55 protein-coding genes, 1 tRNA gene and 1 riboswitch (1 of these 57 running past the window's edge) are annotated in these 56036 nt (G+C 66.3%); of the genes, 34 read left to right on the top strand and 22 right to left on the bottom strand.

Features of this window, described 5'->3' with window-relative positions; all coding sequences use genetic code 11:
- Nucleotides 1-143, top strand: partial view of a 3-deoxy-D-manno-octulosonic acid transferase gene (locus LX70_RS19260; RefSeq protein ID WP_105516420.1) — the end only. It extends 1087 nt beyond the left edge of the window; the window shows 143 of its 1230 coding nt (coding positions 1088-1230); its start codon lies beyond the left edge, outside the window; it ends in the stop codon at nt 141-143.
- Nucleotides 143-1135: a tetraacyldisaccharide 4'-kinase gene (gene lpxK, locus LX70_RS19255; protein ID WP_105516419.1), complete on the top strand. Its 993-nt coding sequence runs from the start codon at nt 143-145 to the stop codon at nt 1133-1135. The genes LX70_RS19260 and lpxK overlap by 1 nt, the downstream gene beginning before the upstream one ends.
- 246 nt (nt 1136-1381) lie before the next feature.
- On the opposite strand, the gene LX70_RS19250 is transcribed toward lpxK, so the two are convergent.
- From LX70_RS19250 to LX70_RS19240, 3 genes are read right to left on the bottom strand one after another with little or no spacing between them, the layout of a single operon-like run.
- Nucleotides 1382-2521 (bottom strand): CaiB/BaiF CoA transferase family protein, encoded by a 1140-nt coding sequence (locus tag LX70_RS19250; protein ID WP_105516418.1) that lies wholly within the window; start codon nt 2519-2521, stop codon nt 1382-1384.
- Nucleotides 2522-2524: 3 nt separating this feature from the next.
- Entirely contained in the window at nt 2525-3241 is a 717-nt protein-coding gene (locus tag LX70_RS19245; RefSeq protein WP_105516417.1) for a DsbA family protein, read from the bottom strand.
- Between the two features lie 3 nt (nt 3242-3244).
- Nucleotides 3245-3772 carry a DUF721 domain-containing protein gene (locus LX70_RS19240; RefSeq protein WP_105516416.1) on the bottom strand — a complete coding sequence of 176 codons (528 nt, stop codon included), beginning with the start codon at nt 3770-3772 and terminating at the stop codon, nt 3245-3247.
- An 82-nt stretch (nt 3773-3854) separates the two neighbouring features.
- Between LX70_RS19240 and mutY the strand changes: the two genes are divergently transcribed.
- Genes mutY through cls form a run of 3 tightly spaced genes read left to right on the top strand, consistent with a single transcriptional unit; the run spans nt 3855 to nt 7538 of the window.
- Nucleotides 3855-4916, top strand: a complete 1062-nt coding sequence (mutY, locus tag LX70_RS19235) for an A/G-specific adenine glycosylase (RefSeq protein ID WP_281260467.1) — start codon at nt 3855-3857, stop codon at nt 4914-4916.
- A gap of 51 nt (nt 4917-4967) precedes the next feature.
- On the top strand, nt 4968-6107 hold the full coding sequence (locus LX70_RS19230; protein ID WP_105516415.1) for an alkane 1-monooxygenase: 1140 nt from the start codon (nt 4968-4970) through the stop codon (nt 6105-6107).
- Nucleotides 6108-6110: 3 nt separating this feature from the next.
- Nucleotides 6111-7538, top strand: a complete 1428-nt coding sequence (gene cls / locus LX70_RS19225) for a cardiolipin synthase (RefSeq protein ID WP_105516414.1) — start codon at nt 6111-6113, stop codon at nt 7536-7538.
- A 102-nt stretch (nt 7539-7640) separates the two neighbouring features.
- Here cls and LX70_RS19220 read toward each other — a convergent pair whose 3' ends face one another.
- From LX70_RS19220 to LX70_RS19210, 3 genes are all read right to left on the bottom strand, one after another.
- On the bottom strand, nt 7641-8756 hold the full coding sequence (locus LX70_RS19220) for a site-specific DNA-methyltransferase (RefSeq protein WP_105516449.1): 1116 nt from the start codon (nt 8754-8756) through the stop codon (nt 7641-7643).
- 84 nt (nt 8757-8840) lie between these two features.
- Nucleotides 8841-9476, bottom strand: coding sequence for a ribonuclease HII (locus LX70_RS19215; protein ID WP_105516413.1), 636 nt, complete (start codon nt 9474-9476; stop codon nt 8841-8843).
- Nucleotides 9477-9605: 129 nt separating this feature from the next.
- Nucleotides 9606-10103 carry a hypothetical protein gene (locus LX70_RS19210; protein ID WP_146111661.1) on the bottom strand — a complete coding sequence of 166 codons (498 nt, stop codon included), beginning with the start codon at nt 10101-10103 and terminating at the stop codon, nt 9606-9608.
- A 173-nt stretch (nt 10104-10276) separates the two neighbouring features.
- Here LX70_RS19210 and LX70_RS19205 point away from each other — a divergent pair, with 173 nt between their 5' ends.
- From LX70_RS19205 to LX70_RS19165, 9 genes are all read left to right on the top strand, one after another.
- Nucleotides 10277-10564, top strand: a complete 288-nt coding sequence (locus LX70_RS19205; RefSeq protein WP_105516411.1) for a hypothetical protein — start codon at nt 10277-10279, stop codon at nt 10562-10564.
- Nucleotides 10536-11240, top strand: coding sequence for a winged helix-turn-helix domain-containing protein (locus LX70_RS19200; protein ID WP_105516410.1), 705 nt, complete (start codon nt 10536-10538; stop codon nt 11238-11240). Before LX70_RS19205 ends, LX70_RS19200 begins: the two co-directional genes overlap by 29 nt.
- A gap of 68 nt (nt 11241-11308) precedes the next feature.
- Nucleotides 11309-12403 (top strand): carboxynorspermidine decarboxylase, encoded by a 1095-nt coding sequence (gene nspC, locus LX70_RS19195; protein WP_105516409.1) that lies wholly within the window; start codon nt 11309-11311, stop codon nt 12401-12403.
- A 52-nt stretch (nt 12404-12455) separates the two neighbouring features.
- A complete protein-coding gene (locus tag LX70_RS19190; RefSeq protein WP_105516408.1) occupies nt 12456-13697 on the top strand; it encodes a saccharopine dehydrogenase family protein in 1242 nt (413 codons plus the stop codon).
- A 126-nt stretch (nt 13698-13823) separates the two neighbouring features.
- On the top strand, nt 13824-14984 hold the full coding sequence (locus LX70_RS19185; protein WP_105516407.1) for an AI-2E family transporter: 1161 nt from the start codon (nt 13824-13826) through the stop codon (nt 14982-14984).
- 75 nt (nt 14985-15059) lie between these two features.
- Nucleotides 15060-16172, top strand: coding sequence for a cystathionine gamma-lyase (locus LX70_RS19180; RefSeq protein WP_105516406.1), 1113 nt, complete (start codon nt 15060-15062; stop codon nt 16170-16172).
- A 49-nt stretch (nt 16173-16221) separates the two neighbouring features.
- Nucleotides 16222-16887 (top strand): CDP-diacylglycerol--glycerol-3-phosphate 3-phosphatidyltransferase, encoded by a 666-nt coding sequence (gene pgsA, locus LX70_RS19175; protein WP_105516405.1) that lies wholly within the window; start codon nt 16222-16224, stop codon nt 16885-16887.
- On the top strand, nt 16884-17132 hold the full coding sequence (gene moaD / locus LX70_RS19170) for a molybdopterin converting factor subunit 1 (protein ID WP_245885144.1): 249 nt from the start codon (nt 16884-16886) through the stop codon (nt 17130-17132). Before pgsA ends, moaD begins: the two co-directional genes overlap by 4 nt.
- A 4-nt stretch (nt 17133-17136) precedes the next feature.
- Nucleotides 17137-17577 carry a molybdenum cofactor biosynthesis protein MoaE gene (locus LX70_RS19165; protein ID WP_105516404.1) on the top strand — a complete coding sequence of 147 codons (441 nt, stop codon included), beginning with the start codon at nt 17137-17139 and terminating at the stop codon, nt 17575-17577.
- 6 nt (nt 17578-17583) lie between these two features.
- On the opposite strand, the gene rpiB is transcribed toward LX70_RS19165, so the two are convergent.
- The 4 genes from rpiB to ubiA all read right to left on the bottom strand — a co-directional run bounded on the left by rpiB (nt 17584) and on the right by ubiA (nt 21617).
- On the bottom strand, nt 17584-18033 hold the full coding sequence (gene rpiB, locus LX70_RS19160; RefSeq protein WP_105516403.1) for a ribose 5-phosphate isomerase B: 450 nt from the start codon (nt 18031-18033) through the stop codon (nt 17584-17586).
- A 65-nt stretch (nt 18034-18098) separates the two neighbouring features.
- Complete coding sequence (locus tag LX70_RS19155; RefSeq protein WP_105516402.1) at nt 18099-18425, bottom strand: hypothetical protein; 327 nt, start codon at nt 18423-18425, stop codon at nt 18099-18101.
- A 55-nt stretch (nt 18426-18480) separates the two neighbouring features.
- Nucleotides 18481-20586, bottom strand: a complete 2106-nt coding sequence (locus LX70_RS19150) for an OmpA family protein (protein ID WP_245885143.1) — start codon at nt 20584-20586, stop codon at nt 18481-18483.
- 65 nt (nt 20587-20651) lie between these two features.
- On the bottom strand, nt 20652-21617 hold the full coding sequence (gene ubiA / locus LX70_RS19145) for a 4-hydroxybenzoate octaprenyltransferase (protein WP_245885142.1): 966 nt from the start codon (nt 21615-21617) through the stop codon (nt 20652-20654).
- 12 nt (nt 21618-21629) lie between these two features.
- Between ubiA and LX70_RS19140 the strand changes: the two genes are divergently transcribed.
- The 4 genes from LX70_RS19140 (at nt 21630) to LX70_RS19125 (ending at nt 25207) form a co-directional block, all read left to right on the top strand.
- Nucleotides 21630-22361 (top strand): 16S rRNA (uracil(1498)-N(3))-methyltransferase, encoded by a 732-nt coding sequence (locus tag LX70_RS19140; protein ID WP_105516447.1) that lies wholly within the window; start codon nt 21630-21632, stop codon nt 22359-22361.
- Nucleotides 22358-23212 (top strand): GNAT family N-acetyltransferase, encoded by an 855-nt coding sequence (locus LX70_RS19135; RefSeq protein WP_105516400.1) that lies wholly within the window; start codon nt 22358-22360, stop codon nt 23210-23212. The genes LX70_RS19140 and LX70_RS19135 overlap by 4 nt, the downstream gene beginning before the upstream one ends.
- The gene (locus LX70_RS19130) at nt 23209-23721 is read left to right on the top strand and encodes a hypothetical protein (RefSeq protein ID WP_105516399.1); all 513 of its coding nucleotides are present in this window, start codon (nt 23209-23211) and stop codon (nt 23719-23721) included. The genes LX70_RS19135 and LX70_RS19130 overlap by 4 nt, the downstream gene beginning before the upstream one ends.
- A gap of 115 nt (nt 23722-23836) precedes the next feature.
- Entirely contained in the window at nt 23837-25207 is a 1371-nt protein-coding gene (locus tag LX70_RS19125) for a glutamate--cysteine ligase (protein WP_105516398.1), read from the top strand.
- 50 nt (nt 25208-25257) lie between these two features.
- Here LX70_RS19125 and bluB read toward each other — a convergent pair whose 3' ends face one another.
- The 3 genes from bluB to LX70_RS19110 form a co-directional block, all read right to left on the bottom strand.
- Nucleotides 25258-26022 (bottom strand): 5,6-dimethylbenzimidazole synthase, encoded by a 765-nt coding sequence (gene bluB, locus LX70_RS19120; RefSeq protein ID WP_211301757.1) that lies wholly within the window; start codon nt 26020-26022, stop codon nt 25258-25260.
- Nucleotides 26023-26066: 44 nt separating this feature from the next.
- A riboswitch (cobalamin riboswitch) is annotated at nt 26067-26247 on the bottom strand.
- A gap of 315 nt (nt 26248-26562) precedes the next feature.
- Nucleotides 26563-27585, bottom strand: a complete 1023-nt coding sequence (locus LX70_RS19115; RefSeq protein WP_105516396.1) for an aspartate-semialdehyde dehydrogenase — start codon at nt 27583-27585, stop codon at nt 26563-26565.
- A 98-nt stretch (nt 27586-27683) separates the two neighbouring features.
- Nucleotides 27684-28874, bottom strand: a complete 1191-nt coding sequence (locus LX70_RS19110; RefSeq protein WP_105516445.1) for an MFS transporter — start codon at nt 28872-28874, stop codon at nt 27684-27686.
- Between the two features lie 122 nt (nt 28875-28996).
- Between LX70_RS19110 and thpR the strand changes: the two genes are divergently transcribed.
- From thpR to LX70_RS19075, 7 genes are all read left to right on the top strand, one after another.
- On the top strand, nt 28997-29536 hold the full coding sequence (thpR, locus tag LX70_RS19105) for an RNA 2',3'-cyclic phosphodiesterase (RefSeq protein WP_105516395.1): 540 nt from the start codon (nt 28997-28999) through the stop codon (nt 29534-29536).
- A gap of 48 nt (nt 29537-29584) precedes the next feature.
- Nucleotides 29585-30886 carry a flavin-containing monooxygenase gene (locus LX70_RS19100; protein WP_105516394.1) on the top strand — a complete coding sequence of 434 codons (1302 nt, stop codon included), beginning with the start codon at nt 29585-29587 and terminating at the stop codon, nt 30884-30886.
- On the top strand, nt 30886-31299 hold the full coding sequence (locus LX70_RS19095; protein WP_105516393.1) for a RidA family protein: 414 nt from the start codon (nt 30886-30888) through the stop codon (nt 31297-31299). Before LX70_RS19100 ends, LX70_RS19095 begins: the two co-directional genes overlap by 1 nt.
- Before the next feature lie 72 nt (nt 31300-31371).
- Nucleotides 31372-32040 carry a DUF1028 domain-containing protein gene (locus LX70_RS19090; RefSeq protein WP_105516392.1) on the top strand — a complete coding sequence of 223 codons (669 nt, stop codon included), beginning with the start codon at nt 31372-31374 and terminating at the stop codon, nt 32038-32040.
- Nucleotides 32041-32052: 12 nt separating this feature from the next.
- A complete protein-coding gene (locus LX70_RS19085; RefSeq protein ID WP_105516391.1) occupies nt 32053-34116 on the top strand; it encodes an oxidoreductase in 2064 nt (687 codons plus the stop codon).
- Nucleotides 34113-35261: an acetylornithine deacetylase gene (gene argE, locus LX70_RS19080; RefSeq protein ID WP_105516390.1), complete on the top strand. Its 1149-nt coding sequence runs from the start codon at nt 34113-34115 to the stop codon at nt 35259-35261. The genes LX70_RS19085 and argE overlap by 4 nt, the downstream gene beginning before the upstream one ends.
- Nucleotides 35262-35417: 156 nt before the next feature.
- Nucleotides 35418-36683: a 4-aminobutyrate--2-oxoglutarate transaminase gene (locus LX70_RS19075; RefSeq protein ID WP_105516444.1), complete on the top strand. Its 1266-nt coding sequence runs from the start codon at nt 35418-35420 to the stop codon at nt 36681-36683.
- 83 nt (nt 36684-36766) lie between these two features.
- On the opposite strand, the gene LX70_RS19070 is transcribed toward LX70_RS19075, so the two are convergent.
- The 4 genes from LX70_RS19070 to dapE form a co-directional block, all read right to left on the bottom strand.
- A complete protein-coding gene (locus LX70_RS19070) occupies nt 36767-38005 on the bottom strand; it encodes a lytic murein transglycosylase (RefSeq protein ID WP_105516389.1) in 1239 nt (412 codons plus the stop codon).
- Nucleotides 38006-38090: 85 nt separating this feature from the next.
- Nucleotides 38091-40352 carry a ribonuclease R gene (rnr, locus tag LX70_RS19065; protein WP_105516388.1) on the bottom strand — a complete coding sequence of 754 codons (2262 nt, stop codon included), beginning with the start codon at nt 40350-40352 and terminating at the stop codon, nt 38091-38093.
- Between the two features lie 47 nt (nt 40353-40399).
- Complete coding sequence (locus tag LX70_RS19060) at nt 40400-40822, bottom strand: GNAT family N-acetyltransferase (protein ID WP_105516387.1); 423 nt, start codon at nt 40820-40822, stop codon at nt 40400-40402.
- Nucleotides 40819-41967 (bottom strand): succinyl-diaminopimelate desuccinylase, encoded by a 1149-nt coding sequence (dapE, locus tag LX70_RS19055; RefSeq protein ID WP_105516443.1) that lies wholly within the window; start codon nt 41965-41967, stop codon nt 40819-40821. Before dapE ends, LX70_RS19060 begins: the two co-directional genes overlap by 4 nt.
- Before the next feature lie 341 nt (nt 41968-42308).
- Here dapE and LX70_RS19050 point away from each other — a divergent pair, with 341 nt between their 5' ends.
- Nucleotides 42309-43388, top strand: coding sequence for a Hint domain-containing protein (locus tag LX70_RS19050; protein WP_170076258.1), 1080 nt, complete (start codon nt 42309-42311; stop codon nt 43386-43388).
- A 4-nt stretch (nt 43389-43392) separates the two neighbouring features.
- Here LX70_RS19050 and LX70_RS19045 read toward each other — a convergent pair whose 3' ends face one another.
- Entirely contained in the window at nt 43393-44181 is a 789-nt protein-coding gene (locus LX70_RS19045; protein WP_105516385.1) for an exodeoxyribonuclease III, read from the bottom strand.
- A 149-nt stretch (nt 44182-44330) separates the two neighbouring features.
- On the opposite strand from LX70_RS19045, the gene LX70_RS19040 reads away from it, so the two are divergent.
- Nucleotides 44331-44894 (top strand): hypothetical protein, encoded by a 564-nt coding sequence (locus LX70_RS19040; protein WP_146111660.1) that lies wholly within the window; start codon nt 44331-44333, stop codon nt 44892-44894.
- Nucleotides 44895-44977: 83 nt separating this feature from the next.
- Here the strand turns inward: LX70_RS19040 and LX70_RS19035 are convergent, their stop codons facing one another.
- Nucleotides 44978-45664, bottom strand: a complete 687-nt coding sequence (locus LX70_RS19035) for a response regulator transcription factor (protein WP_105516383.1) — start codon at nt 45662-45664, stop codon at nt 44978-44980.
- Between the two features lie 156 nt (nt 45665-45820).
- Between LX70_RS19035 and ribA the strand changes: the two genes are divergently transcribed.
- Nucleotides 45821-46909, top strand: a complete 1089-nt coding sequence (gene ribA / locus LX70_RS19030; protein WP_105516382.1) for a GTP cyclohydrolase II — start codon at nt 45821-45823, stop codon at nt 46907-46909.
- Between the two features lie 98 nt (nt 46910-47007).
- Here the strand turns inward: ribA and LX70_RS19025 are convergent, their stop codons facing one another.
- Both LX70_RS19025 and LX70_RS19020 read right to left on the bottom strand, forming a co-directional pair.
- On the bottom strand, nt 47008-47661 hold the full coding sequence (locus LX70_RS19025; RefSeq protein ID WP_105516442.1) for a YggS family pyridoxal phosphate-dependent enzyme: 654 nt from the start codon (nt 47659-47661) through the stop codon (nt 47008-47010).
- A 99-nt stretch (nt 47662-47760) separates the two neighbouring features.
- Nucleotides 47761-48768, bottom strand: coding sequence for a porin (locus tag LX70_RS19020; RefSeq protein ID WP_105516381.1), 1008 nt, complete (start codon nt 48766-48768; stop codon nt 47761-47763).
- A 266-nt stretch (nt 48769-49034) separates the two neighbouring features.
- Between LX70_RS19020 and LX70_RS19015 the strand changes: the two genes are divergently transcribed.
- From LX70_RS19015 to LX70_RS18995, 5 genes are all read left to right on the top strand, one after another.
- On the top strand, nt 49035-49568 hold the full coding sequence (locus LX70_RS19015) for a DUF3576 domain-containing protein (RefSeq protein ID WP_105516441.1): 534 nt from the start codon (nt 49035-49037) through the stop codon (nt 49566-49568).
- Nucleotides 49569-49649: 81 nt separating this feature from the next.
- Nucleotides 49650-52334, top strand: coding sequence for a leucine--tRNA ligase (leuS, locus tag LX70_RS19010; RefSeq protein WP_105516440.1), 2685 nt, complete (start codon nt 49650-49652; stop codon nt 52332-52334).
- Entirely contained in the window at nt 52321-52818 is a 498-nt protein-coding gene (gene lptE, locus LX70_RS19005) for an LPS assembly lipoprotein LptE (protein WP_105516380.1), read from the top strand. Before leuS ends, lptE begins: the two co-directional genes overlap by 14 nt.
- Nucleotides 52815-53837, top strand: a complete 1023-nt coding sequence (gene holA / locus LX70_RS19000) for a DNA polymerase III subunit delta (protein ID WP_105516379.1) — start codon at nt 52815-52817, stop codon at nt 53835-53837. Before lptE ends, holA begins: the two co-directional genes overlap by 4 nt.
- 82 nt (nt 53838-53919) lie before the next feature.
- Nucleotides 53920-54507 carry a glutathione S-transferase family protein gene (locus LX70_RS18995; RefSeq protein WP_105516378.1) on the top strand — a complete coding sequence of 196 codons (588 nt, stop codon included), beginning with the start codon at nt 53920-53922 and terminating at the stop codon, nt 54505-54507.
- Nucleotides 54508-54573: 66 nt separating this feature from the next.
- Here the strand turns inward: LX70_RS18995 and LX70_RS18990 are convergent, their stop codons facing one another.
- Nucleotides 54574-55749 carry a TIGR03862 family flavoprotein gene (locus tag LX70_RS18990; protein WP_105516439.1) on the bottom strand — a complete coding sequence of 392 codons (1176 nt, stop codon included), beginning with the start codon at nt 55747-55749 and terminating at the stop codon, nt 54574-54576.
- A gap of 133 nt (nt 55750-55882) precedes the next feature.
- On the opposite strand from LX70_RS18990, the gene LX70_RS18985 reads away from it, so the two are divergent.
- Nucleotides 55883-55958, top strand: a tRNA-Arg gene (locus tag LX70_RS18985).
- Nucleotides 55959-56036 lie beyond the last annotated feature (78 nt).

Genomic DNA, 56036 nt, shown 5'->3' with positions numbered 1-56036 from the left:
TGATCGCCCCGGACAAGGCCGCCCTTCTGGCGCATAACGCCTGGGTCGCGTCCTCTGGCGGGGCAGAGGTGACGGAACGGATCGCGCGCATCATCCTGTCCTGTCTTGACCGGGCGCCGTCGATCACCGATGCAGGGGCGTGATGCGACCGCCAAAGTTCTGGGACAACCCGCCCGACCATCCCGGCCTTGCCGCAAGGCTGCTGGCGCCGCTTGGCCGTCTTTATGCCGCCGGAACCGCGCGCCGTCTGGCGGCGGGTATGCCGTTCCATCCCGGCGTGCCGGTGATCTGCGTCGGCAACCTGAACGCGGGCGGGACCGGCAAGACGCCGACCGTCATTGCCCTGGCGCAGCGGTTGGCCGCGCGGGGCGTCACCGCCCATATCGTCAGCCGGGGCCATGGCGGGGCGCTGGAAGGGCCGGTACGGGTCGATGAACGCAAGCACAGCGCCGCCGATTGCGGGGATGAACCGCTATTGCTCGCCGGGTTCACGCCGACATGGATCGCGCGCGACCGCGCCGCCGGGGCGCGGGCGGCCGTTGCCGCAGGCGCGCGGGTGATCCTGATGGATGACGGGTTTCAAAACCCGGCACTGGCCAAGGACCTGTCGATCGTCGTCGCCGATGCCGAGAAGGGTTTTGGCAACGGCCTCTGCCTGCCCGCCGGTCCACTGCGAGAGCCGGTTGCGACGGGCCTGTCCCGCGCCGATTTCTGCCTGACCATCGGTGACGCCGCCGCGCAGGAACGGTTCGGCGAGGTCTGGGGCAGGGCCGTCACGGTGCCAAGGCTGACCGGCGCGCTGGCGCCGCTGGCGACGGGGATGGATTGGCAGGGCCTGCGCGTTCTGGCCTTCGCAGGGATCGGCCACCCGGAAAAGTTCTTTCGCACGCTCCGCGAGTTGGGGGCAGAGGTGCTGCGCTCGGTCCCGCTGGACGATCACCAGCCGCTGACGACGGCGCTGCTGCACCGGATCGAAAACGAAGCCGCCAGCCTTGGGGCGCAGCTTGTCACCACCGAGAAGGACGCCGTGCGCCTGCCCGATACGATGCGCGCCAATGTCCTGACGGTGCCGGTGCGGCTGGAATTGGATGACTGGGCGCCGCTTGATACGAGGCTTGCGGCGCTTGGGCTTTGATCGGGGCTGTCGGCTGTGCGGACCATGCTGAAGCTTGGAAAGCCGGGTATTGCCCGACCGCGGGTGGGCGTCAAACGGGATGTTCGGTAGCGCTTTATGGTGCGGCCTGCATCCAACGGCTATTCGGGTCGTGACGGCACAATATCGCCCGCCCGGTGGGGCGGTCGGGCGATGCCCGGCGGCGCGGGACGCGCCTTGGTTCCGGGCAGGGGCTCATCGCCAACCCGCCCGAACTGGCGGTTTGTCCTAACCCTTGCCCCGCCGCCCCCGGATCTCCGCGTCATGCTCCCCCAGCTTCGGTGACGGCGCGCCGGTTGCCAGCTCCGCGCCCGAGAAGGTCATGGGCGACCGCACTCCCGGAACCCCGTCGCAGGTGATCCGCATCCCCCGCGCCATGATCTGCGGGTCGTCAAAGACCTCTGCCATGTCGTTGATCGGCCCGGCAGGCACACCCTGCTTTTCGCAGGCCGACAGCAGGTCGGCCTTGTTCCACTGCCGCGTCCGTTTGCTGATTGCCGCCGTCAGGGCGGCGCGGTTGGCGATCCGGTCGGCATTGGTCAGGTACTCCGGCGCCTCGGCCAGCGCGTCGAGGTCGAGGACGGCGCAAAGCCTGCGGTATTGCCCGTCATTGCCGGTCGCGATGATGATCCAGCCATCGGCGCAGTCGAAGACGGAATAGGGTACGATATTGGGGTGGGCATTGCCCATCCGCATCGGCGCGGTGCCAGAGGCGAGGTAGTTCATCGCCTGATTGGCCATGATCGAGGTGGCGACGTCAAAGAGCGCCATGTCGATGTGCTGACCTTTGCCCGTTGTCGCCCTTTGATGCAGCGCGGCAAGGATCGCGGTTGTCGCGTAGACGCCGGTGAAGATGTCGGTGACCGCGACGCCCACCTTCTGCGGCTGGCCGTCGGGTTCACCCGTCACGCTCATCAGGCCCGACATGCCCTGGATGATATAGTCATACCCGGCACGATGGGCATAAGGCCCGTCCTGACCGAAGCCGGTGATCGAACAATAGATCAGGCGCGGGTTGATCGCGGACAGGCTGGCATAGTCCAGCCCGTATTTCGCCAACCCGCCCAGCTTGAAATTCTCGATCAGGATATCCGCGTCGCGGATCAGGTCGCGGACGAAGTCCTGATCCTCGGGCTTGCGGAAATCGGCGGTGACGGATTTCTTGCCCCGGTTGGTGGCATGGAAATAGGCCGCCGCGCGGTCGCCGTCACGCTCTACGAAGGGCGGACCCCAGCGGCGGGTATCGTCGCCCTCGGGCGCCTCGACCTTGATCACCTCGGCCCCCAGATCGGCAAGCGTCTGACCGGCCCAGGGGCCGGCCAGGATGCGCGCCAGTTCGACGACCTTCACACCGGCAAGGGGCGTCATCGCCTAGTTGCCCAGCTTTGCGTCGATGATCTTGGACAGGTCCTCATAGCTCATCTCGCCGGAATGCGTTTCACCGTTGATGATGATCGTGGGTGTTCCCTTGATGTTGTCCGCGGTCGCGTTCGCCTGATAGGTCGCGACCATCGCCCCGGCGATGTTGTCGGTTTCCATGCAGGCCTTGATATCGGCGGTGCAGGTGTCGAACGCGGCGATCGTCGCCTCGATCTTGTCCTTGTCGATCCCGGCCTTCAGACCGATCTTGCGCAGGTTGTCGATGATCCCCTTGTCGTCGCCCGCCGAGATCCAGTCGCGCTGGGTCTCATAAAGGACGTCGGAGATCTTGAAGTACTTCTCCGGCCCGCCATCCCGCGCGATCATCGCGGCAAGAAGGCCGTAGCGGTCGAAATAGACCTCACGATAGACGAACTTCACCTTGCCGGTGTCGATATAGTCGGACTTCAGCTTGGCGAAGGCCTCATCATGGAAATTCGCGCAATGCGAGCAGGTGAATGAGGCATATTCGATCATCGTGACCGGCGCGTCCTCCTGGCCCAGGACCATGTCCGGCACCCGTGCGGCTTCAGAGCTGACGCTGGCCTCCTGCGCCATGGCCGGGCTTGCGATCAGGGTGATCGGGTCGGTCGCGGTGCGGGACATCCCCCAAACCCCGCCAAGGGCGACAAGCGCCACAGCGCCGGCAAGAAGATAGGTCGGTTTCATGGATCAGCCTTTCGTTTGTCGGGGGCGAGCTAAGACTCTTTCGCCCAAAGCTTCAAGCGCTGCGCGCAAGGTTTCGTCGCGTACCCCGTCCGACACCGCATGCGCCTTGGCGCGGGTGACGGGATCGGCCGGGGCGGGCGCGGGTTTCGGGGCCGGGGTGAACGCCACCTGGCCCTCGGCAAAGCCGGTGGGGGCGGTCTGTGTCACCACGACCCTGGCAATCGCGTTATAGCCGTAGCAGGCGTTCACCTTCTCGCGGATCTTCGGCAATTGCATCTGAAGAAGCGGGGCCGAGGCGCCGGTGGTCAGAAGCGTCAGCGTCGCGCCCAGACCGTCGCGGCCATAGCCGATCTTCACCGGCAGGGCCATCGCGGCGATGTCCGCGCCCACCACCTCGGGCCAATGGGTCAGAAGCCGCGAGACGGCGAAACCGCGCGTTTCGCCCGCCGCGCGGATGCGCTGCTTCAGCAGCCCGGCGGCGGATTCGAACCCGCGCGCGTGCCTGCGAAACTGCTCCGGCTTCTTCGCCATCCCTGTCCTTTCATCTCCTGCACCCTATGTTAGAGGCTGGCGGGCGGATTGCCCATCGGGATGCGAGGCGGAGGAATAAAGTTTGTGTGACGCAGATGTCAGCCTCCCGCTTCTGGGCTGGTACGATGCCCATGCCCGCGTCATGCCATGGCGCGTCGGGCCGCAGGAACGCCGGGCCGGGATCCGCCCCGATCCCTATCGCGTCTGGCTGTCCGAGGTGATGTTGCAGCAGACCACGGTGGCCGCCGTGCGCGACTATTTCCGCCGCTTTACCGCGCGCTGGCCGACCGTCGGGGAACTGGCGGCGGCGGAGGATGGCGCGGTCATGGCCGAATGGGCGGGGCTTGGATACTACGCCCGCGCGCGCAACCTTCTGAAATGCGCCCGCGCGGTCGTGGCTGATCATGGCGGCGTCTTTCCCGGCGATAGTACGGCATTGCGCAGCCTGCCGGGCATCGGCCCCTATACCGCCGCCGCCATCGCCGCGATTGCCTTCGATGAGGCGGCGACGGTGGTCGATGGCAATGTCGAACGGGTCGTTGCGCGCCTGTTCGCCGTCGAAGACCCGCTGCCCGGCGCCAAGTCGAAGCTTGCGGAACGTGCAGCCCGCCTGACCCCGACCGAACGGCCGGGCGATTTCGCGCAGGCGATGATGGACCTTGGCGCCACGATCTGCACGCCCCGTAACCCGGCCTGCGGCATCTGCCCGCTGATGGACCTGTGCCGCGCGCGGGCCGCGGGCATCGCGCCCTCGCTGCCGCGCAAATCCGCCAAGGCGGTGAAGCCGGAGCGTCAGGGCATCGCCTATGTCGCCACCCGCGACGACGGCGCGGTGCTGCTGGAACGGCGGCCGGAAAAGGGCCTTCTGGGCGGGATGCTGGGCTGGCCCGGCACCGACTGGGCCGAGGTGCTGCCCGAGCCTTCGCCACCGGTCCCGGCCGACTGGCAGGAAGCCGCGCGGACGGTCCGCCATACCTTCACCCATTTCCACCTGACCCTGACGGTGATGACGGCCAGGGTCGCGGGCGGGACCGCGCCGGGGCGCGGCAGTTTCGTCGCGCGCGGGGATTTCCGCCCCGCCAGCCTGCCGACGGTGATGCGCAAGGTCCATGATGCGGCATCATTGCCGCCTTCGGGTGATTGAGGCAGGCCCGACAGGCGGCTAGTCTGGCGCCAGCAACCCCCGGAGTGCCTCATGCCCCGTGCGCCCCTTTCGCCCCGTCTCACCTCAGCACTGCCCTTCTGGCTGTCGCTTGTCTTCGTGCCGCTGGCCTGGGTCGGCGCGATCCGGGGCGGCTGGACCCTGTTCCTGCTGCCGGTCTACGCGGAACTTCTGACCACGCTTCTCGACAAGCTTCTTGGTCTCAACCGCGACAATCCCGATCCCGAGACGCCCGAGGGCAATCTTTTCTGGTATCGGTTCATCACGCTGATCTGGTTCCCGATCCAGTTCGTCACGGTCTTTGGCCTGATCTGGTATGTCACGCATGGCGCGGATCTGGTGCTGTGGGAACGGATCGTGCTCTTCTTCGGCGTGGGGATGATGACGGGCGCCATCGGCATCAACTATTCCCACGAACTCATGCACCAGAAGAACCGGCTCGAACGCTGGCTGGGCGATCTTCTGCTGGCGATGGTTCTTTACGGCCATTTTCGGACGGAACATCTTCTGGTCCACCACCGCTATGTCGGCACGCCGCGCGACGCGGTGACCGCGCGCTATAACGAGGGCTTCCACCGGATGTTCTTTCGCGTGCTGAGCAAGGGGCCGGCCTCGGCCTGGCGGGCCGAAAAGCTGCTGCTGGCGCGGGCCGGGCGCGGGGTGGGGCATCCGTCCAACCCGTTCTGGCGCTACGGTGCGCTTCAGATCGCCATGCTGGCGCTGGCCTTCGGGATCGGCGGCTGGCAGGGGCTGGCGCTGTTCCTCTGGCAGGCGCTGATCGCGGTCTGGCATCTGGAACTGGTGAACTACGTCGAACATTACGGCCTGACCCGCCGCTATCTGGGCGACGGCAGGTATGAGCCGGTTCGCCCGCACCATTCCTGGAACGCCGATCACAAGGTGACGAACTGGCTGCTTATCAACCTGCAACGCCATTCCGATCACCACTACAAACCCGACCGCCGCTTCCCGCTGCTTCAGACCTACGCCGCCGATGAGGCCCCGCAACTCCCGCTGGGCTATCCGGCGATGACCGCGCTTGCGATGATCCCGCCGCTCTGGCGGCGGCGGATGAACCCGCGCGTGCGGGCATGGCGGCGGCAGTTCTACCCCGATGTCACGGAATGGGGCGCCTATAACAAGGCAACCAACCCCCTGCCGCGCGGGTCCTGAGCGATGAGCTGGCAAACCATCTTCGTCCTTCTCGGCGTCACGGGGTTTCAGATCGTCGCCGTGATCTTCGCCTTTCGCGCGATGCGCCACGCGCGCACGCCGCAGGGCGCCGTCGGCTGGGTGGTTTTCCTGCTTGCCGCGCCGCATCTGGCGGTGCCGGTCTTCCTGTTTCTGGGCCACAAGCGGCTGTCGGGCTATGTCGCGATGCGCCGCGACATGCGCGAGGCTATCGCGCAGGTGACGCGGCAGATCACCCGGAACGCCCCCGCCGACCTTGCCCGGCTTGGCCCCCGGCAAGAGGATGTGCGCGCGTTCGAGGCGCTGGCGACGCAAAAGGTCCTGTCCGGCAACCTGACCACCCTTCTGATCGACGGCCCCGCCGCCTTTGGCGGGATATTTGCGGCCATCGACGCCGCCGAAACCTATGTGCTGGTCGAATTCTACACGCTTCGCGATGATGAGCTTGGCCGCGACCTTGCCCGCCACCTGATCGACTGCGCCCGGCGCGGGGTGAAGGTGCGGGTGATCTATGACGGGATCGGCAGCGTCGGGCTGCCTTCGGCCTATCTGGCCAACCTGCGCAACGCCGGGGTGCAGATCTCCAACTTCCACGCCCAAAGGCGCAGCCGGAACCGCTTTCAGATCAACTTCCGCAACCATCGCAAGATCGTCGTGGTGGATGGAGAGACCGGCTTTATCGGCGGGCTGAATGTCGGCGACGAATATATGGGCCGGTCGCGGAAGTTCGGACACTGGCGCGACACGCATATGCGCATCGACGGCCCCGCCGTGGCGCAGCTTCAGCTTGCCTTTGCCGAGGACTGGCACTGGGCCACGGGCGAGACGCCGGAACTGAACTGGCGCCCCGCGCGGCAGGAGGGCGGGCGCGATTGCCTGATCCTGTCGACCGGCCCATCGGATGCGGTGGAAACGGGCAGCCTTTACTTTCTCAACGCCATCAACGCGGCCTCAAACCGCCTCTGGATCGCGACGCCCTATTTCGTGCCGGACGTGGACATCGTGAACGCCCTGAAACTCGCCGCATTGCGCGGGGTCGATGTGCGCCTTCTGGTGCCGGACAAGCGCGATCACTGGCTGGTCTGGCTTGCCGCGTTCTCCTATTTTGACGAAGTGCGCCCGGCCGGGGTGAAGGTCTACCGCTACCTCGACGGGTTCATGCATTCCAAGACGCTTGTCGTGGATGACTGGATGGGTTCGGTCGGGACCGTGAACCTCGACAACCGCTCCTGCCGGCTGAACTTCGAGGCGACGGCGCTGGTCTTCGATCCGGGTTTTGCCGCCGAGGTCGCGACGATGTTCGAGGACGACCTTGAAATGTCAGAGCTTTATGAGACCGACTTCAACGACATCCCGCACCGTCTGATCCGCTACACCGCGCCCTTCGCGCGGCTCTTTGCGCCTATTCTCTGACGGCGGGACCAACCGGGCGAAAAAAAGCCCCGCCGGGGGTGCAATCCGGCGGGGTCAAGTTCGTGCCGTGGCGGGCGCCACAGGCACCGGCGGTAAACCGTGTCAGTGCGGGCGGCTTTCATCCATCTCGGCGCGGACCTGCTGGCGCAGGATGTCGATGGAGACGAGTTTGCCGTCACGCTTGAAATGCCAGTAGGTCCAGCCGTTGCAGGACGGCGCGCCTTCCAGATGCGCGCCCACCTGGTGGATGGAGCCCTTGACGTCATTGCCGATCAGCGTGCCGTCGGCGCGAACCTTGGCCTTGTAGCGGTTGCCGATCGAATAAAGCTCTTCCCCCGGCCGCAGCATCCCGCGTTCGACGATCTGGCCGAAGGGGACGCGCGGTTCGGCGCGTTTGGAGGTGGTCGTCTCAAGCGCCTCGCGGTCGAACTTGCGGATCTTCGACAGGCGCTTGGTGGCGGCCTCGCGATAGGCGGCCTCGCGTTCGATGCCGATATATTCGCGGCCCAGCATCTTGGCGACGGCACCCGTGGTGCCGGTCCCGAAGAACGGGTCGAGGACCACGTCGCCCGGATTGGTCGTTCCCAGAAGGACGCGGTGCAGCAGCGCCTCGGGCTTTTGCGTCGGGTGGGCCTTGTCGCCCGCGTCGTCCTTCAGACGTTCCCCTCCGGTGCAAAGCGGGATCACCCAGTCCGAGCGCATCTGGATGCCTTCGTTCAGGGCCTTCAGCGCCTCATAGTTGAAGGTGTATTTCGCGCTTTCGGACTTCGACGCCCAGATCAGCGTCTCATGCGCGTTGGTCAGGCGCTTGCCCCGGAAATTCGGCATCGGGTTCGACTTGCGCCACACGACGTCGTTGAGGATCCAGAAGCCCTGGTTCTGCAACTCCGCCCCCATGCGGAAGACGTTGTGATAGGACCCGATGACCCAGATCGCGCCGTTCGGCTTCAACAGCCGCCGCGCGGCGGCCAGCCAGTCGCGGGTGAAGTCGTCATAGACCTTGAAGCTTTCGAACTGGTCCCAGTGGTCGTCGACAGCATCCACCTTGGAATTGTCGGGCCGGTGCAGGTCGCCGCGAAGCTGAAGGTTATAGGGCGGGTCGGCGAAGATCAGATCGACGCTCTCCTCCGGCAGCGCCAGCATCCGTTCGATGCAATCGCCGTCGAGAATCGTGTTGAGCGGAAGCGCCGCGGCGCCCTCTGTCCTGGTCTTCGTCATCTCTGCCTCATTCCGGCGATTTGTGCCGTTCTTGTTGTCCACAAGATGAGTCAGAGGCGATTCGCCGTCAAATTCTTTTTTGAATCAAGTACTTACAGTTTTGTCTTGGCACAAGATATTGTGGACGGGGCGGAACGAACGCCTATGGTGTGGGGTCGGACCGAGATTTCGGAGCGCCTCAAGATGGTCTTTCGTCGGATAACCGGCGTTACGCTCCCAGCCATAGCCGGGGTGCTGTTGCGCCAAATCCACCATGATGCGATCGCGCCACACTTTCGCGACGACCGAGGCGGCGGCGATGGAGACCGACCGCGCGTCGCCCTTCACGATGGCCTCGGCCGGGATCGTCAGGTCGCGCGGCAGGCGGTTGCCGTCGATCAGCAGGTGATCGGGCCGCGCGCGCAGCCCCGCCACCGCGCGGATCATCGCCAGGTGGGACGCCTGAAGGATGTTGATGGCGTCGATCTCCTCGACGCTGGCGGCGCCGATGGCCACGTCGGCGGTTGCCATCAGCAGATCGTAAAGCGCCTCGCGCCGCGCGGGGCTAAGCTTCTTGGAATCGTTCAGCCCCTCGGGGATGCGGGCGGGGTCCAGCCGGACGGCGGCCGCGACCACAGGCCCGCAGAGCGGCCCGCGCCCGACCTCATCGACGCCCGCCACGCGGCCCGCGCCGCCCGCCATCGCGCGGGTTTCGAAACTGAAATCGGGTGCGTCCGTCATGCCCTCTCGTCGCGCGAACGCCGGGGCGGTGCAAGAAAAAACGGGGCGGGTGGTCTTGGTGCCACCCGCCCCGACACCGGCCGCAGAAATTTGGGGAGATCGCGGCCGACTGCTCGAAACCTTTTGCCTTCAGCGGCGGCCGGCGACGCGGAAGCCGTTCTGTTCCAGGCATTGCGCGCCGTAGACACGCTCGCGGTCACGCCCGATCCGCACGTCGAATGCGCAGTCGCGCGGCAGCTTGCGGGCGATGCCGAACTGGTTCACGCAGCGCGAGGACACGACCGTGCGCGGGCCATGGCCGCCCCGGATCGGGAAGACGCATTGCGCCGGGATCGTGGCGCGGGGACGGCGGAAGCCGCGGTTGTCGTCGTCATCGCGGTCCCAGCGGCGGTCCCCGCGCATATCCTGGCCCCAGGGGTGGTCCTGATAGCGTGTGACATCGGCCGCGCGCTTGCGGTTCTTGTCCTTGTTCGCCTCATTGATGATGACGCCAACGGCGGCGGCGCCAAGGATCAGGGCCAGCGCGTTCTGCTCCCTCTCATTCAGGGCGAAGGCGGGGGTCGTGGCGCCAAACGCGATGGCGGCGGCGGAGATGAGGGCGACGAGGCGGGGTTTGAACTTGGTCATGGCGTGGTTCCTTTCTTGCCGGCGGCCCGGTCCTGGCAGCAGGGCCGGCGTCATGGCCCGACTGTCGGCCCGTTGCCCGAAGACAGGCAATAACCGGGGGCTGCTACCCGATAACGGCGGGATTTCGCCGGTTTGTTATTGATTAGCGCGGGAAGTTTGCCGATGGTCGGCCCATGATCCGTACCGTTCTCATATCCCTGACCCTTGCGCTGACGGCCCTTCCGGCAGCGGCCGGGTGCCGCGTGGAATACAAGGCCAAGCGCGACAATCCGCTGAAGCTGGAATTCGGCACGGCGGACTTGCCTGATGCGGCCTGTAGCTCCAAACAGGCGGCGGCGGCGGCGCTTGCGCCAAAGCTTGCACGCGAAGGCTGGACGCTGTTGTCCATTGTCTCCATCCTTGGCGGTGGATCGAACGGTCAGGGGAACGGTGGTGGCGGATCAGGCTCCAACGGCAATTGACGCGCTGAAGACCGGCAACCGGGTTGTCGTGATCGGCATCGTCGCAATCGTCGCCATCCTTGCGCTGGCGGCGCTGCTTCTGTTCCTGAACCTGCCCGACGCGAACGCCTTCAACGCCCGCGTCGAACGCATCTTCGTGGAAAACGACGCGCTGACGACCGGCGACCAGATCAAGCTGCTTGAGATCCTCGCGCAGTCCGGCACTGCCTTTTCCGCCGTGCTGGCCAGCTATCGGTCAATCATCTTCGTGCTTCTGGTCTTTGCCACCGCCCTGCTGATCGCGGCGCTGGTCTTTCTTGTGATGATCGTCACCCTGAACCGCCGCATGAACGAGATCCGCAAACAGGGCATTCAGGTCACCTCGCTCTTGATCAGCCGGGGGGAAAATGCGGTCGTGCTGAACGACATGGCCTTTACCCTGACCCCCGCCGCGATCGAGACGCTGTCGGTTCTGGCCGAGGCGCGGATGGATGACGACGTGATGTCGGGGGCAGAGCTTGAGGCGGTGATCTCCGGCAAGAACGCCGCCGATTGCGATGAGGCCTCGGGCGCCATGCGGATCAAGCGGCTGCGCGACGCGCTCGGCAATCAGATGGTGGCGGAGCTTCTGGTCAAGAACATCGCCCGGCGCGGCTATATGCTGTCGGTCGACAAGGATGCCATCCGCATGATCTGAGCGGGCCTTGCGTGACGGGGCAGGGGGTCCTATATCGGCCCCTCATTTGCCGGCCGGGGGGCGCTTGGATGATTCAGACACCCTTCTATCTGATCGACAGGGCGAAGCTTCTTCGCAACATGGAGATTATCGACCGGCTGCGCGCGGGGTCCGGCGCGAAGGCGCTGCTGGCGCTGAAATGCTTCGCCACCTGGTCCGTCTTCGACTTCATGCGCGATCACATGGATGGCACGACCTCATCTTCGCTATATGAGTTGCGTCTGGGGCGGGAGAAGTTCGGCAAGGAAACCCACGCCTATTCCGTCGCCTGGGCCGGGCATGAGATCGAAGAGGCGGTCGGTTACGCCGACAAGATCATCTTCAACTCCATCGGTCAGCTTGAGCGTTTCGGCAACCAGTCCGCCCATATCGAACGCGGGCTGCGCCTGAACCCGCGTTTCTCGACCTCCGGCTTCGATCTGGCCGACCCGGCGCGGCCGTTCTCGCGCCTCGGCGAATGGGACGCGGCGAAGATCGCCGAAGTCATCGACCGCGTTTCCGGCTTCATGATCCACTACAACTGTGAAAACCGCGACTTCGACCTTTTCGACCAGCAGCTTGGCCGGATCGAGACCGAATTCGCGCGGCTTCTGGAGAAGGTGGAATGGGTCAGCCTCGGCGGCGGCATCCATTTTACCGGCGAAGGCTATCCTGTGGATGACCTCGCCGCGCGGCTGAAGGCATTTTCGGAAAAGTTCGGCGTGCAGGTCTATCTGGAACCGGGGGAAGCCGCGATCACCAATTCGACAACGCTTGAGGTGACGGTGCTGGACCTTCTGAACAACGGTAAGGACCTTGCCATCGTGGACAGTTCGATCGAGGCGCACATGCTCGACCTCTTGATCTACCGCGAAAAGGCCAAGCTGCCGCAGCAGGGCGATCACGAATACCAGATCTGCGGCAAGTCCTGCCTGGCCGGGGACATCTTCGGCGATGCGCGGTTCGAACAGCCGCTGAATGTCGGCGACCGCATTTCGGTGCAGGACGCCGCCGGTTACACGATGGTCAAGAAGAACTGGTTCAACGGCGTGAACATGCCGTCCATCGCCATCAGGGACCTTGACGGCTCCATCCGTCTGGTCCGCGAGTTTGGCTACGAGGACTACGCCTCTAGCCTGTCGTGAGCGTGTTACACGCTCCCCTTCCACTGGCCTCTGGGAAAAGGAGACAGCCGAAGTGAAAAAGAACGTGCTTATCATCGGGGCGGGCGGTGTCGCGCAGGTCGTGGCGCATAAATGCGCGCAACACAACGACGTTCTGGGCGATCTGCATATCGCCAGCCGCACGAAGTCGAAATGCGACGACATCATCGCGGGCGTCCATGCCAAGGGCGCGATGAAGCTCGCAGGCACGTTCGACGCGCATGAGCTGAACGCCAAGGATAGCGATGCGGTGGCCGATCTGATCCGCAAGACCGGCAGCCAGATCGTGATCAACGTCGGCACGCCTTACGTCAACATGTCCGTTCTCGATGCCTGTATCGCGACGGGTGTGGCCTATATGGACACCGCGATCCATGAAGAGCCGGACAAGATCTGCGAAACCCCGCCCTGGTATGCCAATTACGAATGGAAAAAGCGCGACGCCTGCGCCAAGGCGGGCGTGACCGCGATCCTTGGCGTCGGCTTCGATCCCGGCGTCGTGAACGCCTATGCGCGGCTGGCCGAGGATCAGTATCTCGACACGATCGAAAGCATCGACATCGTCGATATCAACGCAGGCAGCCACGGCAAGTATTTCGCCACCAACTTCGACCCTGAGATCAACTTTCGCGAATTCACCGGCACGGTCTATTCCTGGCAGGGCGGCGAATGGCGCGAGAACCGGATGTTCGAGGTGGGCCGCGAATGGGACCTGCCCGTGGTCGGCAAGCAAAAGGCCTATATGTCCGGCCATGATGAGGTGCATTCGCTGTCGGCCCGCTACAAGGACGCCGATGTGCGCTTCTGGATGGGCTTTGGCGATCACTACATCAACGTCTTCACGGTGCTGAAATCCATCGGGCTTCTGTCGGAACAGCCGGTGACCACGGCCGAGGGGTTGGAGGTCGTGCCGCTGAAGCTCGTCAAGGCCGTGCTGCCCGATCCGGCGAGCCTTGCGCCCGGCTATACCGGCAAGACCTGCATCGGCGATCTGGTGAAAGGGACAAAGGACGGCAAACCCGCCGAGGTCTTCATCTACAACGTCGCCGATCACAAGGAAGCCTTCGAAGAGGTGGGAAGTCAGGGCATTTCCTATACCGCAGGCGTGCCGCCGGTCGCCGCCGCGATCCTGATCGCGAAGGGCACATGGGATGTGGGCCACATGGCCAATGTCGAGGATCTGGACCCCAAGCCCTTCATCAGCCTCCTGAACCGCATCGGCCTGCCGACGCGGGTCAAGGATGCGCAGGGCGACCGCGCGGTCGATTTCGCCTGACGCGCGCCCGGCCGCGTCTCCAGACGCGGCCGGTATTTTCGCGCCCGGCCGGAACCGGCCGCCCCCTTTGCGGATTGTGCCTGCAAAGAAGCACGGCCCAGGCGGTCCGGCCCTAAGGGGGGTGCAATGGTTCACATGTTCCCGTCGCGCGGTGACGCGAAGACGCAACGGTCCTCCCATTCATGGGCGGTGATCGGGATTTTCATCATCCTTTTCGGCGCGGCCATCGCCCAGGCGCGCAATTTCCTGATGCCGGTCACGCTGGCGATCCTGCTGTTTCTGGTCTTCGTGCCGGTGCGCCGCTGGCTGTGGCGCAAGGGCATTCCCCCGGTCGTGACGGCAAGCGGCGTGACCCTGCTTCTGGTCGTCTTCGTCGCCGTCATGGGGACGCTTCTGGTTCAGCCCGCGCGCGACCTTATCACCGACATGCCGCGCATCAGCGCGGAGCTTGAGGACAAGCTGCGCGACCTGCGCGATTCGCTGACCGCCCTGAAACACGCGGCGGACAAGATCGACGAGATTTCCGAAAGCGCGTCCTCCTCCGGCCCCTCGATTGTGACCAAGGAGGACAGCGGCGGGATGATCGGCACGCTGACAACCTATGTGCCGGGCTTCTTCTCGCAGCTTCTCTTCACGCTGCTTCTGCTTTTCTTCCTGCTGGCCTCGGGCGATCTGCTCTACCTCAAGATCGTGCAAAGCTTCGACAGCATGCGCGACAAGCGCCGCGCCTATCTTGCGCTGCGCGAGATCGAGGACCGGATTGGCAATTACCTTGGCGCCATCACGCTTATCAACATCTGCCTCGGCCTTGCCATCGGCACCGCAATGTATCTGATCGGGATGCCCTCGCCCGCCATGTTCGGGGCGCTGGCGTTCCTTCTGAACTTCATCCCCTATATCGGCATGATGATCGGCGTGACCATCATCACCGCCGTCGCGCTGGTCAGCTTCGATGGCTATTACCCGGCCCTGATCGCGGCGGGCAGCTATGTCTTCATGAACTCGGTCGAGGGGCAGATCATCACGCCCTACTTTGTCTCGCGCCGGTTGCGGATGAATACCGTGGTCGTGTTCCTGTCGGTCGCGCTCTGGGCCTGGCTCTGGTCGATCATCGGGATGATCGTCGCGGTGCCGATGCTGGTGGTGATCCGGGTGCTAAGCGAGCATATCCCGGCGCTGGAGAAGTTCGGCAACTTCCTTGGCGACACCCGCCCGGCCGAACCGGACGAGGTTGATGACCCCGAACCCGAAGATACGGTCGCGCCGCAAGGGGTGCCGATGACCTGACGGGGCGATCCGCTCTTCCCTGTCCGGGCGGCTCTGGCTAACCTGCCTGCCGGATTACCCGAAGGCAGGCCAGAAATGAGCGAGACCACCCCCCCCTCCGCCGCAGAGCTTCTTCACCTCAGGGGCCGGACGCTTCGCAAGGGGGAGCCGCTGGCGCTGCCCCTGACGCTTAGCTCCATGTACCACCTGCCCGGCGATCCGGCGGGGTTCCCCGGCTATGGCCGCGCCGAAAACCCGACATGGGAGGCGGTGGAAGAGGCGCTGGCCCATCTCGAAGCCGCCGAAACGCTGCTCTTCCCCTCCGGCATGGCGGCCATCGCCGCGCCCTTCTTCACCTTCCTGAATGCAGGCGACCGCGTCCTTCTGCCCTCGGATGGCTATTACACCACCCGGCTTCTCGCCGACCGTTTCCTTTCCAAGCTTGGGGTAAGCTTCGATCAGCGCCCGACCGCCCGCTTCGATGAGGGGGGCTTTGACGGTTATCGCCTCGTCTTCATCGAATCCCCCTCGAACCCCGGTCTCGACCTGTGTGACATCGCGGCGATTGCCGGGGCGGTTCGCGCGGCGGGCGGGATCAGCGTCGTCGACAACACCACGATGACGCCGTTTGGCCAGCGCCCGCTGGACCTTGGCGCCGATATCGTCGTCGCCTCCGATACCAAGGCGCCGGGCGGGCATTCGGACATCCTGATGGGCCATGTCTCAGGCCGCGACGCGGGCCAGATTGCGGCGCTGCGGGACTGGCGCAAGATCTCAGGCACCATTCCGGGTCCGTTCGAGGCCTGGCTTCTGCACCGCAGCCTTGAAACGCTTGAACTGCGCTTCGAGCGCATGTGCCGCACGGCGGGCCTGATCGCCGCGCGCCTTGCCGACCATCCTGCAGCGACGCGGGTTCGCTATCCCGGCCTGCCGACCGACCCGGCCCATAACCTCGCCCGCAGGCAGATGGCCGCCTCGGGCTTCCTGATCGGCCTGACGCTTGGCTCGGCGGAAGAGGCGGAGCGCTTCATCGCCGCCTGCCCCTACCTTCGGCCCGCGACCTCCTTCGGCGGCGTCCACAGCTCTGCCGAACGCCGCGACCGCTGGGGCGATGCGGTCGCGCCCGGCTTCGTCCGTCTCGCCATCGGCTGCGAACCGGCCGAGGCGCTGTGGGCCGCCATCGACGGCGCGCTGCGCGATCAGCCATAGCACCGCGACCCCCCTTTCAGTCGCCCCCGCTCCCCGCTAGGGTGCCGTCATGCGCTGGACGATCCCGAACACCCTGACCGTGCTGAGATTGCTCGCCGCCCCCGGCGTGGCGGTCATGTTCCTCTACTTCCACCGGCCCTGGGCGGACTGGCTGGCGCTGGCGCTGTTCATCAGCGCCGCGATCACCGACTATTTCGACGGCTACCTCGCCCGGCTCTGGAAGCAGGAATCCAAATTCGGCGCGATGCTGGACCCGATCGCCGATAAGGCGATGGTGGTGATCGCGATCATGGTCATCACCGGCTATTCCGGCATGAACCCCTGGCTGATCCTGCCCGCCACGGTGATCCTGTTCCGCGAGGTCTTCGTGTCCGGCCTGCGCGAGTTTCTGGGCGCCAAGGCGGGAACGCTGAAGGTGACGAAGCTGGCGAAGTGGAAGACCACCGCGCAGATGGTCGCCATCGCGGTCCTGTTCCTTGGCACCGGGCTTGAACATCTTGAAGGGATCGCGCGGCGCGGCATGACGCCGGAACAATACGCCAGTCTCGTCAGCCAGGGCCTCGCCGATCCGATCCGGTCCTGCGGGCCGCGCGGCTGTTCGTCCTATGCGACGATGGTCGGGCTGACCTTGATCTGGATCGCTGCAATCCTCACCTTTCTGACGGGGTGGGACTATTTCCGAAAGGCGCTGCCTTTCCTGAAGGACGAAAAGTGATCGAGGTTCTGTATTTCGCATGGCTGCGCGAACGCATCGGCCTCCCGCGCGAGCGGGTGGAAACGGATGCCGTGACGGTCGCCGATCTGGTGGAAGAGCTGAAAGCGCGCGAAGAGCGTTACGCTCTGGCCTTCGCCGATGTCACCGCACTGCGCGTCGCGCTGGATCAGGAATTGTCGGATTTCGCCGCGCCGCTGGCAGGCGTGCGCGAGGTCGCCTTCTTTCCGCCGATGACGGGGGGCTGAGCCGATGCAGGTCCGCGTGCAGGCAGGGCCTTTCGACTACGGCGCGGAATGCGCGGGCTTCGGGCAGGGCGGGCGCGATGTGGGCGCGGTTGTCACCTTCCTTGGCGTGGTGCGCGACGACAGCGGCACCTTGCAGCGGATGGAGATCGAGCATTATCCCGGCATGACCGAAAAGGCGATCGCCGCCATCGTCGATAAGGCGCGGCTGCGCTGGGCGTTGGCCGATGTGCTGGTCATTCACCGCCACGGGGCGCTGCACCCCGGTGAGGCGATCATGATGGTCGCCACCGCCGCCCGCCACCGCGTTGCGGCCTTCGAGGCGGCGGAATTCCTGATGGATTACCTCAAATCCCGCGCGCCCTTCTGGAAGAAGGAATTCGGCCCCGACGGCGCCGAATGGGTCGCCGCGAAAGATGAGGACGAGGACGCGCTGGGCCGCTGGTAGCGGGCGTCAGCCTTCCAGCGCCGTGATCATGTCCACCCGCGTGCCGTGCCGTCCGCCTTCGAACGTGGCGTTCAGGAAGGCGTCCACGATGTCGAGCGCAAGGCCCTCGCCCACCACGCGGGCGCCGATGGACAGCATGTTGGCGTCGTTATGCTGGCGGATCATCCGGGCCGAGAAGGCGTCGGAGCAGACGCCGCAGCGGATGCCCTTGATCTTGTTCGCGGCCATCATGATGCCCTGGCCGGTTCCGCACAGGATGATGCCCAGCCCGCAATCGCCGGAGGCGACCCGCCGTGCCGCCGCCGCGCCGTGGTCGGGGTAATGGGTGCTTTCGGGCGTCACCGGGCCGATATCGACCACCTCCCACCCCCGTGCCGCGACATGGGTCGCGATCGCCTGCCTGAGGGGGATGGCGGCGTGATCGCTGGAAAGGACGATACGTTTGCTGGTCGACATGAAAGCTTGCTCCGGTTCCCGCGCGTTATGCCGCGCCTGCCAAGGGTGTGTCGCGGACCCCGGCGCTATCCCGCGCTCATCCGCTCGATATAGGTGCGCAGTTCCTGTGCCTCATGCCGGGCGTCGCGCAGCCCGTCCATGGCGGCGCGCAGCTCGGCGTTCGACTGGTTGAGCTGGTTGATAAGCTCCGCCTCGCGCGTTTCCAGATAGGTGATCGCCTGATCGCGCGTTTCTTCCGCCTCGTGCAGGTCGCGGGCCATCTGCTCAAGCTCGCCCATCTCGGCCTGGGTGACGCGCGACAGGCGGTTGATAAGCCAGCAGGCGAACCAGCCAAGGCCGAAGGCCACGAAAAGGATGATCGCCGTTGCGATGATGAATTCGGTTCTGTTCATGTCCCGATGCTTTGCCCCCCAGACCGGCGGCGGTCAAGTGCTGCCGTGCCGCGTGTCAGTTGCCGCCACTCTCGGGGCGAACCTTCGGATGCGGCGTTTCCTCGGTCGCCTGCTGCGCCTCGACGGTCGGTTCGGGCGCGGCCGCATCCTGCGCAGCGTTCGTACCGTCGCCGTCGGTCCCGGCGGTGTCCTGCGCCGCATCGGTGCCGCCACCGTCGCTGGTCGCCGTGTCCTGCGGTGCTGCGCCATCGCCTTCGGTCGCGGCGGCGGTGTCCTCGGTCGCCGTTTCCTGCCCCGGCGGCGTCACCAGCCGGAATTCGATCCGGCGGTTCGCCTCGCGCCCGGCTTCGGTCCCGTTATCGGCGATGGGGACGGTTTCCCCATACCCCATCGCCGTCAGGTGCGAGGTCAGGATACGCCTGTCCATCAGCCCGGCAAGCACCGCCTCCGCCCGGTCCTCGCTAAGCGCGAGGTTCATTTCCTCGCGCCCCTGGCTGTCGGTATGGCCGCCGATCTCCATCGGCACGTCGGGGCAGGTCTTCACGATCTCGGCGATCTTGTCGAGGATCGCCCCGCCTTCCTTGGTGATATGGGCCGAACCCGGTTCGAAATTGATCTTCTCGCTCGCCATCACCTCATTGACAGAGGCTACGCATTCCTCGGGCGTCGGCAGGCCGAGAAGCGGGTCGAGCTTTTCGTCATAGGTGATGTTCAGATCGAAGCGCTGCCCCTCGCCAAGCTTCGAGGACAGGATCCGCGCCACCGTATCGCGCGCGTCGGTGGACCCTGTCTTGCCCCGGACCGCGATGCTGTCGGCGCGGACCGTGACCTGCCCCTCGGCCAGTTCCCCCAGCGCCTCAAGCGCGGCAAGAACCCGAATCGGCCAGCCCTGCGGCATGTCCGGCGTGATCCGCGTCGCGGTATGGACCATCTGGGTGCCAAAGCGTGACAGCGCGTAATTCTGCACCGCGTCGCGCGATTGTTCGTCGCCCAGCCGCCCGCGCATCTCAAGCTTGCCTTTCGGACCAAGCGTCGCGGTGAATTCGGGGACGATCACCTCTGCGGTCTGCTCGGGCTTGGGCGTCAGGACGGCGTGTAGGGAAAACACCTCCGGCAGGTTCGATTCCAGCTCGCCCACGACGCGGTCGAAATCGGCCTGGCTGACGCTGTCGGCGGCGATCAGCGAAATATCGGCGTCCGAGAAGGTGATGGAGCCTGCGCCAAGTTCCTTCATCGCGGCCAGCGCCATCGTCACCGCATCCGACCAGGTCGGCGTCGGCACGCCAAGGCCGATGGTGCAGCGCTGCTTGCCCTGCGCGCCGGCGGCCACGGCCGCGGCAACGATCCGGTCGCGCGAGGTTTCGTTTTCGGCCGAGCAGGCATCAAACCGCGCGCCCTCGCCGTCGATCAGGAAGCGCAGCGTAAAGGGCGTGATGACCGGGCGCGGGGCGGAAATGTCAAGCGTGACGCGCAGCCCCTCGGGCCGTTTGCGCGACAGGTTGGATTCAAGCTTGGCCTTCTCGGCCGCGCTGTCGGAAATCGCGGTGACCGAGACCTTGTCGGCGGCGACGGAAATCTTGGCGCGCGGCAGGTTCTTCAGCGCGGCAATCCCGTAGCTGACCGCCGCGTCCCAGCCCTTCGGCACCGGATGCTGGGCGGTTTCCAGCATGTCGGTCAGCGTGCCGGACCCGGCGATGTCCTTCAGATCCTCGACGATCCGGTCGTGATCCGCGTCTGACGGGATCAGCCCGATCAGGGAAATGCCGTCGCCGTTGCGCAGGATCTCGATCTTGAAATCGGGGGCCTTCAGCGCGGCGGCATCGACCACGTCCATCGCGTCGGTCACGCGGTCGGCGTCGACCACCGTTCCCGCGACCGACAGCGCCCGGAAGCGCGCGGCCTCGGTCGGGGCGGTGCCGCTGAGCGTGACCTGAAGCCCGTCCGTCGCCACCCCGGCCCAGTCGTAGCCCGCCGCCTTCAACGCCGCGTCGATCCCCTCGGCCGAGCGGCTTTCGATCACCATCGCGGCCCAGGCCGCGCCCATCACGCTCAGAAGCGCCGCGCCAAGAAAGCTGAGCGCGGTCAGGACCCTGAGAGGGAGGCGGCCATTGGCGGATCGGGGCAGACGAAGTTTTTCAAGGAACCGCATCGAAGGACGCATCGGCAGGGCTTCTTTCTTCGGATAAGGAACCCCCCGTACCTAAGCGGCGAAGGGGGCGGGATCAATCAAAGGAACGCGGCGGCGGCAATAAACAGCGCAGCGATCAGCCCGGTATCGCGGTTCTTGCGGAACAGGAACAGGCAGGTGTCCGGCGCGTCGATGTCCAGCCGCCGCATCTGCCACAGAAGGTGCCAGCCCATCGCCCAGGGCGCGATCAGCGCAAGGCCCAGCTTTACCGGCCCGGCAACGGGCAGAAGGGCCGTCAGGATCGCCAGCGTCATCAGCCCCACGGTGAAGATCAGGAAAAGGCCAAGCCATTTGCCCGTCGCCGCCCCGAACAGGCGCGCGGTCGATTTGACGCCGATCAGGACGTCATCCTCCTTGTCCTGATGGGCATAGATCGTGTCGTAAAACAGCGTCCAGGCAATGCCCGAGGCATAAAGCAGGACAGCCGCGGGTGTAACCGTCCCGGAATGGGCGGCATAGGCCAGCACAGCGCCCCAGTTGAAGGCGAGGCCAAGGAAGACCTGCGGCCACCAGGTGAAGCGCTTGGCGAAGGGGTAGATCGCGACAAGGCCCAGCGAGGCAAGGCCAAGCGCGATGGTGATCCCGTTGAAGGTGAACAGGATCAGCCCCGCCAGCGCCATCTGCGCGAACATCCAGACGACGGCCTGCCTTACGCTGACCTGGCCCGAGGGGATCGGCCGCGACCTTGTGCGCGCGACGGCGGCGTCGAAATCGCGGTCGGTGATGTCGTTCCAGGTGCAGCCCGCACCCCGCATCAGCCAGGCCCCCAGCGCGCAGCCGATCACGATCCAGAGATCGCCGATCCGCCAGCCATCGACCGACGCCGCCAGCGCGACACCCCACCAGCAGGGGATCAACAGAAGCCAGGTCCCGATCGGCCGGTCGGCGCGCGACAGGCGCAGATAGGGCCGCGCCGCCTCGGGGGCCAGACGGTCCACCCAGTTGCCCCGGACCGCGTCGGCAACCTGGCCTCCGGCATCTGGCGTTTGGCGGGTCGCGCACATATGGTCTGCCTCATGTCGCTGGCAAAGATCAGGCTTTATGTAGACCACCCGCTTGGGCCGGGGCAATCGCTTCCCTTGGAGGAGGGGCAGGCGCATTACCTTTTCGGCGTCATGCGCGAAGGGCAGGGCGCGCGGGTCCTGCTGTTCAACGGCCGTGACGGGGAATGGCTGGCCGAGGTGACGGAGGCGGGCAAGCGCAAGGGTGTGCTGGCCTGTCTGGAACAGACCCGGCCGCAGACCGGGCTGGCCGATCTCTGGCTTCTCTTCGCGCCGGTGAAGAAGGCCCGGACGGATATGATCGTCGAGAAGGCGGTGGAGCTTGGGGCGGCACGGCTGCTGCCCGTTGCCACCGACTACACCAATTCCGAACGCCTGCGCCGCGACAAGGCCGAGGCGCATGTACGCGAGGCTGCCGAACAATGCGGCGCGCTGACCCTGCCAGAGGTCGCCGATATGGCACCGCTGGCGCGGCTTCTGTCCGACTGGCCCGCGGGGCGCCGCATCCTTTGGGCCGACGAAAGCGCGCCGCCGGGCGGCCCCCTTGCGCCGCTCGGCAAGGCCGCGCCCGACCCGTGGGCGATCCTGATCGGCCCCGAAGGCGGCTTTTCGCAAGCCGAACGGGACCGTTTGCGGTCGCTGCCCTTCGTCACGCCCGTCTCCCTCGGCCCCCGCATCCTGCGCGCCGAAACCGCCGCCATCGCCGCGCTGACGCTCTGGCAGGCAACGCTCGGGGATTGGCGATGAGCTTTCGGGCCGCGACCGGGGGGGAGGGCGCCGCCATCGCGGCCTTCCTGCGCCTTTACCTCGATCAGGCGATGTTCCCGCTGTCGAACCTGACCCATCACGGCATGGGCCGCGAGGGGCGCTACCAGATGCGGTTCTGGCTGCGCGAGGCCGGGGGGCGGATCGTCGCCACCCTTGGCCTCAGCGCGATGGGCATGGTGCTGCCGGTCCTGCCGGGGCAGGGGGAGGGCGATCTGCGCCCCCTGCGCGACATGCTGGCGGGGGAGGCCGTCGAAGGGATCATCGGGCCGGTCGACTGGGCCGCACCGCTGCAATCCGCGCTGGGCCTGACCAGCGCCCCGGTCGATCACCGCGCGGATGAGCCGGGCTTTGCCCTCGACCTGGCCCGCCTGATCCTGCCCGCCGACCCGTCGCTGGCCCTTGCCCCGCTGACAGATGCCCGCCGCCCGCTCGCGCTCGACTGGCGGGCGCGCTACCGGGAAGAGGTCATGGGAACCCCGCCCGCCCGCAGCCGCGCCATCGCGGCCGGGGACATCGACACCTATATCGCGCGGGACAGCCACCGGCTGCTTTTGTGCGACGGAACGCCCGTCGCCATGACCGGCTTCAACGCCGAACTGCCCGAGGCGGTGCAGGTCGGCGGGGTCTATACGCCGCCAGGAATGCGCGGCCGGGGCTATGCCCGCGCCGCCGTCGCGCTGCATCTGGATCAGGCGCGCCGGACCGGCATACCCCGCGCCGTCCTTTTCGCCGCCAGCGACGCCGCCGCCCGCGCCTATTCCGCCATCGGGTTCCGCCCTGCGGGCCGTATGGCGATGATCCTCTTCGCCCCCGGCACGAGGATCGCATGAGCTTTATTCGCCCCAAGGCCCGGCGCGAAATCGAACGCTGGAGCGAGGTCGCCGCCGCCGTGGGCGCCGCGTTGGTCGGCACGCTTCTGATGCGGATGGGCGGCTTCCTGTTCCTGCCGGTCGGGGCGCTTCTGACGCTGCTGTCGCTTGGCTGGCTTCTGAATGCGCTTCGCCGTCTCAGCTTTCAGCGCCCGGTCGCGGCGCCCGGCGTGGTCGAGGTGATCGAAGGGCAGGTCGGTTATTTCGGGCCGACCTTTGGCGGATTTGTTGCGCTGGACGATGTCACCGAACTGCGGCTGACCGACTTTCACGGCGCGCGCCAGTGGCGGCTGAGGACCCGTTCGGCTGAGGTTCTTCTGATCCCCATCGACGCGACCGGGGCCGAAAAGCTTTTCGATGCCTTCGCCACGCTGCCCGGTATCGACATGGCGGCGCTGTCGGCGGCACTGAACCGGGGGGCGTCCACCCTGCCGCTCTGGACCCGCGCCGCGCCGCGCCTGCCGGGCTGAGCGATCACGAATTGTCATGTCACGCGCGCCACCAATGGGACGGCGCGGGCTTGACTCGCCCGCGCCTGACCGGCACCTGTATCGCTCCCATAGACCGATCAGGCCGAGAGAGAAGATGTCCATTCCACAGCAGGGCGGCGGCCCGATCGAACGGTACGAGCAACTGGCCGAATATCTCGCCGAAGGCTGCAAGCCGAAGGACGACTGGCGCATCGGCACGGAGCATGAGAAATTCGGCTACTGCAAGGATACGCTTCTGCCCCTGCCCTATGACGGGCCGCGTTCGATCAAGGCGATGCTCGAAGGGCTGCGCGACCGTTACGGATGGGACCCGATCGAAGAGCAGGGCCACATCATCGGCCTTGTCAAGGACGGCGCCAATGTCAGCCTGGAACCGGGCGGCCAGCTGGAACTGTCCGGCGCACCGCTGGCCACGATCCACCAGACCTGCGATGAGGTGAACGAACACCTGCGTGAGGTTCACACCATCGCGGATGAGATCGGCGCAGGCTTCATCGGCCTTGGCGCCGCCCCGATCTGGAGCCACGAACAGATGCCGATGATGCCCAAGGGGCGCTACCGGCTGATGACGGATTACATGGGCCGCGTCGGCACCCATGGCACGCAGATGATGTACCGGACCTGCACCGTGCAGGTGAACCTCGACTTCGCGTCCGAGGCCGACATGGTGCAGAAGTTCCGCGTGGCGCTGGCGCTGCAACCTGTTGCCACCGCGCTGTTCGCGAATTCGCCCTTCTTCGACGGCAAGGTCAACGGCTTCAAAAGCTGGCGCAGCCGGATCTGGCGCGATCTGGACGCGGCGCGGACCGGGATGCTGCCCTTCGCGTTTGAGGACGGCATGGGCTTTGAACGCTATGTCGATTACGCGCTCGATGTGCCGATGTATTTCGTCTACCGCGACGGCAAGTATATCGACGCGCTGGGTCAGTCCTTCCGCGACTTCATGAAGGGCGAATTGCCTGCGCTGCCGGGCGAAAAGCCGACCCTGTCGGACTGGGCCGACCACCTGACGACGATCTTCCCCGAAGCGCGGCTGAAGAAGTTCATCGAGATGCGCGGGGCGGATGGCGGCCCGTGGCGGCGGCTTTGCGCGCTGCCCGCCCTGTGGGTGGGGCTGCTGTACGACCAGTCGGCGCTGGATGCCGCCTGGGATCTGGTGAAGGGCTGGGACGCCGAGACGCGCGAGGGGTTGCGCGTCGCGGCGTCTGTGTCCGCGCTTCAGGCCGAGGCGGGGGGCGTCAGGATGCACGACCTGGCGCGCGAGGTTCTGGCGATCGCCGAGGCGGGGCTGAAGGCGCGCGCCATGCCGGGCGCAGGCGGGATGGTGCCGGATGAGACGCACTTCCTTAACGCGCTACAGGAAAGCGTGGACAGCGGATCGGTCCCGGCGGATGAGCTTCTGGAGCATTACAACGGCGACTGGAACGGCGATCTGACGCGCATCTACGGCGCCTATAGCTACTGACACCAAGGCGCGCGCCGCAGGGCCTTGCCCCACGCGGCGCGCGCGGTCTGTCAGCCAAGCCGGTCTTGCAGGAACCGGCCGTCCTCCCCCGCCGCCTGATCGCGGCTCAGGCGTTCGGCCAGCTCCGGTTCGGCCCCGGTCGCGCCCCAGCCATCCAGATGCACAAGACCCGCCAGCGGAAGCCGTTTCCGCCAGCCCGCCGTCTCAAGCTCCGGCCGCTGGCGGAACTGGTCGACATGGCCGATGCAGAGATAGGCCACCGGCACGACCGCCTCCGGCAGGCCAAGCGCCGCCTTCAGCGCATCGTTGTCGAGGATGGAGACCCAGCCGACGCCAAGCCCCTCGGCCCGCGCGGCAAGCCAGAGGTTCTGCACCGCGCAGACGGAGGAGAAAAGGTCGGTCGCCGGAATATGCGTCCGGCCCAGCACCACCGGGCCGCCACGGCTGCGGTCGCAGGTGACGCAGATGTTCAGCGGCGCCTCCATGATCCCTTCAAGCTTCAGCGCGCGGTAGCTGTCGCGCCGCGCGCCCTCGAACATCATCGCGGCCTCGGCATTGGCCCTGGCGAAAAGCGCGTGAACCCGCGCCCGGACCGCAGGGTCGCGCAGCAGGATGAAGTCCCAGGGCTGCATGAACCCGACCGAGGGCGCGTGATGGGCGGCCAGAAGCACCCGGCTAAGCACCTCGGGCGCGATCGGGTCGGGCAGGAAGTCGCGGCGGATGTCCCGGCGTTCGAAGATCGTGCGGTAAAGCGCGCGCCGGTCGGCGGTGTCATAGGCGTGATGCGCGGCGGGCGCGCAGGTGATATCGGCCATCGGAGTCCCCTTGGATGGTCCCGCGCCCGCCACCGTCCGCGCGGCAGGCGCCATCCCTTCCGGCCGGTCTTCTGACTTGGGTTCGCCCCGCCCGGACACCTTCCCGGCCGGGATGGCCAGTGGCTTTCGTCCGACGGTCCCCCTTACAGCGTTGGGCACGTCGCGGGCTTGCACCGCGTTCCCGATTCTCCTGCCAGGGCAGGCACCGGAAGGTTCGCCGACACTAGGGGCGGCGAGAGGTTTGTCCAGTGGAAAGGGGCAGGGGGCCGGAGCGATGGACGACCGCGTCGACCTGTGGCGGGAGTCGATGAAGACACCCCGCGCGAAACAGCGGCGCAAGGCGCCGCCGCGCATCGCCGGGCCACCCCCCGGCCCGGCGATTGGCCAATGCCCCGCAAAACATCGATGTCGGAGGCACCTGGCTGGCATAAATCGCGATGCAGCAAGGTCGGATCGCCGCGCCGTGGCCCGGCGCCGCGCGCCGCCGAAATGCAAAGGGCGCCCCGAAAGGCGCCCCTCTTCGTCTCGTCACGCCCGGCCTTACCCCTTCTTCAGGCAGCGGTTGCCCAGTGTTTCCGCGATCTGCACCGCGTTCAGCGCCGCGCCCTTGCGCAGGTTGTCGCTGACGCACCAAAGGTTCAGGCCGTTGTCGATCGTCCCGTCCTGCCGGATGCGGCTGATGAAGGTGGCATAATCGCCCACGCATTCGACCGGCGTGACGTAGCCGCCGTTCTCGCGCTTGTCGATGACCATGACGCCGGGCGCCTCGCGCAGGATGTCGCGGGCTTCATCCTCATCAAGGAAATCCTCGAACTCGATGTTGATCGCCTCTGAATGGCCGACGAAGACCGGCACGCGAACGCAGGTCGCGGTGACCTTGATCGACTTGTCGAGGATCTTCTTGGTCTCGGCCACCATCTTCCACTCTTCCTTGGTGGAACCGTCCTCCATGAAGACGTCGATATGGGGGATGACGTTGAAGGCGATCTGCTTGGTGAACTTCTTCGGGTCAACTTCCTGGCCCGGCACATACATGCCCTTGGTCTGGTCCCAAAGCTCATCAATCCCGGCCTTGCCCGCGCCCGACACCGATTGATAGGTCGACACGACCACGCGCTTGATCTTCGCGCGTTCATGCAGGGGCTTCAGCGCCACGACCATCTGCGCGGTCGAACAGTTGGGGTTGGCGATGATGTTCTTCTTCGCGTAGCCGTCGACGGCCTCGGCGTTCACCTCGGGCACGACCAGCGGAACCTCCGGGTCGTAGCGGTAGAGCGAGGAGTTGTCGATCACGACGCAACCGGCCCTGGCGGCTTTCGGCGCATAGATCTTCGTCGCGTCGGAGCCGACGGCAAAGAGCGCCATGTCCCAGCCGGTGAAGTCGAAGGTATCGAGGTCCTGGGTCTTCAGGGTCTTGTCGCCAAACGAAACTTCGGTGCCAAGCGACTTGCGGCTGGCAAGCGCGGCGATCTCGTCGACGGGGAATTCCCGCTCGGCGAGGATGTTCAGCATTTCGCGGCCCACATTCCCCGTGGCGCCGGCGACAACGACCTTGTAGCCCATCTGGGGTCTCCTCAAGTAAAAGGACGAGGCCCCTTAGCCCATCGCCAAAGCCATGAAAAGCGCTGTTTTCGGCGCGGCCCCGCCATGTTGCCGCAGGGTCATGGCGCAGCGGGCGCGTCGCGGCTGAAGAGATAAAGCACAAGGCCCGCCAGCAGCGGGATCAGGAAGAAGAGGAAAAGCGCCGAGAAGCTGGCCGCAGGCGTCGCGCCGCCCCCTTGCACCCAGCGCTCGAACCCGCCCGAGGAGAATTGCAGGATGCCCGCGCCGCCGATGCCGAACATGTTCAGGAAGGTCACCCCGCGCCCGACAAGGTGGGGCGGAAAGAAGCTGCGCCCATGGGCCATGATCGCGGGGAAGGAGGCGCCGAAAAGGCCAAGCGCGGCCAGAAGCGCGGTCGCGCCCCAGACGCCCGTCGCCGGAAAGGCGGCAAGAAGGCCCAGCATCGCGGCCGACAGCAGGTTGCCGGTGAAGACCACCCATTTCTGGGTGCCGAACAGCCTGTCCAGCGGCCCGTAGGCGAAGTTCCCCGCCACCATCGCCAGCGCCATGACCAGCGTCGAGGTGCCGATCTGCGCGGCGTCCGCCCCGAAGACCTGCGAAAGATAGGGGCCGGCCCAAAGCCCCCGGATCGAGGCGGCGGGCGCATAGGCCACCGCCATCAGCGGCAGGATTGCCCAAAGCCCCGGCACCCGCAGCAGATCAAGAAGCGACCCGCTCCCTGTCGATGGCATGTCGGCCCTGGGCGGGTTCTTGACGAAGACGAACAAGGCCAGCGCGACGCCAAGGGTCACGGCGGTCAGGCCGAAAAGCGTCTCGCGCCAGCCCACCGCCCCGACCAGCGCGGCCAAGGGCGCGGCGCCAAGGATGTTGCCGAGCGAGCCAAAGCCGATCACCGCGCCCGCCAGCGTTCCGAAGACGGCGGGCGAATAGATGCGCGCGAAGATGTAGTAGGCGGCCATCAGGACGGGCGAACAGCCGATTCCGATCAGCGCCATGGACAGGTGGATCGCCCAAGGTCCCCCGGCCAGCGCAAAGACCAGCGCCCCGCCGCCGCCACCAAGCGCCAGCAGAACCGACACGGTCAGGCGCGGCCCGATCCGGTCCAGCGCGATGCCCACCGGGATCTGCATCAGCGCGAAGATCGAAAACCAGATGCCCGAGGACAGCGCGAGGTCCGAGGCCGTCGCCCCGATCTCGGCCTTCAGGACCGGGGCCAGAACGGCCAGAAAGGCGCGGTAGAACTGGCTCAGCACATAGCCGGCCACCAGAAACGCAATACCTGCCCGCACCTGTTCACCTGTCTGCCTGAAGCCCCGTTCGCGGGCTGGACCCTGCGCGATAAACCTGCCCTGTGCAAGGCCGCGCATTCGTGATCTGATCGCGCCAGAGGCAAGGAAAGGGCAGGCAACCCATGCGCAGTTTCGTGGCGATCGAGATGCCCGCGCCGGTGGTGCGCGACCTTGCCCGGCTTCAGGCCGCGATCCCGGTCGGGCGGATCGTGGCGCCGGAAAACCTGCACCTGACGCTGACCTTCCTTGGCGATCAAAGCGAGGCGATGCTGGAAGAGGTGCATTTTGCGCTGGAAACCCTTCGCCTGAAGGCGTTCGACCTGACGCTTTCGGGGCTGGCGGCCTTCGGCGATCCGCCGCTGTCGCTGCATGCCGGGGTAGAGGCATCGCCCGCCCTGATCGACCTGCAAAGCCGGGTCCGCAGCCGCCTGCACGGGATCGGCCTTGCGGGGGAGAGGCGGCGCTTTGCCCCGCATGTGACGCTGGCCCGTTTCGGCAAGGGCGCCACCCCGGATGAGGTCGGCCGCCTTGGCCGCTTCCTTGCCGCCCATGGCGACCTGCGCCTGCCGCCCGCGCGGATCACCGGCTTTGGCCTTTACGAGTCGATCCTGACGGAGGAGGGGCCGTTTTACGAACTGCTCGCCTCCTATCCGCTGGGCTGAGGCGGCGGGTCGAATAGGACTCGTCTTCCCGCGCGGGCCGTTCCAATAATGCCGCGGGAGAAGAAGAGGAGGCTGGATTTGCAAGATACACCCCTGCCCGAAAAGACCGGGGTCCTCGTCGTCGGGGCCGGTCAGGCCGGTATCGCGATGAGCGCGCATCTGGGCGCGGCGGGTATCCCGCACCTTGTTCTTGAACGCGCGCGCATCGCCGAACGCTGGCGATCCGAGCGCTGGGATTCGCTGGTCGCGAATGGTCCTGCCTGGCATGACCGCTTTCCGGGGATGGAATTTTCCTGCCCGCCCGAGGCGTTTCCGGGCAAGGAAGAGGTCGCCGATTACATGGCGGCCTTCGCGGGCAAGATCGGCGCCCCGGTGCGCTGCGGGGTTGAGGTGACATCACTCACGCGGCTGAAGGACCGGCCGGGCTTTCGCGCCGAGACCAGCGCGGGCGTGGTCGAGGCCGATTATGTCGTCGCCGCGACCGGGCCGTTCCAGAGGCCGGTGATCCCGCAGATCGTCCCCGAAAGCGCGGGCATCGTGCAGATGCATTCGACCGGCTACCGCAACCCGGACCAGTTGCCCGAAGGGGCGGTCCTTGTCGTCGGGGCGGGATCGTCGGGGTCGCAGATCGCCGATGAACTCAACCGCGCCGGGCGCAAGGTCTATCTGTCGGTCGGGCCGCATGAACGGCCGCCGCGCGCCTATCGCGGGCGCGATTTCGTCTGGTGGCTGGGTGTCCTGAACAAATGGGACATGGAGGCGGTGCCGGGCGCCGATCACGTCACCATCGCGGTCAGCGGCGCCTATGGCGGCAGGACGATGGATTTCCGCCGTCTGGCCGGGGAAGGTATCGTGCTGACCGGCCGGACCGAAAGCTTCCGGGGCGGTGTGCTGCAATTCGCGCCCGACCTCGCGGGCAATATCGCGCGGGGCGACGCCTATTACCTTGCCCTTCTCGATGAGGCGGACGCCTTTGCCGCGCGCAATGGCCTGACCCTGCCGGAGGAGCCGGCGGCGCGGGTGATCGGACCCGATCCCGATTGCGTGGCCCACCCCTTGCGGGAGCTGGACCTGAAGGCCGCGAACGTGACCTCGATCATCTGGGCCACGGGCTTTGCCTTCGATTTCGGCTGGCTGAAGATCGACAGTTTCGACGAACGCGGCGCCCCCCTGCATCAGCGTGGCGCGGCGCGCGAACCGGGGGTCTATTTTCTTGGCCTGCCCTGGCAGACACGGCGCGGATCGTCCTTCATCTGGGGCGTCTGGTACGACGCCAAATATGTCGCCGACCATATCGAGAAGCAGCGAAACTACCTGCACTACACCCCTGCCAGCGAAGGGAACGCCTGATGGCCCATACCCGTATCCGCAAGTTCAATACCAAGGACACTTATCCCGAACAGAAGCTCGACAACGATCTCTGCCAGGCGGTCGTCGCGCGCGGCACGATGATCTTCCTGCGCGGCCAATGTCCGCAGGACCTCGACACCGCCGCCGATATCGGCAGCCATGACGCGGCGGAGCAGACCCACAAGGTGATGCAGAACATCCGCCAGCTGATCGAGGAGGCGGGCGGGCGGATGGAGCATCTCTGCAAGGTCGTCGTCTACCTGACCGATGTGCGCCACCGCGAGGCGGTCTATCGGGTGATGGGCGAATACATCAAGGGTGTGCATCCGGTATCGACCGGGGTGGTGGTGACGGCGCTGGCGCGGCCTTCCTGGCTGGTGGAGATCGACGCGACGGCGGTGATCCCGGATTGAGGGCGGGACCGGGGGGTTCACCCCCCGGACCCCCGAGAGTATTTTGGCAACGAAGAAGGGGGGGGGCGTGGCATGACCTTTTCCATCGTGGCGCGGTGCGGGACCAGCGGGCAGTTCGGGGTGGCGATTTCCTCATCCTCGCCTGCGGTCGCGGCGCGGTGCGCCTTTGCGAAGGCGGGCGCGGGGGCGGCGGCGTCGCAGAACGTGACCAACCCGGCGCTGGGGCCGGCGATGCTGGCGGCGCTGGGCGAAGGGGCCGATGCCATCGCGGCGGCGCTGGCGGTGGAGCGGTTTCCTGATTATCGGCAGGTGCTGGCCATCGGTGCGACCGGGGCGCCCGCCATCCATTCCGGCGCCAGGGCGCTGGGCATCTGGACGCAGGCCGCGGGGCCGGACTGCGCGGCGGGGGGCAACCTTCTGGCCAATGACGGCGTCCCGGCGGCCATGGTGGCGGCCTTCGGCGCGGCGGCGGGGCCGCTGGGCGACCGGTTGATCGCCGCGATGCGCGCCGGCGTCGCGGCGGGGGGCGAGGCGGGGCCGGTGCATTCGGCCGGGATGCTGATCGTCGGGCGCGAGGCCTGGCCCTATGCCGAACTGCGCTGCGACTGGATCGACGAGGGCTGCCCGATCGAGGCCATCGCGCGGGCCTGGGACGTCTACGCGCCGCAGGCCGATGCCTATGTGACCCGCGCGCTGAACCCGGTCGAGGCGCCGTCCTACGGTGTGCCGGGCGACGAATAGGGGGAAGACCGGATGCGCGATCCCGGACATGATATTCTGTTCGAGCAGGTCAGGATCGGCCCGCTGACAGCGAAGAACCGTTTCTATCAGGTGCCGCATTGCAATGGCGGCGGCTATCGCGACCCCTCGGCCGTGGCGGCGATGCGGGGGGTGAAGGCGGAAGGCGGCTGGGGCGTCATCTTTACCGAGCAGACGGAGATGCACCATACCTCCGAAATCACGCCCTTCATCGAGTTGCGGCTTTGGGACGATGCCGACATTCCGGCTTTGCGGCGCATGTCCGAGGCGATGAAAAGCCATGGCGCGCTGGCGGGGATCCAGCTGGCCTATTCCGGCATCAACGGGCCGAATTTCTACACCAAGGAGGTGCCGCTGGCCCCCTCTGCCGGGCCGATCCGCACCTTCACCAACGATCCGGTACAGGCCCGCGCGATGGACAGGACCGACATTCGCAACCTGCGCCGCTGGTTCGTGAACGCGGCGAAGCGGTCGAAGGCGGCGGGGTTCGATCTGATCTGCCTTTACGGCGCGCATGGCTTCGGCGTGTTTCAGCATTTCCTGTCGCGCGCCACCAACCAGCGGACGGATGAATACGGCGGCAGCCTCGAAAACCGGGCGCGCTTCGTCAATGAGGTGGTGGCCGACATGCGCGAGGCGGTCGGCGACACGATGGCGATCACGCTGCGGGTAAGCCTGGACGAGACCATTGGTGATCTTGGCTTTTCCAATGCCGAGGTCAGGGATTTCATCGAGATGAACCGCGATCTGCCGGACCTTTGGGACCTTGCGCAGGGAACGTGGGAGGACTGCTCCGGCCCGAGCCGCTTCAAGGAGGAGGCCGCGCAGGAAACCCTTGTCACCGGCATTCGCGAACTGACCGCGAAACCGGTCGTGGGTGTCGGCCGTTTTACCTCGCCCGACCTGATGGCGCGGCTGGTGCGGCAGGGGGTGCTGGACTTCATCGGCTGCGCGCGCCCCTCGATCGCCGATCCCTTCCTGCCGAAGAAGGTGGAGGAGGGCAGGGTCGAGGACATCCGCGAATGCATCGGCTGCAACATCTGCATCACCGGCGACATGACCATGTCGATCTCCCGCTGTACGCAGAACCCCACCTTCATGGAGGAATGGCGCAAGGGCTGGCACCCGGAGCGGATGAATACGAAGGGGGAGAGCCAGTCGGTGCTGATCGTCGGCGCGGGACCAGCGGGGCTTGAGGCGGCGCGCGCCCTGTCGCTGCGCGGCTATGACGTGGCGCTGGCCGAGGCGGGGACCGACCTTGGCGGTCGTGTCGCGCGGGAGCGGTTGCTGCCCGGCCTGTCGGCCTGGGGCCGGGTCGCGGATTACCGTGCCTATCAACTGTCGCAGCGGCCGAATGTTGAGAGCTATTTCGACAGCAGGCTTGATGCGGGCCAGATCCTCGATTTCGGGTTTCAGCATATCTGCGTCGCGACCGGATCGCACTGGCGGGCCGATGGCGTGGCGCGGCTGCATGTCGTGCCGATCCCGGCCGATCCGGCGATGCCCGTCTTCACGCCCGACGACATCATGGCCGGACGGCTGCCGGGGGGTGAGGTCGTGCTGTTTGACGACGACCATTACTATATGGGCGGCGTGATCGCCGAGCTTCTGGCGCGGAAGGGGTGCAAGGTCACCTTCGTCACCACATCCGCCTATGTCTCTGACTGGACGCTGAACACGCTGGAACAGGCCGCGATCCACCGGCGGCTGGTGGAGGCCGGGGTGCGGATCGTGCTGAACACCGGGGTTGCGGCGATCCGTGCGGACGGGGTTCAGACGGCGTGCAGCTACACGGGTGCGGCGGGCCATATCGGCTGCGGCGCGGTTGTCATGGTCGCGTCACGCCTGCCCGACGATGCGCTTTTCCGCGACCTGATGGCGCGGCAGGCGGACTGGGCCGATGCGGGCATCGCCTCGGTCAAGGTGATCGGCGATGCCAATGCGCCGGGACCGATCGCCTGGGCGACCTATGCCGGGCATCGCTATGCGCGTGCGCTTGACATGCCCGACATCGGCGATGCGCTGCCTTTCCGGCGCGAAGTGACGGCGCTGGCATGACCGGGGCGCTGTCCACCCCTGATCTGCTGGAGCGGCTGATCGGCTTCCCGACCATCAGTTCGGCCAGCAACCTGCCGCTGATCGGCTTCGTGGCCGAATATCTGGACGGCCTCGGCGCCGCTGTCACCCGGATCGACAGCCCGGATGGGACCAAGGCCGCGCTTCTGGCGCGGATCGGGCCTGCGGGCGATGGCGGCGCGCTGTTGTCCGCCCATAGCGATGTCGTGCCGGTCGCGGGGCAGGCATGGCAGGGCGATCCCTTTCGTCTGCGGCGGGCCGTGGGGCGGCTTTACGGGCGCGGGACGGCCGATATGAAGGGCTTCCTCGCCTCGGCGCTCGCGGTGGCGGGGATGGCTGCGCAACGGGACCTTACCCGGCCGCTTCTGCTGGCGCTGTCCTATGACGAGGAGGTCGGCTGTCTTGGCATTCGGGGGATCATCGACCATGTGATCCCGGCCCTCGGCCGCCCGGAATTCTGCATCGTGGGGGAACCGACGGGGATGCGCGTGGCGGTTGGCCACAAGGGCAAGGCTGTTTATCGCGCGACCTGCCACGGCGTCGCGGGCCATTCGGCGCTGGCGCCGCGCTTTGTCAATGCGCTGCATCTGGCGGCGGATTTCGTCGGTGTCCTGCGGGCGGAACAGGCGTATCTGGCCGACGAGGGCGCGCAGGACCCGGCCTACGACGTGCCATGCAGCACCGTCCATGCGGGCCTGATGTCCGGGGGCGCGGCGCTGAACATCGTGCCGGACCGCGCCACGGTCGATTTTGAGATCCGCCATCTGGCCGAAGAGCCGGTGGAGGGGATCATCGACCGGATAGGCCGCGCGGCGGAAGGCGTGGCGCTGGCCATGCGCCACCCCGGCGCGGGGATCGGGATTGATGAGACCAACCGCTATCCCGGCCTGTCCACGCCGCCGGGTGCGGAGGTCGTCGCCACCGTCTCTGCCCTCGCCGGGACGTCTGGCATCACGAAGGTCGCCTTCGGGACCGAGGCCGGGTTCTTCGCCGAGAAGGGCATTCCCACCGTCGTTTGCGGGCCGGGCTCGATGGATCAGGGTCACCGCGCGGATGAGTTCATCGCCGAGGATCAGCTTGCCGCCTGCGACCGGATGCTGGCGGCTCTTGTCGACCGCCTTGAATAGCGCGGGCAGGCCCCCCGGAAACCGCCTACATCCCCCAACAGGTCCCTTCCACACGGCGGATTTTGATCATATTTTGCGCGCGACGCCCTGACTCGCGGATGAGGACCGGGGTTCTCGCGGCCCTGCTGCCGCGCCTTGCTGAACGGGAGTATGTCCATGCAGAACGCCGAGATCGAAAAACGCCGTCAGGCCGCCATGTCACGCGGCGTGGGCGTGATGACCCAGATTTATGCCGACCGGGCCGAGAATTCCGAGATCTGGGACAAGGAGGGCAACCGTTATATCGACTTCGCGTCGGGCATCGCGGTTCTGAACACCGGCCACCGGCACCCCAAGGTGATCGCGGCCGTCAAGGACCAGATCGACCACTTCACCCATACCTGCCACCAGGTCGTGCCTTACGAAAACTACGTCCGCCTGGCCGAGCGTCTGAACGGCATGGTGCCCGGCAAGGGGGAGAAGAAGTCGATCTTCGTCACCACCGGCGCCGAGGCGGTGGAAAACGCGATCAAGATCGCCCGCGCCGCGACCGGGCGTCAGGCGGTCGTCGCCTTCACCGGCGCCTTCCACGGCCGCACCTTCATGGGCATGGCGCTGACCGGCAAGGTCGTGCCCTACAAGGTCGGCTTTGGCGCGATGCCGAACGATGTCTTCCACGTTCCCTTCCCGGTCGAACTGCACGGCATGACGACGGAGAAATCCATCGACGCGCTGAACTACCTCTTCAAGGCCGATGTCGATCCCAAGCGCGTCGCCGCGATCATCCTTGAACCCGTGCAGGGCGAGGGTGGGTTCTATGAGGCGCCGCGCGAATTCATGAAACAGCTTCGCGCGATCTGCGACGAACACGGCATCCTGCTGATCGCGGATGAGGTGCAGACCGGCTTTGCCCGTACCGGCAAGATGTTCGCCATGGACCACCATGAGGTCGCACCGGACCTGACGACCATGGCCAAATCGCTGGCCGGGGGCTTCCCGCTTGCCGCCGTCACCGGCCGGGCCGAGATCATGGACGCCCCCGCGCCGGGCGGTCTTGGCGGCACCTACGGCGGCAGCCCGCTGGGCATCGCGGCGGCCAATGCCGTTCTCGACGTGATCGAGGAAGAGGGGCTGTGCGACCGCGCCAACCAGCTTGGCGCGCGGCTGAAACAGCACCTGTCCAGCCTGCGTGACGATGTGCCGGAAATCGTGGACATACGCGGCCCCGGCTTCATGAACGCGGTGGAGTTCAACCTTGGCGGCAAGCCTTCGGCCGATTTCGCGAACAAGGTCCGGGCCGAGGCGCTGAAGCGCGGCCTTCTCCTGCTGACCTGCGGCGTCCACGGCAACGTGATCCGCTTCCTCTCGCCGATCACCATTCAGGATGCGGTCTTCACCGAGGCGCTGGGCAAGCTGGAAGAGTCGATCCGCGCCGCGCGGTAAGGGACATATCTTCCCGTCCCGGACTTGATCCGGGACCTCCGCCGCCGGAGTGAGGGGTCCCGGATCAGGTCCGGGACGCCCCCTCACCGCAATCGTTTCAGAATATCGAGGCTCGCATAGCCGTCCGGCACAAGGCCCTTGGCGCGTTGAAAGGCGCGGACGGCGGCGATGGTGTTGGGGCCGATCTTGCCGTCCACGCCCTGCGTGTCGAAACCGGCGCGGGTCAGGCGGTCCTGCAACTCCTGCCGTTCAGCCAGTAGAAGCGCGCGGTCCTCGCGCGGCCACTCGGCCTTGATCGGCGGGCCGCCCGCGATCCGGTCGGCAAGGTGGCCGACGCCGATCACATAGGCATCGGCGGTGTTGTAGCGTTCGAGGACGTGGAAGTTCTCGAAGATCATGAAGGCCGCGCCGCGCGCCCCCGCGGGCATCAGGATCGAGGCCGGGCCATGATCACCGACCCGCCCCCCGTCCATGTCGCGGATGCCAAGCGCGGCCCAACCGGCGGCGGATTTTGTCACCCGCTCGCCCGTCAGGGCATAGTCGAACCCCTCTGGCACCCGGACCTCCACCCCCCAGGGCTGGCCCTTGGTCCAGCCGAAATGCGCCAGATAGGCGGCGGTCGAGGCCAGCGCGTCGGCGGGATCGTCCGACCAGATGTCGCGCTTGCCGTCGCCGGTGAAATCGACCGCATAGGCGAGGTAGGAAGAGGGCATGAACTGCGTATGCCCCATCGCCCCGGCCCAGCTTCCGGTCATGTGGCGCGCATCGGTATCGCCCGCCTGAAGGATCTTCAGCGCGTCGATCAACTGCCCCTCGAAGAACGCACCGCGCCGCCCGTCATAGGCCAGCGTTGCCAGCGAGGAGATCAGCGGGTCCGACCCGCGAAATGTGCCATAGGCGCTTTCAAGCCCCCAGATGGCGGTGACGATTTCCTTTTCGACGCCATAGGTCTGCTCGATCTTTTCCAGAAGCGCGCGGTGCTTTGCCAGCGCGGCCTTCCCATTGGCCACGCGAACCTCGGAGGCGGCGCTGTCGAGATAGTCCCAGATCGTCTTTGTGAATTCGTTCTGATGGCGGTCCCGCTCGATCGCGGTGGTGCTGTAGCTGGCATCGCGGAAGGCGGCGTCAAGGGTGTCCGCGCGGATGCCTTCGGCGATGGCACGGGCGCGAAAGCCCTTGATCCACTGGTCGAAACCCTGATTGGCGGTCACCTGGATCACGGCCCCTGCTGCGCTGGACCGGTGGTCCGGTTCGGATGTGTCGCCCGCCGCCAGCGCCGAGACCGGCAGGGCGGCGGCGAGGAAAAGGATGGTCTTCTTCATGCCCGGTTGCCTTCGTCTTTTTCCGCAAGACTAGCGGCGATGGCGCGATCCGGGAAGGACCGCCTTGGGCGTCGGCAATGAAATGCTACTTGCCCTTGCGGCGGCGTTCCACCTTGCGCTTGACCTTGCCCGACCTGGCACGCGACTGCCCCGGCTTGCGCCGGACCGGGCCGCCGCGCCGGGCCGAGGCGCCGCCGGGCATCGGTCCGCCCTCCACCTCCAGCAGTTCCAGCATCAGCCCGCCGGTCACCGGCACAGCCTCGGCCAGCCGCACGGTCACCCGCTGCCCGACCGACAGCGTCATGCCGGTATCGGCCCCCATAAGGGTTTGCGTGCGGGCGTCGTAATGAAAGAACTCCCGCCCCAGCGTGCGGATCGGGATCAGACCATCCGCCCCCGTCTCATCCAGCCGCACGAAGCAGCCAAAGCGCGTGACGCCGCTGATCCTCCCTGCGAATTCGTTGCCGACCCGGTCGGCGAGATAGGCGGCCAGATAGCGGTCGGTCGTATCGCGTTCCGCCGCCATCGACCGCCGCTCGGTTTCCGAGATATGTTCGGCGGTTTCCTTCAGCGTCTGGGTATCCTGCGCCGACAGCCCGTCCTTGCCCCAGTCGTGGCCCGAAATCAGTGCGCGATGCACGATCAGGTCGGAATAGCGACGGATGGGCGAGGTGAAATGGGCGTAGTTCTTCAGCGCAAGGCCGAAATGGCCGAAATTCTCCGGCGCGTAATAGGCCTGCGTCATGGACCGCAGGGTGGTGACGTTCATCAACTCATCGAAATCGGTCCCCTCGGCCTGCGCCAGCAGCCGGTTGAGGTGTTCGGTGCGAAGGACCTGCCCCTTGGCGAGCGTAAAGCCCGATGCCTCCGCCACCTCGCGCAGCGCGTCAAGCTTTTCGGGGCTCGGCTCCTCATGCACGCGGAACAGAAGCGGGCGGCGCAGGCGCACGAGTTCCTCGGCCGCCGCGACATTGGCGAGGATCATGAATTCCTCGATCAGGCGGTGCGCGTCCAGCCGGTCGCGGAAGGCCACGGATTTCACCCGCCCGTCCTCGGTCAGCTCGATCCGCCGTTCGGGCAGGTCGAGGTCAAGCGGCTGGCGCATCACGCGTTCGGTCTTCGTCGCCTCATAGGCGGCGTAAAGCGGGGCGATCACGTCCTCCATGATCGCGGCGCAGCGGTCGTTCGGGCGGCCGTCCTGCGCCTCCTGCACCTCGGTGTAATTCAGGCTGGCGACCGATTTGATCATCGCCCGCGTGAAGCGGTGGGACATCTTGCGGCCCTTGGCATCAAGCTTCATCCGCACGGCGATCACCGCCCGCGCCACGCCTTCGTGCAGCGAACAAAGGTCGCCCGACAGCCGGTCGGGCAGCATCGGCACGACACGGTCTGGGAAATAGGTGGAATTGCCCCGGTGCCGCGCCTCGCGGTCCAGCGCCGAACCGGGGGTGACGTAATGGGCCACATCGGCGATGGCGACCCAGACGATATGGCCGCCCTCATTCTTCGGGTCGTCGTCGGGCTGGGCATAGCAGGCGTCGTCATGGTCGCGCGCATCGGCGGGGTCGATGGTGACGAAGGGCATCGCGCGCAGATCCTCGCGCTGCTCCAGTCCCGCGGGCTTCATCGCGTCGGATTCGGCGATCACGTCATCGGGGAAATCGTCGGGGATGCCGTGCTGATGGATCGCGATCAGCGAGACGGCTTTGGGGGCGGAGGGATCGCCCAGCCGCTCCATGATCCGCGCCTTTGGCAGGCCCATGCGGCCCTTCGGCCCGGCCTGCTCGGCCTCGACCAGTTCCCCGTCCTTGGCGCCCAGCGTCGCGTCACCGGCGACCTGCCATTCCTTGTCCGCACCCTTGTCGATCGGCACGATCCGCCCGCCCTCCGTCGCCTTGCGGAAGATGCCGAGGATCTTGTGCGGGTTGGTGCCGATCTTGCGGATCAGCCGCGCCTCATACTGGTAATCCTCGCCCCTGACCTCGTTGACGCGGGCAAGGATGCGGTCGCCTTCCGCCACCGGGGCATCGGCCTTGCGCGGCTGGAAAAGGACACGCGGTTCCGGCGCCTCGCCCTGCCATTCCATCGGGCGGGCGAACTGATCGCCGCTCCGGTCGGGCGGCAGGATCATCAGGATCGTCACGGGGGGCAGCTTTTCGGGGTCGCGGTAGGACTTGCGGCGACGTTCCAGCGTGCCTTCGCCCTCAAGCTCCTTCAACACGCGCTTCAACTCGATCCGGTCCGCGCCCTTGATCCCGAAGGCCTTGGCGATGTCGCGCTTGGCGGTCAGGCCGGGATTGTCGGCGATCCAGTCGAGGATTTCGGTTTTTGAGGGAATGCGCGCCATGGCCGATCCGTATCATGGGGCGCGGGGGCCGTCATCCCGATAACGTGTCAGAGCGTCCTGAACATGTCGCGATGCACGATGCCTGCGTCAAGGTATTCATCCCCCTCGGCGGTGAAACCCAGCCGTTCGTAGAAAGAGAGCGCGTTGATCTGGGCGCTCAGCTTGACCTTGCCGATTGCCGGGTTCGCCGCGAATTCCCGCACCGCCGCCTCGATCAGCCGCGCGCCGATGCCCTTGCCGCGCATCTCGGCCAGCACGCAGACGCGGCCGATCTTGCCGCTGTCGCCACTGACCAGCAGTCGCGCCGTTCCGACCGCCCGGCCATCGACCCTTGCCAGCAGATGCACCGCGCCCGCGTCGCGGCCGTCAACCTCATCCGCTTCGGGGACGTTCTGTTCCTCGATAAAGACGGTGCGGCGAAGCGCCTGACAGGTTGCAAGGTCTTCGGTGACGGCAATCTCGACGCTCATGCGAAATAGTCCTTCAGGATGCGGGCGTAGACCGCCTTCAGCTGTTCGATCTGCGCCACCTCGACGCATTCATCCACCTGATGCATGGTCCGCCCGACAAGGCCGAATTCCACCACCGGGCAGTGATCCTTGACGAAGCGGGCATCCGAGGTGCCGCCCGAGGTGGACAGGACCGGCGCCACACCCGTTTCCGCCTTCACCGCGCCCGCGACGAGGTCGACAAAGGGGCCGGGCGGGGTCACGAAGCTTTCCCCCGACACCTGCATGTCGAAGGTGAAGGTGACGCCGGTCGCGGCGGTGACGCCCCCTGCCTCGGCCCTCAGCCAGTCGATAAGGCTGGCAGAGCTATGGGCATCGTTGAAGCGGATATTGACCATGGCGCGGGCCTTGGCGGGGATCACGTTATTGGCCGTGTTGGCGCAGTCGATCCCGGTGATGGCAAGCGTCGAGGGGTCGAAATGCGCGGTCCCGTCATCCAGCGGTTCCGCCGTCAGGCGGGCGAGCCAGTCGACCAGCGCGTGAAGCGGGTTCTTCGCCCGGTGCGGATAGGCGGAATGGCCCTGCATGCCGGTCGCCTCGACATAGGCGGTCATCGACCCGCGTCGGCCGATCTTCATCATCTCGCCCATCGTCTCGGGGCAGGTCGGCTCCCCCACCAGGCAGACGCTCATCGCTTCGCCGTGGTTTGCCATCCAGTCGAGGATCGCGCGGGTGCCGTCGCGGCCGGGGCCTTCCTCATCCCCGGTGACGGTCAGGATCACCGCGCCATCGGGCGGTGTCATGCGGACGAAATCGACGGCGGCGGCGGCAAAGGCCGCGACGCCGGATTTCATGTCTGTCGCGCCGCGCCCCCAAAGGATGCCACCCTCGATCGCGCCGCCGAAGGGATCGTGCGACCAGGCCGCCGCATCGCCCACCGGCACGACATCTGTATGTCCGTTGAAGCCGAAGCTGCGCGCGGCACCTTTCGCGCCCCAGCGGGCAAAAAGGTTGGACACCCCGCCACGGTCCGCGCGGTGGCAGTCGAACCCGGCGGACGAAAGAAGACCCTCCAGCAGCACCAGCGCCCCGCCCTCGTCAGGGGTGACGCTTTGGCAGCGGATCAGATCGGCGGTCAGGGCGACGGGATCGACGGGTTTGGTCACGCGGGTCTCCTTGGGCCGGTTGGGGTCAGCGTTACAGGCTTCGCCGCCCGCCCGCAATCGGCGCAAGGGCTGTTGCGCGCGCGCCACCCTTTCGGGCGCGGATGGGGCCGGGGGTGCGGGAAAGGCTTAACAGCCGCGACCGGGGCGATCTAGACTCCCCCCCAACAAGAACCGAGGCAGGCAAAGACGGGACGACCCCGAAAACGGGGCGCGACCGGGAAGGCAGGAAAGGGGCGGCCATCGTGCCGCTTCCTGCGCTTTGCAGGCCTCCCACGGTCGGGGGCAGAGATGATGACACGCAACCGCGGAACTGCGGCCGGGCGGCTGCCGGGGGACGCCGGATGAGTTGGCGGGCCTTTCGCGATGCCGATGGCGCCGCCCGCCGGATCGGCGCGGCGCCCGAGGGGCAGCTGCGTCAGGGGACGCTTCTGCTGTCTTTCGATACCGGGGCGCTGGAAGGGGCCTATGGGCCGATCCTGCGCGTCGGCCCGCGGCTTGAGCCGAAGCGGATCTTCGCCATCGACCGGCGCCGCGACGGGGACCTGTCGCTTTTGATCTGCGACGGGGCCGAGGTCAGCCATATCTCCACCGTCCCGCGCGGCAGCGGCGGGACCACGATCCTTGCCTATCTCTGGCGCTGCGATACCGAAACCGCGATCCTGGCGACGCTGTCGGGCGAGGGGCGCATCGTGCGCCGTCACGGCCATGGCCCGGTGCCTGCCATCGGCGCCGACCAGATCGCGGCGCTCTTTACCTCACGCCACGGGGTTCTGCGTCACCCGGCGATCCGGGCCATGGCGCTGGCCGATCACCTGATGCCGGTCGGCCCGATGCCCGGCCTTCTGGCCGGTTCGCTGGTCGCGGCCCCCGAAGGGCCGCGCTCGATCGAGACGCTGCGCCCCGGTGACCCGGTCCTGACCGCCGACGGGCGCTGGACCCCGGTCCTGTGGCAGGGGCGGGCGGAACTGCCCGTCGTGCCGGGGCTTCGGCCCGTGCGGCTGCGGGCGCCCTATCACGGCCTTGACCATGACCTTGTCACCTTGCCCGACCAGTTGATCCAGATCGGTGGGGAGGCGGTCGACCAACCCTTCGCGCGCGACCGCATTCTTGTGCGCGCGCGCGACCTGATCGACGGTGAAAGCGTGGTCGAAGATCCGGTGCGCACCGCGACGCTGCATGCGCATTCCGTGATCCTGAGCGAACCTGCGGCCTTCAATGCCTCGGGCCTCTGGGTCGAAAGCCTGCCAACCGCCGGCCTTATGCGTCAGCCCTCTTTCGCGGCGCTGTCGGTCTGCCCCGACCTGACGGCGATCGCGCGCCCGACCGGTACGCAACCCCGCCGGGCGCGTATCCTCGCGCCCTATGAGATTGCCCACCTGAACCGCCAGCGCGCCGGGCGCAACGCCCCGGTCGCGCACTGAGGGCTCAGAGGTCGAAGGTCGCGAAAACCGGCGCGTGGTCGGAGGGCTGTTCCCACCCCCGCGCCGCGCGCAACACGCGGCTGCCATGGCCCGCATTGGCGATGTCCGGCGTCGCCCAGACATGGTCCAGCCGCCGCCCCTTGTCCGCCGCGTCCCAGTCGGCGGCACGGTAGGACCACCAGCTGTAAAGCAACCCCTCGGGAATGTCCTTGCGGGTGATGTCCACCCAGCGCCCGGCCTCTTGCGTCTGGCCGAGATGTTCGACCTCTACCGGCGTGTGGCTGACGATCTTCAGAAGCTGCTTGTGGCTCCAGACGTCATCCTCGCGCGGGGCGATGTTCAGATCGCCCACAAGGATCGCGCGTTCCGGGCGTTCCGCGTGGAAATGGTCGCGCATGGCGGTAAGGTAATCAAGCTTCTGGCCGAACTTCACGTTCTGGTCGCGGTCGGGAATGTCGCCGCCCGCCGGGACATAGAAATTGTGGATGGTGACGCCGTTCCCAAGCCGCCCGGCAACGTGACGGGCATGGCCGAGATCGACGAAATCATGCGCGGCCACCTCTTCCATCGGCAGCTTCGACAGGATCGCAACGCCGTTATAGCCCTTCTGCCCGCGCGCCACCATGTGGGGATAGCCAAGCGCGCGAAAGCCCTCCACCGGGATCTTTTCCACCGGCGATTTGCATTCCTGAAGGCACAGCACGTCGGGCGCTTCCTCGCTCATCAGCCGTTGCACCAGCCCTTCGCGCAGGCGGACAGAGTTGATGTTCCAGGTCGCGATCGTGAATGCCATGCCGGTTCTCCTTGATGAGGCGGGACCATAGCCCCTTGGACCTGTGGCGGCAACGCGCCCATCACACAAGCGTGGGGATCAAGCATGTGGCAGTCCCGACCCAAGATCGCTATGTCTGAACGAAGCCACGTCTTCAAGGATCAGTCATGATGAGCCGTTTTCTGCGCCCCCTTGTCCTGTCCATCGGCCTTGCCCTGCCCATGGGTCACGTCGCCGCCGCCGATGCCCGCCCGCTTGCCGCGGAAGAGGCGGCATCGCTTGACAAGGCCGCGTCCTCTTACCTGCGTGCGGTGGAACGTGGCGACGCGGAAAGGATCGTCGCCGCCCTGCCGCCGCGCATCCTGACCGTCTTCGGCGCCGCCGCCGGGATCGAGGCGGGCAAGCTGAACAAGACGCTGGTCGAACAGACCGCGCAACTGATGAAGGCGACGAGCTTTCGCAATGTCGCCGCCTCGGGCGAGGTGCCGGATGCGGGCGACGCGACGCTGGACGACGGGACCGAGGTGGTCTGGGCGATCCTGAAGACCAGCTTTGTCACCGAAACGGACGGCAAGGCGACGCAGAACTGGCAGCCGCTTCTGTCGCTGCATGAAGGCGGGCAGTGGTATTTCCTGCGCGTCGAGGGGCCGCAAAGCAAGAAGCTGGCCGCGATCGCCTATCCGTTCCTGACGGAGATCAACTTCCCGTCGGCCGCCAGCTCCCCCGTCAAATGAAAAAAAGGCCGGGCGCGAGGCCCGGCCAGTCCAACAGGGAGGATGCCGCGTCATGACCCCGGCGCGGCAAGGGGATTCTGTCCCTATGCCACCAGACGATAGCCGCCCGATTCGGTCACAAGAAGGCGGGCATTGGACGGATCCGGTTCTATTTTCTGGCGAAGCCGGTAGATATGCGTCTCAAGCGTGTGGGTCGTGACACCGGCGTTATAGCCCCAGACCTCATGCAGCAGCACATCGCGCGGCACCACGCCTTCCGACGCGCGGTAAAGGAACTTGAGGATATTCGTCTCCTTCTCCGTCAGCCGGATTTTCCGTTCCTTTTCGTCGATCAGCATCTTCATCGCGGGCTTGAACGTATAGGGGCCAAGCTGAAAGATAGCGTCCTCGGACTGTTCATGGGTGCGAAGCTGCGCGCGGATGCGGGCCAGAAGCACCGGGAACTTGAAGGGTTTTGAGATATAGTCGTTCGCCCCGGCATCAAGGCCAAGGATCGTGTCGGCGTCGCTGTCATGGCCGGTCAGCATCAGGACCGGGCATTTCACGCCCTGCTTGCGCATCTTCTTGCACAGCTCGCGCCCGTCCATGTCCGGCAGGCCGACATCGAGAATGACAAGGTCGAAGACCCCTGCCTTCACCTTGTCGATCCCCTCATGGCCGTCCCCGGCCTCGAACACATCGAAATCCTCGGTCAGGACGAGTTGCTCCGCCAACGCCTCGCGCAGGTCCGCGTCGTCGTCGACAAGCAGGATTTTCTTAAGGTTGGCCATAACATCTGCCTCCGTTCCTGTGGCGGACATGTGATCGGATCGCGGAAGCGGCAAGAGATGTGACCTTGCGTTCACGCCGACGTGTCGGATTTGCGGGGAATGTTTCAATTTGCTTCGCCCGCCGCTATTTAATGCCTCAACCGCGCGGGGACCACGATGACACTTGGACCGGACATTGCCGAACGTATGAACCGGGCCAGGGCCGACCTGCGCGCGGGCGTGCCTGTCGTGCTGACCGATCCGGCGGGCGATGCGCTGGTCTTCGCGGCCGAGACGGTCGGTCCGGGGCGCCTGACGACGGCCGAGGGGATCGGGCCGCTGATCCTTGCCATCACCAACCGCCGGGCCGAGACGCTGAGGACCCCCGCCTATGACGGCGATCTGGCGCGGGTCGCGGTTCCGGCGGGTGCCGGCGCGGGCTGGGTCCGCGCCGTTGCCGACCCGGCCAGCGACCTTGACGCGCCGATGAAGGGGCCGTTTCGCCATGTCAGGACCGGCAGCGCGGCAGTGGCGCGGGCGGCGATCGGGCTGGTCAAATCCGCCCGCCTTCTACCCGCCGCCGTGATCCTGCCGCATGAGGGTGCGCTGGCCCTTGCCATGACCGAAGGGCTGACGGTGCTGTCGGGGCCAGAGGTTCTGGCGGCGCTGGGCGCGCCCGTGGCCCTGCATCCGGTCGTCCATGCCCGCCTGCCGATGTCGGTCTCAGAGGCCGGGCGGCTGCATGTCTTCCGCCCCGAGGACGGGGGCGAGGAACACTATGCCGTCGAAATCGGCCAGCCCGCGCGCGACCGCCCGGTGCTGGCGCGGCTGCATTCGGCCTGTTTCACGGGCGACCTGCTCGGCAGCCTGAAATGCGACTGCGGCCCGCAACTGCGCGGCGCGCTGGCGCAGATGGCGGCGGAGGGGGCGGGGGTGCTGCTGTACCTCAACCAGGAGGGGCGCGGGATCGGGCTTGCCAACAAGATGCGGGCCTATTCGCTTCAGGATCAGGGTTTCGACACGGTCGAGGCGAACCACCGGCTGGGCTTCGAGGATGATGAACGTGACTTTCGTCTGGGTGCCGCGATCCTGCGACGGATGGGGTTCGGCGCCGTCCGGCTTCTGACCAACAACCCGGCCAAGATCCGTATGATGGAGGCGAACGGGATCGAGGTGGCGGAGCGTGTCCCCCTCAAGGTCGGCAAGACGGCGCATAACGCGGGCTATCTGGCGACGAAGGCCGCGAAGTCTGGGCATCTGCTGTGACCGGGGCCACGCCCTGATCGGCCCTTATGGCATTTCGGGTTTGAACTTGTTTCGTTCGAATTCTGATACTTGCACTCTCAACGAAAACCCGAAACGCTTTAGCCGTAATCGCGCGCCCCGAAGATGGCGGACCCCACGCGGACATGGGTCGCACCATGGGCGATGGCGACCTCGAAATCCGCGCTCATCCCCATCGACAGGCCGGCCAGGCCGTTGCGTGCGGCGATCCCGGACAGCATGGCGAAATGCGGGGCGGAGTCTTCCCCTTCCGGCGGGATGCACATCAGCCCGGCCAGCGGCAGGCCCAGGCTGCGGCAGGTTGCGATGAAGGCATCCGTGTCGGCAGGCAGGACACCGGCCTTTTGCGGCTCTTCCCCGGTGTTGACCTGAACGAACAGCTCCGGGCAGGTCCCGCGCGTGTCGGCAAGGCGGGCGAGCTTTTCGGCCAGCGAGGGGCGGTCGAGCGTATGGATCGCGTCGAAAAGATCGACGGCCACCTTGGCCTTGTTGGTCTGCAAGGGGCCGATCATGTGCAGTTCGACCTTGCCGAACCGTTCCCGTAGCGCGGGCCATTTCCCGGCGGCTTCCTGCACATAGTTTTCGCCGAACACCCGCTGACCCTGTTCCAGAACCGCCTCGACCCGTGGCAACGGCTGCACCTTTGAGACGGCGATCAGCGTGACGGAGCCGCCCGCGCGCCCGGCATCCTGTTCGGCCCTGCGTATCCGGGCGAGAATATCGTCAAGCGGCATGGTCCCCTCCTGCTCTTGCCCGTCAGACATAGACGGAGGCGGGCCAAAAAGAAAAGAGCGGGCTTTCGCCCGCTCTTTCCCTGGACCTTGATCGAAAGATCAGAAGTCGAAGCGAACACCGAGGCCAGCGACGGTGTCTTTGGCGTAGGTGCGGTGGATGTCGGCCGCGAGGCGGGCGCCACCCAGATCGTAGTCAAGGCCCAGACCGTACGCGGTGTCGGTCATGCCGGCGCCGAAGTTCGGGTTGTCCCAGTTGGAGACGTAGGCTTTGTAGGTGATCGCACCCTGGGTGTAGTTGCCGTACAGGGTGACCTGCTCGCCTTCATCCAGGCCGGTGCCGTTGGTGAAGTCGCCGTTGTCGAAGTACAGGATACCGACATTGGCGTCCGAGTTGATCGCGTATTCGGCACCGAGGAAGTACTGATCGTTGCCGTCAACATAGGCACCGTTCTGAACGGCAGCGGCCGACACGGTGATCTGACCGAAGGTGTAGTCGAGCGAGATGCCGGTTTCAGCCTTCACACCAACCGGCAGCGTGGAGCTTTTCACGGTCTGGTCGGGGTTGATGTACGACAGACGAACGTTGAAGTCGCCAACCGAGTAGGACGCCATGATGCCCATACGGTTGGATTCGTCGTTCGCGGGGGTGTAGAGGCAGGTGCCGGTGGAGCAGTCGATGCCGTCGCCGTAGGGGCCCGAATTGTAGGCCAGGAACGCACCCTGCGGGTCGCCGGCGCCACGGTCGGTGTAGCCGATTTCCGAGTTGTACATCAGAGCGGCCGAGTCATAGGCGGTGTTGGAGTTACCGACTTCGACGCGGATCCCTTCATACGAAACGTAGAGCATCGCCGGGGCGGTGTTGGTCGTCGCGTTGCCTTCGTCGTACTGAAGACGGACGCGGCCACCGAAGGTGACGCCCGAATCGGTTTCGACCGAACCGTCGATGTTCAGGCGCATACGCATGTCGACGGTGGTCTTGCTCATGCCGACGGCGGCGCCGTCGTTGTAGTTCAGACCGAAGCGGCCGTAGCCGGAAACGGTAACGTCCGCAGCCGCAGCGCCGGCGAGGCCGATCAGCGCGGTGGAAGCGAGAAGGAGCTTTTTCATTTCGTTTTCCCTCGTTGTGTCAAAGGTAGGCCCAACTCAGGGGAATCCGAATTGGGTATGGCCCTCTATTTCCATCTGCCGACCGCGCAATGCAACGGAAACGGCCGGTGCTTCGGGAAGATCGCCCATGATGGTGCGTTCTTGCCACAGTCCGCATGGCGCCTCACGGACCGCCCCATACGCGCAATACGCGCGCGCGGCAAAAAACCTTGTCCGCCTCGGGGCGCTCGGCTAGACAGCGGAAGAGGCAACGGGGGACTATGGGCATGAAGGTTCGGACGATCGTGCGCGGCGCAATCTTGGGCGGTCTTGTCGCCTTGCTTTCCGGTTGCGGCGGAATCGGCTCGGGCGACAGCGGCCTGTTCGGGCGCAAGAACCGCACGACGAGCGCGACCCAGTTCCAGGAACAGGATCAGTCGAAATACGCCGGGACCCGCGAAATGCGCGACCAGCGCGGCAAGAGCAGGATCTGGGAGCTGTTCACCTCGCCCGATGCCAATGAAACCGTGGCGGTCAACAAGTACCTCTGGCAGGCGTCGAAGGAAGTGTTGAACTTCCTGCCGGTGCAGTCGGTCGATCCGTTCTCGGGCGTGCTGGTCACGGGCTACGGCACGCCGCCGGGCGGCGGGCGCGCCTATCGCGCCACCGTCTATGTCACCGATCCGGCGCTGGACGCGCGATCGCTGAAGGTCGCGCTGGCCACAAAGGGCGGGCCGGTCGATGCCGCTACCCAGCGCGCGGTCGAGGACGCGATCCTGACCCGCGCCCGGCAGTTGCGCGTTCAGGACGCCAATCTCTGATCCATCCGGCGCCGTCGCTCCGGGCTGGACGCGGCGGAAGGCCTCTGTATAACCACCGGGCCACCGCCCGAGGGATGAATGATGTCGCGTTACGACCCCGCCGTGATCGAACCGAAATGGCAGAAGGCCTGGGACAAGGCCGGGTGCTTCACCGTCCGCCACGATCCGAACCGGCCGAAATACTATGTGCTTGAGATGTTTCCCTACCCCTCGGGGCGCATCCATATCGGCCATGTGCGCAACTACACGATGGGCGACGTCGTGGCGCGCTACAAATCCTCATGCGGGTTTTCGGTCCTGCATCCGATGGGCTGGGACGCCTTCGGGATGCCCGCCGAAAACGCGGCGATGGAACGCGGCGGCCATCCGAAGGACTGGACCTACGGCAACATCGCGGTGATGCGCGACCAGATGAAGCCCTTGGGCCTGTCGATCGACTGGAGCCGCGAATTCGCCACCTGCGACCCGGACTATTACGGCCAGCAGCAGTCGATGTTCATCGACTTCATGGAAAAGGGCCTCGTCTACCGCAAGAACGCCGTGGTGAACTGGGACCCTGTCGACATGACGGTGTTGGCGAACGAACAGGTGATCGACGGCAAGGGCTGGCGTTCAGGCGCCGAGGTTGAGCGGCGCGAGCTTACGCAGTGGTTCTTCAAGATCTCGGACTTCGCCGAGGATCTGCTTGAGGCGATCGACGGGCTGGACAAGTGGCCCGAGAAGGTCCGCACCATGCAGCGCAACTGGATCGGCAAGAGCCGGGGCCTCCAGATGGGCTGGGACCTGACCGCTCCGCATGGCGGCTTTGATCGGATCGAGGTCTATACGACGCGGCCCGACACGCTGATGGGGGCGTCCTTCCTTGGCATCTCTCCCGACCACCCGCTGGCCCGCGCGCTTGAGGCCGAGCGGCCCGAGGTCGCGGCCTTCTGCGCCGAGGCGCGCAAGGGCGGCACGACGGAAGAGGCCGTCGAAACGGCCGAGAAGCTGGGCTTCGACACCGGGCTGACGGTGAAGCATCCGCTTGATCCGACTTGGGAAATCCCGGTCTGGATCGCGAATTTCATCCTGATGGATTACGGCACCGGCGCGATCTTCGGCTGCCCCGGCCATGATCAGAGGGACCACGATTTCTGCCGCAAATACGGGCTGCCCATCGTCGATACCTTCCTGCCGATGGAAGGCGATTGGGACATCGGCGCGGAACCCTTCGTGCCGCTGAAATCGGAGGGTGTCCGCTACACGCGCGGCTTCGCGGGGGATGAGGTGCAGACCGGCGACGCGGCCGTCGATGCCGCCATCGCCCATGCCGAGGCGGCGGGCTACGGCACCGGCGTCACCAAGTTCCGCCTGCGCGACTGGGGCCTTAGCCGCCAGCGCTACTGGGGCTGCCCGATCCCGGTCGTCCATTGCGAGGCCTGCGGCGTGGTGCCGGAGAAGAAGGAAAACCTGCCCGTCGAACTGCCCGACGATGTGAGTTTCGACAAGCCCGGCAACCCGCTTGACCGTCACCCGACCTGGCGCGAGGTGGCCTGCCCCGCCTGCGGCAAGCCCGCGAAGCGTGAGACGGACACGATGGACACCTTCGTCGATTCGTCCTGGTACTACGCCCGCTTCACCGCGCCGCACGCCAAGACGCCGACGGATATGGATGAGGCGAAATACTGGATGAACGTCGATCAGTATATCGGCGGCATCGAACACGCGATCCTGCACCTGCTTTATTCCCGCTTCTTCGCCCGCGCGATGCATATCTGCGGCCACCTGCCCGCCGGAGCGATCGAGCCTTTCGACGCGCTCTTTACGCAAGGCATGGTGACGCATGAGATCTACGAAGTTCCATATCACATCGTTGATGGTCGAGAGGTCCTCGGACACTCGCCGATAAACTCCGATATCCCGACGCGATACCGATATTTGTACCCTGAGGAAGTAGTGGTCTTCACCTATGACGGCGCGCGCCACGCGCTGCTCAGAAGCGAAGTGGATGCTGCGGGAATCGATAAGTTAAATCCCGACGCATTGATCAACTTCAAGACTTCACAGAAGCACACGCGAGTTGAAGTTCGGCCGCCGACCAAGATGTCGAAGTCGAAAAAGAACGTCGTCGACCCGATGGACATCATCGCCCGCTATGGCGCCGATACCGCGCGCTGGTTCGTGATGTCCGACAGCCCCCCGGAACGTGACGTGGAATGGACCGCCGCCGGGGCCGACGCCACGCAGAAGCACCTTGCCCGGGTCTGGCGCCTTGCCTCGGAAATCGGCGAAAAGCCCGGCGCCGCCGCCGAGGACGAAGCACTTCTGAAGGCCATGCACCGCGCCATTGCCGACGTGACGCAGGGGATCGAGGGCTTTGCCTTCAACAAGGCGGTGGCGAAGCTTTACGAATTCACCAACACCTTCGCGAAATCCAATGCCTCGCAAGACGCCCGGCGTCAGGCGATGCGCACGCTCGCGCAACTCATGTCGCCCATGGTCCCGCACCTGGCCGAGGATATCTGGGCGATGACGGGCGGCGAAGGGCTGGTCGCCAAGGCGCCGTGGCCCAGGGCGGATGAGGCGATGCTGGCCGAGGATAACGTGACCCTGCCGATCCAGATCAACGGCAAGCGGCGCGCGGAAATCAGCGTTCCGAAAGATATGCCGCCGGCAGAGGTTGAAAAGATCGTGCTGGCCGACGAAGCTGTGGTCAAGGCGCTGGCCGGGGCCGCGCCGAAAAAGCTCATCGTCGTGCCGGGGCGCATCGTCAATGTCGTCATCTGACCGCCGCATCTTCCTGTCCCTTCTGGCCGCGCTGCCGCTTGCGGCTTGCGGCTTTACGCCCGCCTATGGCCCCTCGGGTCCGGCGCGGGGGCTTCTGGGCCGGGTGCGGGTGGACGATCCTGACGACAAGCTGAGCTTCGATCTGGTCGCGAGGCTTGAAGAACGGCTGGGCCGGACCCGGACGCCCGTCTTCCTGCTGTCCTATGAGATTTCCACCCGTGAACAGGGGCAGGCGATCGCGCCCGACAACTCCATCACGCGCTATCAGCTTTTCGGCTCTGCCGATTACACGATGCGCGATGCGGCGACGGGCGCCGTCCTGACCAAGGGCCGCGTCGACGGGTTCACTGCCTTCTCTGCCATCGGGAACCGGGTCGAATCGAAAGCCTCACGCGCGGATGCCGGGCTGCGGCTGATGCAGATCCTTGCCGACCGGATCGTGACCGACTTGATCGCCACCTCCGGCCGCTGGAACACCCCATGAAGCTTGGCGGTGCCGCCGCGCTGAAGTTCTTCGCCAGGCCCGAGACGGACCGCGCCGGGCTTCTGATCCACGGCAGCGATGCGATGCGGGTGGCGTTGCGGCGGCAAGAGGTGATCGCGGCCCTGATCGGCCCGGAGGGCGAGGCCGAGATGCGCCTGACCCGCATGTCGGGCGGCGATCTGCGCAAGGACCCGGCACTGGTCAGCGATGCGCTCAGGGCGCAGGGGTTCTTTCCCGGCGCGCGGGTGGCCTTCGTCGAAGAGGCGGGCGACGGCATCGCCCCGGTCCTGAAAAACGCGCTGGCCGACTGGACACCCGGCGACGCGATGCTGATCGTCACCGCCGGGACGCTGACCAAGGCCTCGGCGTTGAAGAAGGCCTTCGAGGATCATCCCAACGCCTATGCCGTCGCGATCTATGACGACCCGCCGGGGCGGGAGGAGATTGAGGCGACCCTGTCGAAGGCCGGTATCACCCAGGTGCCAGGTGAGGCGATGACGGACCTTCTGGCCCTTGCGCGCGAGCTTGACCCCGGCGACTTCCGCCAGACGGTCGAGAAGCTTGCGCTTTACAAGTTCGGCGACACGACGCCGGTGACCCCTGCCGACATCGCCGCCGTCGCCCCAGCCACGATCGAGGCGGCGGTCGATGACGTGCTGAACGCGGCGGCCGAGGCACGCACGGCCGAGATCGGCCCCCTGATGCGGCGGCTGGAAGGGCAGGGCGTGGCGCCGGTCACGCTTTGCATCGGTGCGACGCGCCATTTCCGCGCGCTGCATGCCGCCGCCGCCGCCCCCGGTGGCGCGGCCGAAGGCATCGCGCGGCTGCGCCCGCCGATCTTCGGCCCGCGCCGCGACCGGATGCTGCGGCAGGCGCAGGGCTGGGGGATGCACCGGCTTGAACAGGCGCTGGGCCTGCTGACCGATACCGACCTGCAACTCCGCTCCTCCTCCCGCGCGCCGGCGATGGCGGTGATGGAACGGGCGCTGATCCGTCTGGCGATGCTGGGCCGGCGATAGGGCGCCCGCCCGCGCAGTTGGGGCTTGCACCTTCGCGCGCCAGGTGGCTTCGTTGTTTGGTAGGCAGCGGGAGTTGAGCGCCGTGTATACCGTGATCGGAACCGTCAAAAGCCGCGCCGCGCGGGTGCTGTGGATGCTTGAGGAGCTTGAGCTTCCCTTCGAACACGTCCCCGCCCCGCCGCGATCCGAAGGCGTCACCGCCTTCAACCCGGCCGGAAAGGTCCCAGTCCTGATCGAGGACGGCACGCCGATCACCGATTCCACCGCGATCATCCAGTACCTTGCCGACAAGCACGGCCAACTGACCCATCCCGCCGGGACCTTGCAGCGGGCGCGGCAGGACAGCCTGACGCAGTTCCTGCTGGATGAGTTCGACGCAAACCTCTGGACCGCCGCGCGCCACAGCTTCGTCCTGCCCGAGGAGTTGCGCCATTCCGCCATCAAGAACACGCTGCGCTGGGAGTTCGAGCAAAGCCAGAAGACGCTGGTTCACAGGATGGGCGAGGGGCCGTTCATCATGGGCGACCGGATGACGGTGCCGGACATCATCCTGACCCATTGCGGCAACTGGGCGCTGGCGGCGAAATTCCCCATCGTCGAACATCGCCTGACCGAATACCTCACCCGGATGCGCGCCCGCCCGGCCTTCATTCGCGCCATGGCACGCTAAAGCGTATTGGGTTTACGTTGAGAAGGTAAGTATCGGAATTCGAACGAAATAAGTTCGAACTCCGATTCAGTGTAAACACGAAATGCTATAGGCGGCCGCGCGCCCGGCCCAGCGGCCGGTGGCAAGGCAGGCGGTCAGCAGGTAGCCGCCGGTCGGCGCGTCCCAATCCAGCATCTCGCCGCAGGCAAAGACGCCCGGCAGGGCGCGCAGTTCCAGATCCGGCGTCAGCGCGTCCCAGGCGATCCCCCCGGCGGAAGAAATCGCCTCCTCCAGCGGTCGCGGGCCGGTCAGGGGAACGCGCAGCGCCTTGAGGATCGCGGCCAGTGCCGCGGGATCGGCGGGCAGGGGACGCGCCCATTCCTGCAACAGCGCGATCTGCACCGGGCCAAGGCCCACGGCCTTGCGAAGCCGGTTGGCGAGCGTGTCCTTGGCGCTGCTTCGTTTTAGGCGCCGGGCAACCTCCTCCGCCGCCAGATCGGGCGCCAGATCGAGGGTCAGCGCCGCCCCCGCCCGCAGCGCCGGGCCGAGCGTATAGATGCCGCCGCCTTCAAACCCCTGCTGGGACAGCACTAACTCCCCCCGCGTTACCTGACCGCCCGCGCTCAGCGCGACCGATTTCAGAGGCTGGCCGAAATGACGCGCCATATGCGCCGACCAGTCGATGCGCCAGCCGACATTGGAGGGGGCGAAAGGCGTGATCGCCACGCCCTTTTCGGCCAGCCACGGCACCCAGGCGGCGTCCGATCCAAGACGCGGCCAGCTTGCCCCGCCGGTGGCGAGGATCACCCTGCGCGCCACGATCCGCCGCGGGCCGTCGGGCGTGTCGAAGGCAAAACCGCCCCCCGCGAACCCCGTCCAGCGCCAGCGGCGGCGCAGCACCACCCCCAGCCCGTCCAACTGCGCCAGCCAGGCCCGGAGCAGCGGCGAGGCCTTCATCCCGACCGGAAACACCCGGCCGGTGGAGCCGGTGAACAGATCGACCCCAAGCCCGCGCGCGAACTCCATCACATCGACGGGTCCGAACGCTTCGATCATCGGCGCCAGTTGCGGCGCGTCGTAGCGCGACAGGAACAGCGCCGGGTCTTCATCCCGCGTGATGTTCAGCCCCGATTTCCCCGCCATCAGGAACTTGCGCGCCGGGCTTGGCTTTGCCTCCATAACCGTCACGGAACGTCCCGCGCGCGCGAGTTCGCCCGCCGCCATCAGCCCGGCAGGACCGGCGCCGATCACCAGCGCGTCGATGCTGTCTGTCGCTGTCATCGCGTCCTTCCCGCCCATGCCCTGTCTCTGGCAAGAAAGCCCCGTCGCGGCAAGGGCGCATGGCCCGCGCTTGCAATGCAGTTGCATCGCCTCTATCGAAGATCGCGGAAGGTGCGGCCCCGTAGCTCAGGGGATAGAGCGACCGCCTCCTAAGCGGTAGGTCGCAGGTTCGAATCCTGCCGGGGCCGCCATCTTCCGATTTTCTCGTTTATTATCAATGCTCTATTTCTGGTTTACAGAGCGGTTTACAGGGTTTCGTTTTTGTTCCG

Source organism: Albidovulum denitrificans (assembly GCF_002973535.1).
Taxonomy (GTDB): Bacteria; Pseudomonadota; Alphaproteobacteria; order Rhodobacterales; family Rhodobacteraceae; genus Albidovulum; species Albidovulum denitrificans.
The sequence above is the reverse complement of the archived record's forward strand: the minus strand, read 5'-3'. Positions and strand labels throughout refer to the sequence as shown.

Coding starts and splice junctions, on each gene's coding strand:
- lpxK (WP_105516419.1), top strand. CDS start 143: ATGCGACCGCCAAAGTTCTGGGACAACCCGCCCGACCATCCCGGCCTT.
- LX70_RS19250 (WP_105516418.1), bottom strand. CDS start 2,521: ATGACGCCCCTTGCCGGTGTGAAGGTCGTCGAACTGGCGCGCATCCTG.
- LX70_RS19245 (WP_105516417.1), bottom strand. CDS start 3,241: ATGAAACCGACCTATCTTCTTGCCGGCGCTGTGGCGCTTGTCGCCCTT.
- LX70_RS19240 (WP_105516416.1), bottom strand. CDS start 3,772: ATGGCGAAGAAGCCGGAGCAGTTTCGCAGGCACGCGCGCGGGTTCGAA.
- LX70_RS19230 (WP_105516415.1), top strand. CDS start 4,968: ATGCCCCGTGCGCCCCTTTCGCCCCGTCTCACCTCAGCACTGCCCTTC.
- cls (WP_105516414.1), top strand. CDS start 6,111: ATGAGCTGGCAAACCATCTTCGTCCTTCTCGGCGTCACGGGGTTTCAG.
- LX70_RS19220 (WP_105516449.1), bottom strand. CDS start 8,756: ATGACGAAGACCAGGACAGAGGGCGCCGCGGCGCTTCCGCTCAACACG.
- LX70_RS19215 (WP_105516413.1), bottom strand. CDS start 9,476: ATGACGGACGCACCCGATTTCAGTTTCGAAACCCGCGCGATGGCGGGC.
- LX70_RS19210 (WP_146111661.1), bottom strand. CDS start 10,103: ATGACCAAGTTCAAACCCCGCCTCGTCGCCCTCATCTCCGCCGCCGCC.
- LX70_RS19205 (WP_105516411.1), top strand. CDS start 10,277: ATGATCCGTACCGTTCTCATATCCCTGACCCTTGCGCTGACGGCCCTT.
- nspC (WP_105516409.1), top strand. CDS start 11,309: ATGATTCAGACACCCTTCTATCTGATCGACAGGGCGAAGCTTCTTCGC.
- LX70_RS19185 (WP_105516407.1), top strand. CDS start 13,824: ATGGTTCACATGTTCCCGTCGCGCGGTGACGCGAAGACGCAACGGTCC.
- LX70_RS19180 (WP_105516406.1), top strand. CDS start 15,060: ATGAGCGAGACCACCCCCCCCTCCGCCGCAGAGCTTCTTCACCTCAGG.
- pgsA (WP_105516405.1), top strand. CDS start 16,222: ATGCGCTGGACGATCCCGAACACCCTGACCGTGCTGAGATTGCTCGCC.
- LX70_RS19165 (WP_105516404.1), top strand. CDS start 17,137: ATGCAGGTCCGCGTGCAGGCAGGGCCTTTCGACTACGGCGCGGAATGC.
- rpiB (WP_105516403.1), bottom strand. CDS start 18,033: ATGTCGACCAGCAAACGTATCGTCCTTTCCAGCGATCACGCCGCCATC.
- LX70_RS19155 (WP_105516402.1), bottom strand. CDS start 18,425: ATGAACAGAACCGAATTCATCATCGCAACGGCGATCATCCTTTTCGTG.
- LX70_RS19150 (WP_245885143.1), bottom strand. CDS start 20,586: ATGCGTCCTTCGATGCGGTTCCTTGAAAAACTTCGTCTGCCCCGATCC.
- ubiA (WP_245885142.1), bottom strand. CDS start 21,617: ATGTGCGCGACCCGCCAAACGCCAGATGCCGGAGGCCAGGTTGCCGAC.
- LX70_RS19140 (WP_105516447.1), top strand. CDS start 21,630: ATGTCGCTGGCAAAGATCAGGCTTTATGTAGACCACCCGCTTGGGCCG.
- LX70_RS19135 (WP_105516400.1), top strand. CDS start 22,358: ATGAGCTTTCGGGCCGCGACCGGGGGGGAGGGCGCCGCCATCGCGGCC.
- LX70_RS19130 (WP_105516399.1), top strand. CDS start 23,209: ATGAGCTTTATTCGCCCCAAGGCCCGGCGCGAAATCGAACGCTGGAGC.
- LX70_RS19125 (WP_105516398.1), top strand. CDS start 23,837: ATGTCCATTCCACAGCAGGGCGGCGGCCCGATCGAACGGTACGAGCAA.
- bluB (WP_211301757.1), bottom strand. CDS start 26,022: ATGGCCGATATCACCTGCGCGCCCGCCGCGCATCACGCCTATGACACC.
- LX70_RS19115 (WP_105516396.1), bottom strand. CDS start 27,585: ATGGGCTACAAGGTCGTTGTCGCCGGCGCCACGGGGAATGTGGGCCGC.
- thpR (WP_105516395.1), top strand. CDS start 28,997: ATGCGCAGTTTCGTGGCGATCGAGATGCCCGCGCCGGTGGTGCGCGAC.
- LX70_RS19100 (WP_105516394.1), top strand. CDS start 29,585: ATGCCGCGGGAGAAGAAGAGGAGGCTGGATTTGCAAGATACACCCCTG.
- LX70_RS19095 (WP_105516393.1), top strand. CDS start 30,886: ATGGCCCATACCCGTATCCGCAAGTTCAATACCAAGGACACTTATCCC.
- LX70_RS19090 (WP_105516392.1), top strand. CDS start 31,372: ATGACCTTTTCCATCGTGGCGCGGTGCGGGACCAGCGGGCAGTTCGGG.
- LX70_RS19085 (WP_105516391.1), top strand. CDS start 32,053: ATGCGCGATCCCGGACATGATATTCTGTTCGAGCAGGTCAGGATCGGC.
- argE (WP_105516390.1), top strand. CDS start 34,113: ATGACCGGGGCGCTGTCCACCCCTGATCTGCTGGAGCGGCTGATCGGC.
- LX70_RS19075 (WP_105516444.1), top strand. CDS start 35,418: ATGCAGAACGCCGAGATCGAAAAACGCCGTCAGGCCGCCATGTCACGC.
- LX70_RS19070 (WP_105516389.1), bottom strand. CDS start 38,005: ATGAAGAAGACCATCCTTTTCCTCGCCGCCGCCCTGCCGGTCTCGGCG.
- rnr (WP_105516388.1), bottom strand. CDS start 40,352: ATGGCGCGCATTCCCTCAAAAACCGAAATCCTCGACTGGATCGCCGAC.
- LX70_RS19060 (WP_105516387.1), bottom strand. CDS start 40,822: ATGAGCGTCGAGATTGCCGTCACCGAAGACCTTGCAACCTGTCAGGCG.
- LX70_RS19050 (WP_170076258.1), top strand. CDS start 42,309: ATGAGTTGGCGGGCCTTTCGCGATGCCGATGGCGCCGCCCGCCGGATC.
- LX70_RS19045 (WP_105516385.1), bottom strand. CDS start 44,181: ATGGCATTCACGATCGCGACCTGGAACATCAACTCTGTCCGCCTGCGC.
- LX70_RS19040 (WP_146111660.1), top strand. CDS start 44,331: ATGAGCCGTTTTCTGCGCCCCCTTGTCCTGTCCATCGGCCTTGCCCTG.
- LX70_RS19035 (WP_105516383.1), bottom strand. CDS start 45,664: ATGGCCAACCTTAAGAAAATCCTGCTTGTCGACGACGACGCGGACCTG.
- ribA (WP_105516382.1), top strand. CDS start 45,821: ATGACACTTGGACCGGACATTGCCGAACGTATGAACCGGGCCAGGGCC.
- LX70_RS19025 (WP_105516442.1), bottom strand. CDS start 47,661: ATGCCGCTTGACGATATTCTCGCCCGGATACGCAGGGCCGAACAGGAT.
- LX70_RS19020 (WP_105516381.1), bottom strand. CDS start 48,768: ATGAAAAAGCTCCTTCTCGCTTCCACCGCGCTGATCGGCCTCGCCGGC.
- LX70_RS19015 (WP_105516441.1), top strand. CDS start 49,035: ATGAAGGTTCGGACGATCGTGCGCGGCGCAATCTTGGGCGGTCTTGTC.
- leuS (WP_105516440.1), top strand. CDS start 49,650: ATGTCGCGTTACGACCCCGCCGTGATCGAACCGAAATGGCAGAAGGCC.
- lptE (WP_105516380.1), top strand. CDS start 52,321: ATGTCGTCATCTGACCGCCGCATCTTCCTGTCCCTTCTGGCCGCGCTG.
- holA (WP_105516379.1), top strand. CDS start 52,815: ATGAAGCTTGGCGGTGCCGCCGCGCTGAAGTTCTTCGCCAGGCCCGAG.